The sequence below is a fragment of the Candidatus Insignibacter tubulum genome (assembly GCF_056790205.1).
This window is the reverse complement of the sequence record NZ_CP199715.1, coordinates 230685-288355: the sequence shown is the minus strand read 5'-3', so window position 1 is coordinate 288355 and position 57671 is coordinate 230685. Positions and strand designations below refer to the sequence as shown.

The 57671-nt window shown below is 29.4% G+C and carries 47 protein-coding genes and 1 other RNA gene (2 of these 48 cut by a window edge); 23 read left to right on the top strand and 25 right to left on the bottom strand.

Annotated features, from left to right (window positions below; genetic code table 11):
• Positions 1 to 1502 carry the 5' portion of a PD-(D/E)XK nuclease family protein gene (locus tag ACUBP5_RS01120; RefSeq protein WP_482168472.1) on the bottom strand. Its footprint begins 1186 nt before the window's first position, so 1502 of the gene's 2688 nt are visible here — the first part of the coding sequence; it begins with the start codon at positions 1500 to 1502; its stop codon lies off the left edge, out of view.
• The gene (locus ACUBP5_RS01115; RefSeq protein ID WP_482168471.1) at positions 1486 to 2415 is read right to left on the bottom strand and encodes a bifunctional riboflavin kinase/FAD synthetase; all 930 of its coding nucleotides are present in this window, start codon (positions 2413 to 2415) and stop codon (positions 1486 to 1488) included. The genes ACUBP5_RS01120 and ACUBP5_RS01115 overlap by 17 nt, the downstream gene beginning before the upstream one ends.
• A 121-nt stretch (positions 2416 to 2536) precedes the next feature.
• On the opposite strand from ACUBP5_RS01115, the gene atpD reads away from it, so the two are divergent.
• Both atpD and ACUBP5_RS01105 read left to right on the top strand, forming a co-directional pair.
• Positions 2537 to 4051 carry a F0F1 ATP synthase subunit beta gene (gene atpD / locus ACUBP5_RS01110; protein WP_482168470.1) on the top strand — a complete coding sequence of 505 codons (1515 nt, stop codon included), beginning with the start codon at positions 2537 to 2539 and terminating at the stop codon, positions 4049 to 4051.
• Between the two features lie 4 nt (positions 4052 to 4055).
• On the top strand, positions 4056 to 4301 hold the full coding sequence (locus tag ACUBP5_RS01105) for a F0F1 ATP synthase subunit delta/epsilon (RefSeq protein WP_482168469.1): 246 nt from the start codon (positions 4056 to 4058) through the stop codon (positions 4299 to 4301).
• A gap of 57 nt (positions 4302 to 4358) precedes the next feature.
• Here the strand turns inward: ACUBP5_RS01105 and pdxA are convergent, their stop codons facing one another.
• Positions 4359 to 5384, bottom strand: coding sequence for a 4-hydroxythreonine-4-phosphate dehydrogenase PdxA (gene pdxA / locus ACUBP5_RS01100; RefSeq protein ID WP_482168468.1), 1026 nt, complete (start codon positions 5382 to 5384; stop codon positions 4359 to 4361).
• A 63-nt stretch (positions 5385 to 5447) separates the two neighbouring features.
• Between pdxA and ACUBP5_RS01095 the strand changes: the two genes are divergently transcribed.
• Both ACUBP5_RS01095 and tyrS read left to right on the top strand, forming a co-directional pair.
• Complete coding sequence (locus tag ACUBP5_RS01095) at positions 5448 to 6041, top strand: riboflavin synthase (RefSeq protein ID WP_482168467.1); 594 nt, start codon at positions 5448 to 5450, stop codon at positions 6039 to 6041.
• A gap of 665 nt (positions 6042 to 6706) precedes the next feature.
• A complete protein-coding gene (gene tyrS / locus ACUBP5_RS01090; protein WP_482168466.1) occupies positions 6707 to 7999 on the top strand; it encodes a tyrosine--tRNA ligase in 1293 nt (430 codons plus the stop codon).
• On the opposite strand, the gene era is transcribed toward tyrS, so the two are convergent.
• Positions 7996 to 8880, bottom strand: coding sequence for a GTPase Era (era, locus tag ACUBP5_RS01085; RefSeq protein ID WP_482168465.1), 885 nt, complete (start codon positions 8878 to 8880; stop codon positions 7996 to 7998). The two genes, tyrS and era, sit on opposite strands and share 4 nt — an antisense overlap.
• A 529-nt stretch (positions 8881 to 9409) precedes the next feature.
• Between era and ACUBP5_RS01080 the strand changes: the two genes are divergently transcribed.
• Positions 9410 to 10186 (top strand): alpha/beta fold hydrolase, encoded by a 777-nt coding sequence (locus ACUBP5_RS01080; RefSeq protein WP_482168464.1) that lies wholly within the window; start codon positions 9410 to 9412, stop codon positions 10184 to 10186.
• The gene (gene yihA / locus ACUBP5_RS01075; protein ID WP_482168463.1) at positions 10176 to 10790 is read left to right on the top strand and encodes a ribosome biogenesis GTP-binding protein YihA/YsxC; all 615 of its coding nucleotides are present in this window, start codon (positions 10176 to 10178) and stop codon (positions 10788 to 10790) included. The genes ACUBP5_RS01080 and yihA overlap by 11 nt, the downstream gene beginning before the upstream one ends.
• Here yihA and aroQ read toward each other — a convergent pair.
• From aroQ to gldC, 3 genes are all read right to left on the bottom strand, one after another.
• On the bottom strand, positions 10774 to 11202 hold the full coding sequence (gene aroQ / locus ACUBP5_RS01070; protein WP_482168462.1) for a type II 3-dehydroquinate dehydratase: 429 nt from the start codon (positions 11200 to 11202) through the stop codon (positions 10774 to 10776). The two genes, yihA and aroQ, sit on opposite strands and share 17 nt — an antisense overlap.
• 398 nt (positions 11203 to 11600) lie before the next feature.
• A complete protein-coding gene (gene tsaB, locus ACUBP5_RS01065) occupies positions 11601 to 12236 on the bottom strand; it encodes a tRNA (adenosine(37)-N6)-threonylcarbamoyltransferase complex dimerization subunit type 1 TsaB (protein ID WP_482168461.1) in 636 nt (211 codons plus the stop codon).
• 16 nt (positions 12237 to 12252) lie between these two features.
• A complete protein-coding gene (gldC, locus tag ACUBP5_RS01060; protein ID WP_482168460.1) occupies positions 12253 to 12597 on the bottom strand; it encodes a gliding motility protein GldC in 345 nt (114 codons plus the stop codon).
• Positions 12598 to 13291: 694 nt separating this feature from the next.
• Here gldC and nadE point away from each other — a divergent pair.
• A complete protein-coding gene (nadE, locus tag ACUBP5_RS01055) occupies positions 13292 to 14083 on the top strand; it encodes an NAD(+) synthase (protein ID WP_482168459.1) in 792 nt (263 codons plus the stop codon).
• 155 nt (positions 14084 to 14238) lie between these two features.
• Here nadE and ACUBP5_RS01050 read toward each other — a convergent pair whose 3' ends face one another.
• Entirely contained in the window at positions 14239 to 14847 is a 609-nt protein-coding gene (locus tag ACUBP5_RS01050) for a superoxide dismutase (RefSeq protein WP_482168600.1), read from the bottom strand.
• Positions 14848 to 15374: 527 nt separating this feature from the next.
• Positions 15375 to 16568 carry a phosphoglycerate kinase gene (locus ACUBP5_RS01045; RefSeq protein WP_482168599.1) on the bottom strand — a complete coding sequence of 398 codons (1194 nt, stop codon included), beginning with the start codon at positions 16566 to 16568 and terminating at the stop codon, positions 15375 to 15377.
• A 427-nt stretch (positions 16569 to 16995) separates the two neighbouring features.
• Here ACUBP5_RS01045 and rpiB point away from each other — a divergent pair, with 427 nt between their 5' ends.
• From rpiB to ACUBP5_RS01025, 4 genes are all read left to right on the top strand, one after another.
• Positions 16996 to 17430, top strand: a complete 435-nt coding sequence (rpiB, locus tag ACUBP5_RS01040) for a ribose 5-phosphate isomerase B (protein WP_482168458.1) — start codon at positions 16996 to 16998, stop codon at positions 17428 to 17430.
• 92 nt (positions 17431 to 17522) lie between these two features.
• Positions 17523 to 20942, top strand: a complete 3420-nt coding sequence (gene ileS / locus ACUBP5_RS01035) for an isoleucine--tRNA ligase (RefSeq protein ID WP_482168457.1) — start codon at positions 17523 to 17525, stop codon at positions 20940 to 20942.
• Positions 20935 to 21327 (top strand): TraR/DksA family transcriptional regulator, encoded by a 393-nt coding sequence (locus ACUBP5_RS01030; RefSeq protein ID WP_482168456.1) that lies wholly within the window; start codon positions 20935 to 20937, stop codon positions 21325 to 21327. The genes ileS and ACUBP5_RS01030 overlap by 8 nt, the downstream gene beginning before the upstream one ends.
• A gap of 2 nt (positions 21328 to 21329) precedes the next feature.
• On the top strand, positions 21330 to 21974 hold the full coding sequence (locus tag ACUBP5_RS01025; RefSeq protein WP_482168455.1) for a lipoprotein signal peptidase: 645 nt from the start codon (positions 21330 to 21332) through the stop codon (positions 21972 to 21974).
• A gap of 84 nt (positions 21975 to 22058) precedes the next feature.
• On the opposite strand, the gene ruvA is transcribed toward ACUBP5_RS01025, so the two are convergent.
• The 5 genes from ruvA to tamL all read right to left on the bottom strand — a co-directional run bounded on the left by ruvA (position 22059) and on the right by tamL (position 29469).
• On the bottom strand, positions 22059 to 22640 hold the full coding sequence (gene ruvA / locus ACUBP5_RS01020) for a Holliday junction branch migration protein RuvA (RefSeq protein WP_482168454.1): 582 nt from the start codon (positions 22638 to 22640) through the stop codon (positions 22059 to 22061).
• Positions 22641 to 23074: 434 nt separating this feature from the next.
• Positions 23075 to 24385: a ribosome biogenesis GTPase Der gene (der, locus tag ACUBP5_RS01015; RefSeq protein WP_482168453.1), complete on the bottom strand. Its 1311-nt coding sequence runs from the start codon at positions 24383 to 24385 to the stop codon at positions 23075 to 23077.
• Between the two features lie 634 nt (positions 24386 to 25019).
• A complete protein-coding gene (gene accD / locus ACUBP5_RS01010; RefSeq protein WP_482168452.1) occupies positions 25020 to 25859 on the bottom strand; it encodes an acetyl-CoA carboxylase, carboxyltransferase subunit beta in 840 nt (279 codons plus the stop codon).
• A 29-nt stretch (positions 25860 to 25888) separates the two neighbouring features.
• Positions 25889 to 26959: a class II fructose-bisphosphate aldolase gene (fbaA, locus tag ACUBP5_RS01005; protein ID WP_482168451.1), complete on the bottom strand. Its 1071-nt coding sequence runs from the start codon at positions 26957 to 26959 to the stop codon at positions 25889 to 25891.
• 62 nt (positions 26960 to 27021) lie between these two features.
• Positions 27022 to 29469: a translocation and assembly module lipoprotein TamL gene (tamL, locus tag ACUBP5_RS01000; RefSeq protein ID WP_482168598.1), complete on the bottom strand. Its 2448-nt coding sequence runs from the start codon at positions 29467 to 29469 to the stop codon at positions 27022 to 27024.
• 637 nt (positions 29470 to 30106) lie between these two features.
• On the opposite strand from tamL, the gene ACUBP5_RS00995 reads away from it, so the two are divergent.
• Both ACUBP5_RS00995 and rnpB read left to right on the top strand, forming a co-directional pair.
• Entirely contained in the window at positions 30107 to 32689 is a 2583-nt protein-coding gene (locus ACUBP5_RS00995) for a UvrD-helicase domain-containing protein (RefSeq protein ID WP_482168450.1), read from the top strand.
• A gap of 994 nt (positions 32690 to 33683) precedes the next feature.
• Positions 33684 to 33994, top strand: an RNA gene (rnpB, locus tag ACUBP5_RS00990) — RNase P RNA component class A.
• Between the two features lie 114 nt (positions 33995 to 34108).
• Here rnpB and glmS read toward each other — a convergent pair.
• Together glmS and ACUBP5_RS00980 are read right to left on the bottom strand one after the other, a co-directional pair.
• Positions 34109 to 35950 (bottom strand): glutamine--fructose-6-phosphate transaminase (isomerizing), encoded by a 1842-nt coding sequence (glmS, locus tag ACUBP5_RS00985; RefSeq protein WP_482168449.1) that lies wholly within the window; start codon positions 35948 to 35950, stop codon positions 34109 to 34111.
• Positions 35951 to 36008: 58 nt separating this feature from the next.
• Entirely contained in the window at positions 36009 to 36812 is an 804-nt protein-coding gene (locus ACUBP5_RS00980) for a glycogen/starch synthase (RefSeq protein ID WP_482168448.1), read from the bottom strand.
• A gap of 920 nt (positions 36813 to 37732) precedes the next feature.
• On the opposite strand from ACUBP5_RS00980, the gene rnr reads away from it, so the two are divergent.
• From rnr to ACUBP5_RS00955, 5 genes are all read left to right on the top strand, one after another.
• On the top strand, positions 37733 to 39763 hold the full coding sequence (gene rnr, locus ACUBP5_RS00975; protein ID WP_482168447.1) for a ribonuclease R: 2031 nt from the start codon (positions 37733 to 37735) through the stop codon (positions 39761 to 39763).
• Between the two features lie 19 nt (positions 39764 to 39782).
• Entirely contained in the window at positions 39783 to 40463 is a 681-nt protein-coding gene (locus tag ACUBP5_RS00970) for a LysE family translocator (RefSeq protein WP_482168446.1), read from the top strand.
• Between the two features lie 37 nt (positions 40464 to 40500).
• Positions 40501 to 41436 carry a ribose-phosphate pyrophosphokinase gene (locus ACUBP5_RS00965; RefSeq protein ID WP_482168445.1) on the top strand — a complete coding sequence of 312 codons (936 nt, stop codon included), beginning with the start codon at positions 40501 to 40503 and terminating at the stop codon, positions 41434 to 41436.
• A gap of 15 nt (positions 41437 to 41451) precedes the next feature.
• A complete protein-coding gene (locus ACUBP5_RS00960) occupies positions 41452 to 42057 on the top strand; it encodes a 50S ribosomal protein L25/general stress protein Ctc (protein WP_482168444.1) in 606 nt (201 codons plus the stop codon).
• 66 nt (positions 42058 to 42123) lie between these two features.
• The gene (locus ACUBP5_RS00955) at positions 42124 to 42534 is read left to right on the top strand and encodes a nucleoside deaminase (RefSeq protein ID WP_482168443.1); all 411 of its coding nucleotides are present in this window, start codon (positions 42124 to 42126) and stop codon (positions 42532 to 42534) included.
• On the opposite strand, the gene ACUBP5_RS00950 is transcribed toward ACUBP5_RS00955, so the two are convergent.
• Positions 42518 to 43069 carry an acyl-CoA thioesterase gene (locus tag ACUBP5_RS00950; protein WP_482168442.1) on the bottom strand — a complete coding sequence of 184 codons (552 nt, stop codon included), beginning with the start codon at positions 43067 to 43069 and terminating at the stop codon, positions 42518 to 42520. The genes ACUBP5_RS00955 and ACUBP5_RS00950 overlap by 17 nt on opposite strands.
• 233 nt (positions 43070 to 43302) lie before the next feature.
• Complete coding sequence (locus ACUBP5_RS00945) at positions 43303 to 43947, bottom strand: DedA family protein (RefSeq protein ID WP_482168441.1); 645 nt, start codon at positions 43945 to 43947, stop codon at positions 43303 to 43305.
• Between the two features lie 184 nt (positions 43948 to 44131).
• On the opposite strand from ACUBP5_RS00945, the gene recO reads away from it, so the two are divergent.
• Positions 44132 to 44857: a DNA repair protein RecO gene (recO, locus tag ACUBP5_RS00940; protein ID WP_482168440.1), complete on the top strand. Its 726-nt coding sequence runs from the start codon at positions 44132 to 44134 to the stop codon at positions 44855 to 44857.
• Here recO and bioB read toward each other — a convergent pair.
• The 5 genes from bioB to lpdA form a co-directional block, all read right to left on the bottom strand.
• On the bottom strand, positions 44843 to 45958 hold the full coding sequence (gene bioB / locus ACUBP5_RS00935; RefSeq protein WP_482168439.1) for a biotin synthase BioB: 1116 nt from the start codon (positions 45956 to 45958) through the stop codon (positions 44843 to 44845). The genes recO and bioB overlap by 15 nt on opposite strands.
• Before the next feature lie 1084 nt (positions 45959 to 47042).
• A complete protein-coding gene (obgE, locus tag ACUBP5_RS00930; RefSeq protein ID WP_482168438.1) occupies positions 47043 to 48050 on the bottom strand; it encodes a GTPase ObgE in 1008 nt (335 codons plus the stop codon).
• A gap of 3 nt (positions 48051 to 48053) precedes the next feature.
• Positions 48054 to 48635 (bottom strand): adenylate kinase family protein, encoded by a 582-nt coding sequence (locus ACUBP5_RS00925; RefSeq protein ID WP_482168437.1) that lies wholly within the window; start codon positions 48633 to 48635, stop codon positions 48054 to 48056.
• Between the two features lies 1 nt (position 48636).
• Positions 48637 to 49185, bottom strand: a complete 549-nt coding sequence (locus ACUBP5_RS00920; protein WP_482168436.1) for a phosphoribosyltransferase — start codon at positions 49183 to 49185, stop codon at positions 48637 to 48639.
• A 1018-nt stretch (positions 49186 to 50203) separates the two neighbouring features.
• Positions 50204 to 51598: a dihydrolipoyl dehydrogenase gene (gene lpdA / locus ACUBP5_RS00915; RefSeq protein ID WP_482168435.1), complete on the bottom strand. Its 1395-nt coding sequence runs from the start codon at positions 51596 to 51598 to the stop codon at positions 50204 to 50206.
• Between the two features lie 233 nt (positions 51599 to 51831).
• On the opposite strand from lpdA, the gene ACUBP5_RS00910 reads away from it, so the two are divergent.
• The 4 genes from ACUBP5_RS00910 (at position 51832) to ACUBP5_RS00895 (ending at position 54631) form a co-directional block, all read left to right on the top strand.
• Complete coding sequence (locus tag ACUBP5_RS00910) at positions 51832 to 52098, top strand: RNA recognition motif domain-containing protein (RefSeq protein WP_482168434.1); 267 nt, start codon at positions 51832 to 51834, stop codon at positions 52096 to 52098.
• 158 nt (positions 52099 to 52256) lie between these two features.
• Entirely contained in the window at positions 52257 to 53150 is an 894-nt protein-coding gene (gene dapA, locus ACUBP5_RS00905; protein WP_482168433.1) for a 4-hydroxy-tetrahydrodipicolinate synthase, read from the top strand.
• A 310-nt stretch (positions 53151 to 53460) separates the two neighbouring features.
• Complete coding sequence (locus ACUBP5_RS00900) at positions 53461 to 54264, top strand: outer membrane protein assembly factor BamD (protein WP_482168432.1); 804 nt, start codon at positions 53461 to 53463, stop codon at positions 54262 to 54264.
• Positions 54265 to 54313: 49 nt separating this feature from the next.
• A complete protein-coding gene (locus tag ACUBP5_RS00895) occupies positions 54314 to 54631 on the top strand; it encodes a DNA-directed RNA polymerase subunit omega (protein WP_482168431.1) in 318 nt (105 codons plus the stop codon).
• 549 nt (positions 54632 to 55180) lie between these two features.
• On the opposite strand, the gene ACUBP5_RS00890 is transcribed toward ACUBP5_RS00895, so the two are convergent.
• The gene (locus ACUBP5_RS00890) at positions 55181 to 55840 is read right to left on the bottom strand and encodes a YggS family pyridoxal phosphate-dependent enzyme (RefSeq protein ID WP_482168430.1); all 660 of its coding nucleotides are present in this window, start codon (positions 55838 to 55840) and stop codon (positions 55181 to 55183) included.
• Positions 55841 to 56536: 696 nt separating this feature from the next.
• Positions 56537 to 57671: the 3' portion of a protein-disulfide reductase DsbD family protein gene (locus tag ACUBP5_RS00885; protein ID WP_482168429.1), read on the bottom strand. It continues 809 nt past the right edge of the window; only the last 1135 of its 1944 coding nucleotides appear in the window; the start codon falls outside the window, past its right edge — the gene reads right to left on this strand; the stop codon is at positions 56537 to 56539.

The following is a 57671-nucleotide window of genomic DNA, read 5'->3' as shown; positions in this document are numbered from 1 at the left end:
CAGATTTCTAATATTTGTAATCCTTCAAATGATTCATTTGAAGGATTACAAGACCCATAATTAATCCATTTTTTATATAAATCCTTAAGTACGCTAAGATTCGAAATATGGTGAACGTTCGTTTTTAACGATTGAAAAAAATCTTTAAAAAAGGTTAAATGTGATTGTTCGGTATAGATTTTTTCATTATGATAAAAATTTCTGATAAGCGCTAATATCTTATCTATATAGTTTTTAGAATTTAAATTCTCTAACGAGAGAATATTAAAAAAATCTCCTTCTTTTAGATAACTTTTCAAAAGTGTTTCGGGAACAAAAATTATTTTATTTCTATAAATTTCTCTTATAAGATCTTTTTTGCAATGTTTAAAAAAGGATCGAAGATATATATTAGAAAAAAGCTCAAGTAAATCTTTACTATAAAACCCTTTTTCAGTTGAATGTTCTCGGTTTAAAAAGAGTCTAAATATCAAATCAAATATTTGATGCCAACAAGTATTTTGCAAGTTATTATTTACCGATACGGTTACCTTACCTATCTTTTGAGGTATAGAATTAAGGATCGGAATTAATAAAGAAGGTTCAGGAAGAACTACAGCAGTTCTTGAAAAATCATGTTCTTTATTAAGCAGTTGTTCAAGAATTTGAGCTACTTTTTTTGCTTGACCAATTTGCGAAGTTACCTTTATAACTTCTATAGTTTTTGATTTTTTAAAATCATCACTTATCCATTGAAGTTTTTCCATTTGTAGGGAGGGCCAACTTTTAAAATATCTGCGTACGAAGGCACCAGCCTCCTGTATAGGATTTAGAAAATATTCATCAATATCCCAATATATCTCTCCTCTATCTTGATCTAGTAAATACTGAATAACTTTTTCTTCCGATTTACTTAAAGCATTTAATCCTATAAAAATAATTCGTTTTTCATGTGGAATATCCGAGAGAAAAGTTGGTATTTTATCTGCTGCCTGTCTATATAAAAGTCCTTGATAACCCTCTTTTTCAGATAAGAGTTGATTTTTCAGTAAAGTATAAAGATTAGCGATAGATTTCCAGAAAGATGCTTTTTTATCCTCACTATTTTTTTGAGATAATATTAACCATTGAGATAACTGTTCAATTGACTGCATTTGCGAAAAAAAATTTTGTATTTCAATCATATACAAATCAAGATTATTAAAATCTTCCAAGACTTTAGGAGCCCATATTAAAAAATCTTCAAATGATTTATTGGTTCCACAAATATCCTTTTGATACAATTCATAACTTTTAAAGATCAAAGAAGTATTAGTTATTAAAGAAAGATTTGAAACCCTTTTCATAAAGTTTTGTGTGGTGAAAAACTCAGCTTTCTCTTCCCATTCTTTATCATTAAAAGTGTTTAATATTTTCTTGAGTTGAAAGATTGGAGGATCTCCTGGTAATATAAATATTAACGAGTCTAATTGATTATATTTATCAATTATCGTTTTAGCTACCTTCTCAAGAAAAGAGATCATATTTTTTTCTTATTATTTCTTTATCTTTTTGCAGTTGGTTTTTTAAATTAGATAAAGAGGAAAATTTTTTTTGCTTACGGATAAAATCTATGAACTGAAGTCTCAGTGTAAAATTATAAATCTCTTTTGTAAAATCAAAAATATGAACTTCAATGCGAAGTTCTTTTGAATTAATGGTAGGACGGCTTCCGATATAGAGCATTCCTATAAACTCTTTTTGTTCCAAAAATACTTTTACAGCGTAGACCCCACCAGCAGGTAAAAATTTCTCTGGTAATACATAAAGATTTGCAGTAGGGAAGCCTAACTCTCGTCCTAGTTGATCACCGTGAATTACTGTCCCATAAAAGCTATAGGGCCTTCCTAAGGCGGTGTTAGCCCATAGGATATCTCCTTTAAATAGGGCTTTTTTTATGTTTGTAGAACTTACTATTCGTTGTGAAATTTTGCAGACGGATTGTCTCTCTAATGCGAATTTATACTTTAGTGAAAGTACCTTTAAATTTGCATATGAACCTTTTTTATCTTTCCCCATACGGTGATCATAACCAATGATAAGAGAACATATATGTAACCTTTTAATAAGAAAACTACTGATAAAACATTCAGTAGATAAAGAAGCAAAAACACTATTAAAATTTTGAATAATCATATAATCTACTCCTAAACAAGATAGTTGTTTAACCTTCTCAGAATGAGAGCTAAGATATTTCCAATGACAAGCCCCTGATAAAAATTGCCTAGGATGCGGATCAAAAGTAAGCAATACTGATCTACAGTATTCTCTAGAGGCAAATAATACAAGCTTATCAATAAGTTTCTTGTGCCCAAGATGGACCCCATCAAACATCCCTAAACTAAGTACTACGGGTTCAGAAAAGTTCCAGTTATCGATAGATGAAATAATTTTCAAGAATTAAAAGTTTTAAAATAAATGTACTTACTTATTAAGTAAAGATAATCCTCTCTTGAGGAGAGGACGAAATGAAATCTTTTAAAATCAACTATATTTGTTAAACATAATCTCAAGGCTAATGTCTAAATACATAAAAGGTAGGGTTTTGCAAGTCATAGGTTCTATAATTGATGTAATTTTCGAAAATTCTATTTCTCTCCCCAAAATATATGACGTTTTGAAGATTACTTATGATAGACATGAGCCTTTAATGATGGAAGTACAAAAACATATAGGTGATAATATAGTACGTTGTATTGCTATGGATACTACAGAGGGTATATATCGCAAACAAGAGGTTATCTATGAGGGATTATCTATTTCTATGCCTATAGGAGAGGAGGTTAATGGACGTTTACTAAACGTGATAGGCAAAGGCATAGATGGTTTAGATGATTTAGAAAAATGTAAACGTATTCCTATTCACAGACCAGCTCCAAAATTTGGAGATCTCTCTACGGCTACAGAGATATTATATACAGGGATTAAGGTTATTGACCTTATTGAACCATATGCTAAAGGTGGAAAGATAGGTCTTTTTGGAGGCGCAGGCGTAGGGAAAACTGTCCTAATTCAAGAGCTCATCAACAATATTGCGAAAGGTCATGGTGGACTTTCGGTTTTTGCTGGTGTTGGTGAACGTACACGTGAAGGTAACGATTTATTACGCGAAATGTTAGAATCAGGAATCATTTGCTATGGAGAAGAGTTTATGAAGACAATGAAAAGGGGACTTTGGGACCTTTCTAAAGTTGATAAAAAAGCACTTAAAACCTCTAAAGTAGCGTTTGTCTTTGGTCAAATGAATGAACCCCCTGGAGCCAGAGCACGAGTAGCTCTATCAGGACTAACTTTAGCTGAATACTATCGTGATGGGGATCAAAAAGGTAAAGGACTCGATGTGCTATTTTTCATAGATAATATTTTTCGTTTCACACAAGCTGGTTCAGAGGTTTCAGCTTTGCTTGGACGTATGCCTTCAGCAGTAGGTTATCAACCTACTTTAGCATCGGAAATGGGGGCAATGCAAGATCGTATTACTTCTACTAAGAATGGATCTATCACTTCTGTACAAGCTGTATATGTACCAGCAGATGACTTAACTGACCCTGCTCCAGCTACTACTTTCTCTCATTTAGATGCTACTACAGTATTATCAAGAAAAATTGCTGCTTTAGGGATCTACCCTGCAGTAGATCCTCTTGATTCTACCTCACGCATATTATGCCCTGAAATAGTTGGATTGGATCATTATATCTGCGCTCAGCGTGTCAAACAAATATTACAACGTTATAAAGAACTTCAAGATATCATAGCTATTTTAGGTATAGAAGAACTTAGCGAAGAAGATAAACAAAATGTACAACGAGCTAGACGAGTGCAACGTTTCCTTTCACAACCTTTTCACGTAGCTGAGCAGTTTACTGGTATACCTGGGGAACTAGTAGATATTAAAGAAACTATTCGTGGATTTAATATGATTATAAATGGCGCATTAGATTATATTCCAGAAGCTGCTTTCAATTTAAAAGGCAGTATAGATCATGTTATTGAATCGGGAGAGCAGATGTTATCAAAAACAAAGAATAGTTAAAATAATGAAAATACTGATATTCTCACCTGAGAAAACAATTTTTCAAGGAGAAGCTTATAGTTTAAGGACACTTGGGATGGATGGATATTTTGAATTACTTGATCATCATGCGCCTATGATATCTATAATAAAAGAAGGACCTGTTAACTTATATATATCTAAAAATCAAAAAGCAGACCCATTATGTTTTCATATAAAAAATGGTCTTTTAGAAGTAAAAGAAAATACAGTTACTATTTTAACTGATTAGGATTTTATATTTTATTATTATTCTTTATTATATTTCAAATATTATTTCTTAAGAAGATTATAATATATTTGATCTTAATTTGTCATAGGACTTTCTATTTTCAAATATTTTAATTGCACTAAATATAGCTTCTTCAAGAGAATTTTCTTTAGCAAGACCTTTCCCCGCTATATCATAAGCTACTCCATGATCCGGGGATGTTCTTACATAGGAGAGACCTGCAGTAAAATTTACCCCTTCTCCAAAAGATAATATCTTGAAAGGGATTAATCCTTGATCATGATACATAGCTACAATAGCATCGAAGACTTTATATTTTCCACTTCCAAAAAAACCATCTGCAGAATAAGGCCCAAAAGCTAATATACTTTCACTAAATAACTTTTCGATAGCTGGTGATATTTTATCTTGCTCTTCATCCCCAATAAGACCATTATCACTCGCATGAGGATTTAAGCCTAAAATAGCTATTTTAGGCTTAAATATGTCAAAATCTCGCTCAAGCGAATCTTGAAGCATATTTGTCTTTTTCAGAATTTTATAAATATCTATTTCTTTAGGTACTTCTTTTAATGAAATATGATGTGTAACTAAAGCTATTTTTAATTTATCCTGAAGCATTAGCATAAGAGGCTCTCCAGAAAGAACACTTTGTAAATAGTCCGTGTGTCCCATAAAAGGGAAATCTTTTGAATAGACAAGATCTTTATTAAATGGTGCTGTGACTAGCACATCTACTTGATTTTCTTTTAAAGCTTTTGTGGCCGCCTCTAGAGAGATTCTAGCATAATTTCCTGCTTCTAAATGAACTTCACCAGGATAGATAGTTAAATTATCATGTTGAATATTTATTACATTTACCTTTTGAAGTATTATATCTCCCAAAGAGGTAATATTATGTAACTCCACATCTATAGACAATAAGTTCTTATAATAAGATAAGAGTTCTATAGAACTAAAAATTATTGGAGTAAAAAAATTAAACAAACGTTTTTTCTGAAAAAGTTTTAAAATAATTTCAGGCCCCACTCCATTAGGATCACCTATGGAAATACCTACTTTTATATTCTTTTTCCTAGTCATGGATTATATATTCATAATCTGATATTTACCTTTGACAAAGGTACCAAAAAACATTATGAGTTTATGTATACAGGAATCATAGAAAAAATGGGCAACGTTAAATATATGAAAAATTCAGGAAGTAATTTAGAATTATTAATAGAAAATCCTTTTAATGAAGCTTTAAAGCCAGATCAGAGTATTGCCCATAATGGAGTTTGTTTGACGGTAGTAGAATCTAATAATCAATGTTACTTAACTATCGCAACAGAAGAAACTCTTAGCAGAACTCAATTAATAAATTTAAAGATAGGAGATAAAATTAATCTTGAACGTTGCTTACACATACATGATCGCTTGGATGGTCATATAGTACAAGGACATATTGATACAATAGGTTATGTTCACTCAATAATAGATCGTAATGGTAGTTGGATTTTTTTCTTCTCTCATAGAAAAAAGTCTACAAATATTACAGTCGAAAAAGGATCTATAGCAGTTAACGGAATTAGTCTTACTATTGTAAATTCTACAAAAGAAAGTTTTAGTGTAAGCGTTATCCCTCATACATATTTCCATACTAATTTGCAATTCTTAAAAGAAGGTGATTATGTTAATATCGAGTTTGATATTATTGCAAAATACGTTACACGTTTAGTAAAACATAATTTTAGCTAAAAAAAACAAAAAATAAGTTTTTATTTATAGCTCTTGTAGGTCCATATACACATTGCTACCTGCGTGTTTTTATATTTAAGGGGAATATATACTCCCATAATTTAAAAAAAAACATTTGCTATTCCTACTCCCCTATTTTAGGGAAAAACATTGCCTTAATAAATAGATAACTTACCATTAGATTTTCATTATAGATGTTATAGGGAACAAAAACTCTTTTTTAGAATCTTTTTATTTATAATTATTAAAGATTTTTTAAAAAAAAGATCTTATTATTATAAATTTTTATAAACTATTCTTTATCATTATAAATGCTATTTTTAGAATGTTTTTTCAATTAAATCTGAAAAGGCTACAAATTTAAAGATCTTATTCTCTACTGCCAGGTAGTAATTAACTATAGAACTTATTAAGTTTTCTAAAGTATGGTAAAATACTTACTAAAAGCATCAATAATATTTACATTGAAAAAAATATAATCACGATTATGAACCATATCTCTTATTAAAAGCTTTCATGCGAATGGAATATATGTACATAAAAAAACAGGATATCAAAAAAAAATAAAAGATGTTTCTTTTTTAAATATATAAAACAGCATATGCCCTACTTATGAAAAACCAGTCTACTTTTGTAAAGTCTACAATTCTATAAAAACTATATCAATGAATAATCTTTTAGAAGAATTATCTTGGCGAGGGCTCTTACAAGATTATACTATTACACTTGAGGATCAACTTGATAAGGAGAGTACTACTTTATATGTAGGTTTTGATCCCACAGCTAATTCGTTACATATAGGTAGCTTACTTCCTCTCATTATACTTATTCACTTTGAGCGGTTCGGACATAAACCTATTATTCTCTTAGGTGGAGCTACAGGGATGATCGGTGACCCTTCAGAAAAATTAACTGAACGTGATCTTATCAATAAAGATACATTAACCTATAATATGGATTGTATTAAAAAACAATTGGTTAGTTTTCTAAACTTTAAATCAGGGAGTATACGTTTACTTAATAATTACGATTGGATGCACAAGATATCATTTCTAGAATTTTCTAGAAATATTGGGAATCACATTACAGTTAATTATATGATGTCAAAAGACTCTGTAAAGAGACGACTTAATTCTTCCTCCCGTGTGGGGATGTCATTTACAGAATTTACTTATCAACTTTTACAAGCATACGATTTTTTATATCTTTATAAAAATGAACGTTGCTTACTAGAAATTGGGGGTTCAGATCAGTGGGGGAATATCACTACCGGAATAGAACTTATTAGAAGAAAATTAGGTGTAACGGCATATGGTCTAACTTTTCCTTTAGTTACTAGAAATGATGGAATAAAATTTGGAAAGAGTCAAGAAGGAGATAATATATGGCTAGACCCTAAACGTACTTCACCTTATAAATTCTTCCAATTTTGGATGAATACTTCCGATGATAAAGCTATTGAGTTTGTAAAAAAATATACTCTTTTAAAGAGAGAAACTATAGATCAGCTTGTAAAAGATCATAGTAAACAACCAAATAAAAGAATTTTACAAAAACGTATAGCAATTGAACTCACTCGATGGATACATGGAGAAGAGGCCTGTAAAAAAGCGTTAAATACTTCAAAATTGTTATTTAAAAAACATATGAATACTTCAATAAAAGTTATGGATGATAAAACGTTATTATCTGCTTTAGAAGGTCTCACGCGAACCCAAATTTCCTTTGAAGGTTTAGAAAAGGGAATATCTATTTTAGATGTTCTTGTAGAAAGAAGTAATTTTATAAACTCAAAAGCAGAAGCGAGACGTGCTTTAAAAGCAAAATCTATTTTAGTGAACTATCAAAAAGTTGATGAAAATTTTTTACTCAATAAACATCACATACTTTTAAACCGTTATATACTTTTACAAATAGGCAAAAAAAATCATTTTTTACTTGAAGTAATAAAAAATTAACAAGGGTAACCTAATTTTTTAAGTTGCTGTTTATCTGAACGCCAATTCTTATTTACCTTAACATAAAATTCTAGAAAGACTTTTTTTTTAAAGAATTCTTCAATACTTTTTCTAGATATAATACCTAGTTTCTTTAGTGCTCTACCTTGATGTCCGATAAGTATTCCTTTTTGCGAGTCTCGTTCAAGATATATAAGACATCGAATTTTTAAAAGCCCTTTTTTAGTATCTTCAAAACTTTCAGTAACTACTTCAGTTGAGTAAGGAATCTCTTCCCTATAGAGGGATAAAATCTTTTCTCGAACAATCTCACTAACGAAAAAACACTTAGGACGATCAGTAATGTGTTCTTTAGGATAATAAGGGGGGGCCTTAGGCAAAATACTAACAATTTTATTTAGTAATATATCTATATTGAATTCCCTTAAGGCAGATATTGGTAAAATCTCAGCTTTAGGAAAAATACAATGCCAGTAATTAATATCCCCTTCAAGGCTTTCCTGATCTATATAATCAATTTTGTTGATTAACAAAATCACAGGAATAGATAGTTTTTGAATATTTTGAGAAATTTTTTGATTTTTTAGCGATCTTTTTTTTGCTTCTACGACATAAAGAAGCACATCTGCATTCCTAATCGCATCTTCTACAAATTTCATCATAATTTTTTGCAATAAATATGTCACTTCAAGTATACCTGGAGTATCAGAAAACACGATCTGATAATCGTTCGAATTAAAAATACCAAAAATGCGGTGTCTTGTAGTTTGCGATTTTGAGGTGATAATAGAGAGTCGCTTTCTGATAAGAGTATTAATTAAAGTAGATTTTCCTACATTTGCTTCTCCGACTATACTAACAAACCCTGCTTTGTGATCCATAATTTAAGAATAGAAATTTATAAAAGTATACAATCAAAAATTGTAATGCTATAAATAATTAGCTAATCATTAAAATAATTAACAAAAGGATAATCTTAAATAATTATTTTTTTTAGGCTTATGGGTGTATTCCATAAATAATAGCTATTTCAATTCAGCTATTTTTTTTGCATAATCCGATACATATTGTTTATATATGTAGCTTCTAAAAATATTCTTAAGTTATAAGAATATATCGTTTAGTAGATTTTTTACTAAGAATTAATAGAGTTAAAAATACTTAGGCCTATCTGTGAATTTGCTCATAATTTTTTAATTAATACTATTGGCAATTTACATTGCAAATTATGACTAAAAATCATTATTTCTATGTTTAGAATAGATAGAGAGAAAAAAAAGTGGATAGAGAGAAAAAGATATATTTCTTCTCTAGGCTCTAGATTGCAAGAGTAAAATTAAAAATTTTCTATGGTCGTTTTTAACTATTTTTGTTCACTAGCGTATTATATAAGAAAGGTTCACATTTGTAATGGGTTTCATTTTAAAAAAGAAAAAAATATATAATTATGTAGAAGAGGGGGAAGGCCATGTATTTATAATGTTACACGGGTTAATGGGTAATTTAAGCAATTTTGATGCTCCATTGAGATTTTTCCCAAGAAAAGGATACAAAGTAGTAATTCTAAGCCTTCCTCTTTATAGTTTACCTTTGCTTAAAACTAACATTTCTAGTTTAGCAAACTATGTGATACGATTTATCAAAGATAAAAAATTAACTAAAGTTACTTTAGTAGGCAATTCTTTAGGCGGACATATCGCTCTTATTATAGCTAAAGAAATACCTAGCACAGTACATTCTCTCATACTTACAGGAAGCTCAGGTCTTTTTGAAAGAGCTTTAGGAAGCTCTTTCCCTAAAAGGGGAAATTATCAATATATAAAAAGAAAAATTCAAGAAGTTTTCTATGACCCTAGAATAGTTACGGAAAAACTTGTAGATGAAGTATATGGAATCGTAAGTGATCGAAATAAAGCTCTTAGAACATTACATATAGCGCGAAGCGCACTTAAAAATAATATGACTGATGAACTTATCTATATAAAACAACCTGTCTGTTTAATATGGGGGAAACAAGATAATGTCACTCCTCCTGAGGTAGCTCAGGAGTTTCATAAACTTTTACCTTTTTCAGATCTTTTCTGGATAGATAAATGCGGACATGCTCCAATGATGGAACAACCTAAGAATTTTATAAAAATCCTAGATGAATGGATTTCAAAATTCAAATTAAATTATGAATATTAAAAACACTGATTTTATAGGGAGTAGTGCTACAAAATCTCAATTTCCTATATCTGATTTACCCGAATATGCTTTCGTAGGAAGATCTAATGTAGGTAAGTCTAGTCTTATTAATATGCTGACGAATCGCAAACAAATTGCTAAAACTTCATCATCTCCTGGAAAAACACGTTTAATCAATCATTTTTTAATCAATAAAAATTGGTGTATAGTAGATTTACCTGGCTATGGGTATGCAAAAATATCTAATAAAGAGCGTAAATGTTTAAAAAAACTTATTAATGAGTATATTAATTATCGTGAAACTATTGTTTGTCTATTTGTACTTATTGATACTTGTTTGATTGCTCAAAAAAATGATCTTATTTTTTTAAAAAACTTAGGGAAAGCTCAAGTACCTTTTTGTATAATATTTACAAAGATTGATAAACTATCAAAAAAAAATGCTAAAGAAAATATAAATATTTATTGCAATACTTTATTGAAAGAATGGGAAAAAATGCCACCCTATTTTAAGAGTTCGATAAAATCTAAGGAAGGCAGAACAGAAATTCTTGACTATATAGAAATACTTAACCAAAAATGGAAATTTAATTTAATAAACTGATTACAGCAAGTCGGTAGGAATTCATGCCAAAACCAGAAATGGAACCCTTACAAACTGGAGCAATTAAAGAATTATGACGGATCTTCTCTCGTGAGAAGATATTTGTTATATGGACTTCTATTACAGGAATATCAATAGATCTGATGGCATCAGCTAGAGCTAGTGAAGTGTGAGTATAAGCTCCCGCATTTAGCACAATACCTATTACTGAAATGCTTTTTTGATGCAGAACATCAATAAGTGTTCCCTCATGATTAGTTTGAAAATAAGAGAGTTTAATATCTGATAAAAAAGATTCTTGCGAGAAATCTTTTATATATTCCTCCATAGATTTATTACCATAGATATTAGGTTCACGTTTACCCAATAGACCTAGATTAGGCCCATTAATTATAGTTATTTCTTTTAGCATTTTTAAATACACTTTTATCTCAAAGGAACAATAATTTCTATATTATTACTAATAAATCAAAAAAAATCTTAGATAGAGTACTTAATATAAAGTAAAAACTTAAGATCTTTTCTATATATATCATTATATAGTAGAAAAACTACAATATAATTACTATACTTAATAGTATATAGAAATTTCTAGGGTATAAAACTTATAAAGGATAAAGAGCTAGAAAGATAGAAGATAATTTACATCAATAATATTGTAAGATTCTCTAAAATAGAGAATAAAAATATAGAGGACCCAATGTTATATTGGGTCCTCTATTAAAATTAAAATTATCAAAAAAGATAAATTTTTTATTTTATTTATATATAAGAATTCTTTTTTTTATCAGTTATTTATAAAATCTTTTCTTATAAATAAACAGGTTCAAATTTATCGATATTCTGAAATTTTTCTTCTCTAAAAAGTTTTTCAGAAAGCATTGACATATGGAGAGCTGAAGGATAAAACTCAGGAAAATATGAAGCGGAAACGTTTAATATTTTTTTTGCTTTATATGCGCCATTCCCGAATATACAAATCTTATATCGCCCATACGCGCAAAAGCTAGTTTGATTAAGGATTTTAACTTGAGTAGGAATAATTTTTTCCCCGTATTTATTAAAAATAGCTGTATAAACTTCATTCTGACGCGCATTTATCATAGGTATGAATATTTCTTGATCTAGGCAAAACCCTTCTTTCATGATATTCAATGTATCCATAGCAAGTAAGGGAATATTCAATCCAAAACACAATCCTTTAGCAGCTGAAATTCCTATTCTAAGGCCTGTATAAGAACCCGGCCCCTTATTAACACCAATAGCGTGAAGATTAGATAGTTTCAAAGAAGCCCCTTCGAGAACGTAACTTATAAAGGAATGTAACTTCTCAGCATGAGAATAATTATCAAAAAACTCCTGAGCTAGTGCATAAGATACACCATCCTTAGCAAGAGAAACTGAGCAATTTTTAGTAGCGGTTTCTATATTTAGAATAAGCGCCATAAAAAACTTATCAATTTTAATAATTCAGAGCCTTAGAAAGGCCCGATTTTTTAGCAAATGAGTGAGCAAATTTAATAATTTCTATACGAAGAGTTTCATCGGAAGTAGCTCTATAATAGGTCTCGGACATAGAAAGAAATGTTTGATAAAAAAAATTCTTCATCTCATCTAGCGGCATTTCTTTAACCCAAAGATCTATGCGCTCACTCTCAATTCGCCGATCATTCCATAGAGATAGCATTAAGGCTTTACAGGAATTATTTTTTACATTACTATCTTGTGCACTCCAGTTAATTTTTTCAGGAATATGATTTTCATCAAGTCCTATACATATGGTAATCTGAGTATTTTTCTTAATCATTACATTTTAGATTTATAGATATAATTGTCTATTTATTATAATTATGGATTTTAAATCCTTTATAATTCTTTTTAGGATGTTAACATCCTAAAAAGAACACTTAATCTAAGTAAACTTAAGAGCTACTCTATTGGAGAGTTAGATCATAATAGATATTAGTCTGTAAACTAAAACATATAGTATTTGTATATCAACTATAACTAAAGTTCTATATTTTTTTTATTTAGAATAACTAAAAGAAAACTTATATAAGAATATAGTTCATTTTTGATTTACCAGTATTTTTTTTAGCAAAAGTATATCATTTATAATTATAGTTCCGTTATAATAAAGTATTTTAATAAAAAAAATACTTAAAATATCTACTTGTTAGTAAATTATTTTATTAAGTATATAAATATATATCTTATTTCTTTATAGAAAAGACTTTTTGTTAAAATACTTTGATAAAAATCATAAAAAATATATTTTTTATTCAAAATTAATATTTTTATATCTAGTATACTTTATATTCTCATAAGATACTATTTAAGTTCTTTATAAAGAAAAAGTTCCTAAGAATATATTTTTTTTATACGATTACCCTTAAAACATAAGATTAAAGCAATAAGAATAATCTTATATCAAATATTTTTATTATATTCATGTATTATAGTTTTATCTGAAAAGATATAAAATAAATACTTCTCTATTTATGAAAACTAAAGAAATAATACAATATATCGTTATTTGGCTTGAAAACTATATTAAAAAAACTTGTTTAAAGGGGTTTATTGTAGGGATTTCTGGAGGTATAGATTCTGCAGTAACCTCAATGTTAGTAGCAAAAACACGTTATCCAGTATTATTACTGCAAATACCTATTTACCAAGAAAGTAATCAAATAAAACGTATGCATGATCATACCTATTTTCTAAAAAATATTTTTTCTAATATAGAAAGTAAAACTATAGATCTAAGTCCTCTTTACGATAGATTTTGTTCTATTGTAAAAGCTCAAGAAGAACCCTCTTCTGAACTAGAATTAACTTTGGCTAATACTCGTTCACGGCTACGTATGACCCTGTTATATTACTATGCGGGGATTTATCGCTATTTGGTTAGCGGAACAGGGAATAAAATAGAGGACTTTGGAGTAGGTTTTTTCACAAAATATGGAGATGGAGGAGTAGACATTAGTCCAATTGCTGATCTAACAAAGACACAAGTACAGACATTAGCTACTGAACTTGGTATTATCAAGAGCATTCAAGATGCTTTACCTACAGATGGTCTATGGGAAGATAATAGAAGTGACGAGGAACAATTAGGATTTTCTTATAAAGAATTAGAGTGGGCTATGCGGACGACTAAGGAAGGGAAAAATAAGGAACAATTAGATGAAAAACAAAAAGAACTTTTAGAAAAATATGAGCGACTTCATCAAGCAGCGCGACATAAAATAGACCCTATACCAGTATGTAAGATCCCTAAAGAACTTCTTTAATTTTATCTATTTTTTAGATAAACTTTTAACTAACCGAATTTACGTTTATAATCTTTTATATATTCTACCTAGTCTCTCCTATAAGAGAAAAAAAGAGCTATAATATTTTTTATAAATAGTCTTTCTTTTTGCTTAAAGGTATATATATCCTATTACTAAATTTTTTCATAATTTTTAGAAACTTTCTCCCAATTTACTACCTGCCAAAAAGAGTTAATATATTCATAACGCTTATTTTGATACTTTAAATAATAAGCATGTTCCCAAATATCTAGTCCTAATATAGGGACTCCTAAACGTTCGGAAAACGGCATTAACGGATTATCCTGATTAGACGACGAAGTTATAAAAAGTTTTCTATTTTTAGAACATACGCAAAGCCATACCCATCCAGATCCGAAATAGGAATTAGCTGACTTTTGAAACTTCTCCTTAAAAGACTCAAAAGAATTAAATTCCTCATCTATGGCTATAGATAATTTCTGTGAAGGGTTACTTTGATTAGGAGGAGTAAGTACTCTCCAGAAGAGAGAGTGATTATAAAAACCTCCCGCATTATTGCGGATAGCAGGAACATCAATAGCTCTACTTCTTAGTAAATCCTCTATTGGATAATTATCCCATCTAGTTGCTTCTATGGCTTTATTAAGATTATTTGTATAAGTGCCATGATGCTTAGTATGATGAATTTCCATGGTGCAGGAGTCTATATAAGGCTCCAGAGAATCATAAGCATAAAGGAGTTTGGGAAGCTCAAAAGACATGATTGTTATTTTAATTTTAATTAAAAATTTCTTAGACAAATATAGTTAAAAAAAAAAGAAATCTTATTACTGAGATAATATTGAGTTTTCTTAAATTAATTATTTAATATAATGTAACTCAATTGTTATATAATTATTATCTTTATAAGATACTGATTATATAGATCAATAATTAATATATCATAAAAATATAAGAAATCATATTATGTGAGGTTATAAAACCTACCCAAGGTAGGTTAATCGTATCCTAATTTATTAGGATATATAATTTAATAAATATAGCTATCACTATAAAAAAAATATATCTAACTTTTTTTTCTACTACTAACTTAACAGTTAAGTTTATTTATAAAATACCTACTTTTTTATAACGTATCGTAGTTTACAAAGGACTAAATAAAAACTTTATGTATATTTTTCATATACATAAAATTTAAGGATCATACTATGCAATTTAATAGAGAAAAATTATCCTTTTATCCTAGATAAAAATTATATTAGAGACTATAGACTTTAATAATCTATCCTTAAGGATTAAGGATAGCAGTTATTCCTGGGAGTATTTTTCCTTCTAAACTTTTAAGCATCGCCCCCCCCCCAGTAGAGACATAACTGAATTTAGTATCATAACCGAGCTGCTTAATAGCTGATACTGAATCCCCCCCTCCCACAAGTGAAAAAGCTCCATAAGAGGTTGCCTTAGATATTGATTGAGCTATAGCTAAGGTTCCTTTTGAGAAATTAGACATTTCAAAAACGCCAACAGGACCATTCCATAAAATAGTTTGAGCCTTATCAATAATCTTAGAGAATTTTTTTATTGAATTACTTCCTATATCTAACCCTTGCCATCCTTTAGGTATTTCTCTTATCGAAACTTCTTTTCGAAGCGAGTTATTATCAAAAGAATTGGAAGCTATAACATCTGAGGGAAGATGAATTTTTATATTTTTTTTATAAGCTTTTTCAAGCAAACTCAAAGCAATCTCTTTTTTATCCTCCTCAATAATAGAATCTCCTATCTCTCCACCTTGTGCTTTGATAAAAGTATAAGCCATTCCTCCGCTTATTAAGAGATGATCTACTAGAGATAAAATATTTTCTATAGTATGTATTTTAGAAGATATTTTAGCTCCTCCGATAATAGCAACAAAAGGCCTTCTAATATTTTTAAGCACTTTATCAATTGCCTTAAGTTCCTTAACCATAAGGTATCCGAAATATTTCGCATCAGGGAAAAATTGAGTAATCACAGTAGTAGATGCATGTGTTCTATGGGCTACTCCAAAAGCATCGTTTATATATACCTCTCCAAGTTGAGATAATTGATAAGCAAAATTCTTGTCACCTTGTTCTTCTTCTTTATAAAATCTTACATTTTCAAGCAGTAAAACCTCGCCGTTTCTTAAACGATAAACCGCTCTCTGGGCTTTATCTCCTATTATATCTTCTGAAAAATGTACCTGAGTGTCTAAATATTTTTCAAGTAATGGTAAAATAGGCTTAAGTGAGTATTTATTAGAAATAACTCCTTTAGGTCGTCCCAAATGGGATAAGAGAACTATTCTACCTTTATCTGCCATGATTTTGCGTATAGTAGGAAGAGCAGCTTTAATTCTAGTATCGTCAAGAATTCTTGATTGAGAATCTTGTGGAACATTAAAATCTACACGTATAAGAGCTATTTTATTATTGAAGTTAAAGTGATCCAAGGTATTCATCAAGATATTCATAAAACTGATTATTTATTATGGGACAAATCATTAAAGGTTAAGAAGCAAAAAGAAAAACTAGAAAAACACCTTACATATTTACAATAAAAAATATTCATACTATTATTTCATAGTTAATAAACCTTATATGTAAGTTATGTATTTAATAATGTATATATCCATAGTTTAAAAACTCAAATGTAATTGACATCTAAATAATATTAAATAACCATATATATAACTACAATAGCGAATTGGGTTAGTTTTTTTTTTAAAAAAAAAATATTTGTTTATTCTAACTTAATAGTAAATGTTTTTATCTAATCTATAATTTAGAGGAAAATATCCCCTAAATTTAGGCATACAATTAAAAAATTGTTGACAATTTATATACATCTTTTTATTAGTTTAATTTTGATTTTTATATAAAACTTTTATGAAAATAGCTATAGGATCTGATCATGCAGGTTGGGAATATAAAGAAGAGATAAAAAAGGTTTTAGAAGTGAAAAATTACCATATACTAGATTTTGGAACTTTTGCTCAAAAAGTTGTTGATTATCCTGATATTATACATCCTTTAGCGAAATCTATAGAACAAGGATATATAAAATATGGAATTATCTTATGTGGAAGTGGGAATGGGGTAGTTATTACTGCTAACAAATATGCAAAAGTTCGCGCTGCACTCGCATGGAAGGTCGAAGTTGCCACTTTAGCTAAAAAACATAATAATGCTAATATATTAGGGATACCCGCTCGTTTTGTAGCATTATGTGATGCCTTAGCTATAGTAGAAGCTTTTTTTAAAACAGATTTTGAAGGAGGTAGACATCTCAAAAGAATAGAAAAAATACCGATTATACAATAATAAATCATTCTTTATTTAATTTTAAAAACAAATAATTCTTCCAGAGTAATTTTATCTTTAATTATTAATTTATTAATAAATTTTGTCTCACCATGTCTAAGAAATTCAGAGAATATACACAGCTTAATCTGAACGAATGCGCTCGGGAGATAAGTGAGTACTGGAAGAAAAACAATATTTTCAAAAAAAGTATCAGCTCTCGCCATAATAAAGATTATTATGTTTTTTATGAAGGACCTCCTTCAGCAAACGGGCTTCCTGGAATACATCATGTAATGGCCCGCACAATTAAAGATGTATTTTGTAGATATCACACCCTTAATGATAAACAAGTACAACGTAAAGCTGGATGGGATACACATGGTCTTCCTATAGAGTTAGGTGTGGAGAAAGAACTTAATATAACAAAAGAAGATATAGGGGAAAAAATAAGCATAAATAAGTACAATAAAGCTTGTCGTGATTCAGTTATGCGTTACACTAGCATATGGAAAGATCTTACCGATAAGATAGGGTATTGGGTAGATTTAGAAGATCCATACGTTACTTATGATTCTAAATATATAGAAACGTTATGGTGGATTTTAAAACAATTATATTTAAAAAAATTACTTTACAAAGGATATACTGTGCAGCCTTACTCTCCAGCAGCGGGGACAGGATTAAGCACTCATGAACTAAATATGCCTGGAGCATATAAGGAAATAATTGATACTAGTATTACAGTTCAGTTTAAAGCATTTAAGCAAAGCCTACCTGACTTCCTTAAAATTCTTTCAAGAGAGGTATATTTTTTAGCCTGGACTACTACTCCCTGGACACTCCCATCAAATACGGCACTTGCTGTAGGGAACGATATAGAATATTCTACTGTAGAAACTTTTAATCCCTATACACTCGAACATGTATATGTAGTTTTAGCAAAAGATCTAATTAAAAAAGTTCTTTCCGAAAAATTTTTTCTTATATCACAAGAAAAGTTATTGGAAGCTCCTAAAGGGCAGGATAAAAAGATACCTTATCGTATAATTAATTCTTTTTATGGAACTCAAATTACTGGGAGTCGTTATGAACAGCTTCTACCTTGGGCTTTACCTTATGAAAATGTAAAAAGTGCTTTTCAGGTTATCTCATCGGAATTTGTTACTACCCAAGAAGGTACCGGAATTGTACATATAGCGCCTAACTTTGGTGTTGAAGATGCTTTGGCTGCTAAAAAAAATAATGTTCCTCCTATGCTCGTATGGGATGTGCAAAAAAAACAACTTACTCCTTTAGTAAATACGCAAGGACGTTTTATAAAAGAAGTTCCTAAGCCTTTTTCTGGACGTTATATTAGAAATGAGTATTATATAGATAAAGCTCCAGAGAATTCTGTAGATGTAGAGTTGGCTATCTTATTAAAAGATGAAGGTAAAGTTTTTAAAATTGAAAAATACAAACATTCTTATCCGCATTGTTGGCGGACAGGGAAACCTATATTGTATTATCAGTTAGACTCTTGGTTTATTAAAACTACAGCCGCCAAGGAAAGTATGGTAGAGCTTAATCGTAATATTCGTTGGATACCTGAATCCACAGGTAAAAATCGTTTTGGTCACTGGCTTGAAAATATTAATGATTGGAATCTCTCCCGATCTAGATATTGGGGAGTTCCTTTACCTATATGGCGTACTGATGATAAGAAGGAGGAAATTATAATAGGATCGTTCGAAGAATTAATAACTGAAATAGAAAAATCTGTTCATGCTGGTTTAATGGAAAAAAATCCTTTTGGGAATTTTATTCCTGGAGACATGAGCGAGCGTAATTATAAAATGATTGATTTACATAAGCCTGTTATCGATAAGATTTTTTTAATCTCACCTAACGGAAAGTTTATGAAAAGAGAATCAGATTTAATCGATGTGTGGTTCGACTCAGGAGCTATGCCTTTTGCGCAGTGGCATTATCCTTTTGAAAATAAAGAAAAGATTGAGCAAGGAAAATTTTATCCTGCTGATTTTATCTCTGAAGGGGTAGATCAAACTCGTGGGTGGTTTTATACTTTACATGCTATTTCTTCTATGCTTTTTGGTTCAATAGCGTATAAAAATGTAATATCTACCGGTTTAGTACTAGATAAAAATGGACAAAAGATGTCTAAGAGTAAGGGAAATGCTATAGATCCTTTTCAAGTATTAGCGCTACACGGACCTGATGCTATTCGTTGGTATATGCTCTCTAATTCCCAACCTTGGGAAAATCTTAGATTTGATATAGAAGGTGTAGATGAAGTACGCCGAAAATTTTTTGGTACTCTATATAACACATATGCTTTTTTTTCTCTCTACGCTAATATAGATAGTTTTTCTTATAAAGAAGTTTCAATAGAAGTAACTGAACGCCCTGAGCTCGATAGATGGATCCTATCTGAGTTGCATCAGTTAATTAAAAGAGTTAAAAACTACTACGATCTTTATGATCCTACCAGGGCAACAAGGGCTATATCTGATTTCGTTATAGATAATTTAAGTAATTGGTATATAAGGCTATCTCGCCGTCGTTTTTGGAAAGGAAAATACTCCCTAGATAAAATAGCTGCTTATCAAACTTTATATGAAGTATTAATAAAAGTATCACTGTTGAGTTCTCCTATAGCACCATTCTTCTCTGATAGACTTTATAGGGATTTAGCTTGTGTAGCTAAAAAAGAAGCCCCCGAGAGTGTTCACTTGAGTTTCTTCCCTAAATCAGATGATAAAATCATTGATGGATCTCTAGAAAAACGCATGCATATCGGACAAAGACTATCCTCCATTATTTTTTCTCTAAGAAAAAAAGAAAATATAAAAGTACGTCAACCTCTTAGACAACTTATGATATTAACTTCCTCAGAAGAGGAAGAAGGATTAGTTAGAGATATATCTAACCTTATAAAACAAGAGGTAAATGTTAAGGAAATTCACTTTTTAGCCTCTGATGATGCGAACGATTTGCTCATTTATGAGATAAAACCTATTTTTAAAAAGTTAGGACCAAGATTTGGAAAACATATGCCTATTATTTCCAATAGTATTTTAAAATTTTCTCAAGAGAGAATACGAAGCTTTAAAAAGGAGGGTATTTGTACCATTGAGATTCAAGGTAATAAAGAATATATTTCTTTAGAAGAAGTAAATATTGTTACTCGTAGTATTAAGGGTTGGTCTATAGGTAGTTATGAAGGACTTACCGTTGCTTTAGATATCAGTATCGATAAAGATTTACGCTATGAAGGTATAGCTAGAGAATTAGTTAATCGTATCCAGAATATGCGAAAAGCTCATAACCTTCAGGTTACTGATAAAATTATACTTTATATCAATGCTTCATCTGAAATAAAGAAAGCGATAAATTTAAATAGGGAGTATCTTTGCGAAGAAACCCTTTCTACATCCTTGTCTTTAATCGATAATCTCCATTATGGTGAGAATATTGATTTTGAAGGAGAAATGATAAAGGTATCAGTTCAAAAATATGTTTATGGATAATACAGAACATAAAAATAGATATTCTAAGGAAGAAAGAAAAGAATTCCAGGAAATTATCTTAAAAAAAATTGAAAAAGCTAAGAGAGATCTTTTTATAATTAAAGAATCATTTGTTAATGATAGAAATAACGGAACTGAAGACACTTCTCCTACTTTTAAGGCCTTTGAAGAAGGATCTGAGACTCTTAGCAGAGAGCAAAATGCTCAGTTGATCATTCGTCTTGAAAAATTTATAAAAAATCTTGAAAACGCTCTCATACGTACAAAAAGTATAGATTATGGTATATGCTGTTTTACCGGGAAGCTTATAGATAAAGAACGTCTTAAAATAGTTCCTCATACCACCTGGAGTATAGAGGGGAAAGAATTAATGGAAGGAAAATAATCTTGAAAAAAATTCTGATACTTATCTTTATGATGTTGCTCTTAGATCAGAGCATAAAGATCTTTATAAAGACCAATTTTGAAATTGGTGAGAGTGTAAAAGTTTTTCCTTGGTTTTTTATCTCTTTCATCGAAAATCCTGGTATGGCTTATGGATTGCACTTAGATTCTGGATATATAGGGAAAATAGCTCTTAGCTCTCTACGTTTTTTTTTAGTTATATTTATTTTCTTATGTATATATAGATGCCATAAAGCAGGAGTTTCTAATTATTTCATAATTCCTATGAGTATTATTTTTTCCGGTGCTGTAGGAAATCTTATAGATAGTATTTTTTATGGTCTTATATTTGATCGTGGAATAGTTTTTAATGAACAGAATAATTGCTGGATTAGTTATGAAGGGATAGCTCGTTTTGCTTTCCCAGGTTATTCTTTTTTTATGGGGGGATCTGTAGTAGATATGTTTTTTTTCCCAATCATAGATTTTCATTGGCCTGAATGGGTTCCTTATATCGGAGGCAAACGATTTGAGTTTTTTAAACCTGTATTTAACCTTTCAGATTTTTTCATCTTTATAGGAGGAACTCTTATTATTATTTTTAGCAATAATATTTTTAATAAAGTAAATATGCTTAAAAAGCATTGAGAATATAATTTTTTTTTTTATATGAGATAAAATATAATATGAGATACAGTTAAAATTATTCTCTATTTTTTTTAGGATAAAAAATTAAAGTTTTCTTAGTGATTCCCTTACTAGTTTTTCTGTAGAAATATCTGGGTTATCATCCAGTAGAATATTAACTATCTTTTCTGTAGTATTCTTTGAAAATCCTAAAACTTCAAGAGCGCTTATAGCATCTAGTTTACGCATATCCTCTTTATTATATAGGAGTATATTATCGTGTGAAAAAGAGGATATTTTATCTCTTAGTTCCATAACGATTCTTCGAGCAATTTTTTCACCTACACCTTTTATCCTTTGAAAAATATGGATTTGCTCTTCAAATACAGCCTTAGATATTTGTTGAGCACTTAAAGAAGATAAAATTAAAAGAGACATGGTTGGACCAACACCATTTATTGAAATTAAATGAAGAAACATTTCACGCTCCATTTGTTCATAAAACCCATATAGAATATACTGATCTTCTCTGATAAGAAGATGAGTGTACAATTTCATATTTTTCTTTTCAGAAAGTTGTGAAAAAGTATTAAGAGAAATACGCAGATTATAACCAATACCGTTTACATCTATTATTGCAAAAGATGGATTCTTTTCTTTTATATCTCCTTTTAAGTAAGCGATCATTCTAAAGATAGAATTATAAATATCATATTTTATTTTTAATAAAATTTAGATAGATAAGATTCAAATTTAAAAAAAAATATCTACTAAATAATTATAATTAATCTTATTAAAGATTTTAGATAAACATAAAAGATTATTTTTATTTTTAGATTTAAAATAATAATAAGCTATTCTCTATAGTATCTTATTAATAATAATATTTTTAGTTTAATTAAACCTAATAGGCTATCTTCTCTCTGTAGAGAGAAGATAGAAAAAGTAATTCCCCTCTATATTTTTTTCATAAAAATCCTTACTATCTCTAGTAAAAAACCTTTATTGGTAATTATTTTACACAGGATTAAAGATATAGTGAAAATTATCTATTTGTACTACAAATTCTTAACCCCATCTTGGTTAAGATTTCATTTTTAGTAAAAAAATTATATTTATGATTACTTTTCTCTAAAATAAATAACTATAGGAATGCCGCTGAGATTAAAAAAAATTCGCAGTTTATTTTCTATAAAACGTTTATAAGACTCCTTAATATATTGAGGTTTATTACAAAAAAAAGCGAACTGAGGAGTAAAATTAGGCAGCTGAGTGCAATATTTTATCTTAATATGTTTTCCTTTTATAGAAGGAGGAGGAGTCGCTTCTATAACAGGCAACATCAGTTCGTTAAGTAAACTAGTTTTTATCTTTCGACGACGTCTTAGGGCTATATCAATAGCTACTTCAAGAGTTTTTAAAACACGTTGTTTAGTAAGAGCTGATATGAATAAAATAGGGATATCATTAAAGGGTGCTATCTTTTTCTTAATAATTTTTTCATAAGTCTTCATAGTAGAGGAATCCTTTTTTATAGCATCCCATTTATTTACAAGAATAACAATACCTTTTTGATTTTTTTTAATTAAATGTAAAATATTTATATCCTGCGCTTGCCATCCTAACTGAGCATCTATCATTAATAAACAGACATCAGTATATTCTATAGCGCGTATCGCACGCATAACTGAATAGAATTCGATATCTTCCGTAATCTTTGATTTCTTTCGAATACCTGCTGTATCGATCAATATACATTCTAATCCAAAACGTTGGTAAGGGACTTGAATCGTATCGCGGGTAGTTCCAGAAATATTAGTAACTATATGACGATCTTCTCCTAAAAGAGTATTGAGAAAGGTAGATTTCCCAGTATTAGGACGTCCAACTATAGTAAATTTAGGAAGGTTTTTGGAGATGCTTTTATCTATCTCTTTTTTTGGGAGAATTTTTACTAACATATCTAAAAGTTCACCACTTCCGCTACCATTAGCAGAAGAAATACAATAATAATGATTAACCCCAAGATTATAGAATTCTACTGCCATAGATAAGTATTTAGCATCATCTACTTTATTAACTACTAATAATAGGGGCTTCTGGGATTTACGCAATAATTCAGCTACTTGATAATCCTCAGCTATAAGACCAGATCTGATATCTACCATAAAAAGTACTACATCAGCTTCGCCTATAGCTATATTTACTTGTTTATCAATTTCTTTTTCAAATTGATCTTTTGAGTTTTCAGCATAACCACCTGTATCTATAATAGTAAATATATGTCCATTCCATTCAGAAATCCCATAGTTTCTATCTCGAGTAACACCACTTATAGCATCGATAATAGCTTCACGTCTACCTAGTAAACGATTAAAAAAAGTAGATTTCCCAACATTGGGTCGGCCTACTATAGCAACAATAGGATACATACGATGAGTAAAATTTAACGTAAAAGTATAAAGTTTATAAATAAATTACTTCTAAAGAGAAAAGGATCAGATAGCCTAAAAAACATATTCAATTTGAATATATATATGAGGTATATAGGATAGCTATTATATTATATATAATGAACCTAGATATTGTTTATTGTTAGTTAAATAAATTATATATAGCTTTATTATATAGTTCCTCTCTAAACACAGAGATCTCTATATATACAACATAGGCTTTATGTCCTGAGAGAGTTTGATTATAAATTACTTTAATAAATAATTAAAGGAACATTTTTTTATGCAAATTATATATATTAAAATTCTATAAAGATCTAACATCCTATCCTATAGAATAGGATGTTAGATATTATTAAAAAATAATAATACTTTTTATCGATTAATTATTCTTCACTTGTATTTATTATCGGGATAAATACGTTGTATCATCCTGATAATAAAATTATTGATATAACTTTATCTTATTCTAAGATATTTGGAGAAAAACTTATTGCCACAAGCTATATGGTATACGTTATACCTTCCTTGCCTAGTTTTTAGGTTGAGTTCATTTATATATGATAATATACATTTAAACGATTCTATAATAGAAATTTATTTATCCCTTTTTCTAAAGGATCATCGATATAAATCGAGAAATATTTTTTCTTAATTCATTACGGTTACAAATAATATCTATAAACCCATGTTCAAGTAGAAATTCAGCTTTTTGAAAGCCTATAGGAAGATCCTTTCCTATAGCTTCTCTTATCACTCTAGGACCAGCAAACCCTATTAAGGCTCCAGGCTCAGAAATATTAATATCCCCTAATAGGGCGTATGATGCTGTTACACCTCCGGTGGTAGGATCAGTTAATAAGGAGATATAAGGTAATCCTGCCTGCGAAAGACAACTTAACATAGCTACGGTTTTAGCCATTTGCATAAGGGAATAAGGAGCTTCCATCATACGTGCTCCTCCGGATTTTGAGATTAATAAAAAAGTAGATTTTTCTTTTATAGCCCTCTCTATAGCTCTTTTTATTTTTTCTCCTACAGCTGAGCCCATAGAACCTCCTATAAAAGTAAAATCCATACACGCTATCACTATCTTATAACCTCCTAATTTTCCAAATCCCGAACGTATAGCCTCGTTAAGCCCTGTTTTTTCCCTAGCTTCATCAAGGCGTTCTCTGTATTTTTTATAATCGATCCATCTTAGAGGATCTTTTGAAGAAAGGTTAGCATCTAATTCTTCGAATATACCTTTATCAAATAAAATCTTAAAATACTCTTGACTTCCTATCCTAACATGATAACCATCTTCTAAACTTACATATAAGTTTTCTTCTAACTCCTGAGTATCTATGATTTTTCCACTTGGAGTTTTATACCAAAGCCCTTTAGGGAGATCTTTGCGATCCTTAGTAAGAGTAAGGATGTTTTTCTTTTTCCTTAAAAACCAGGTCATAATTCAAATATATCACACCAAAAATTTTATCACTTGAGCCTATTAATGTTATTAAGGCTCTTAAAAGCATTTTTTAAACGGGTTTTGAAACTTTTTTCTCCTTGACGAAGCCATATACGAGGATCATAATATTTTTTATTAGGTTCTTCTTCTCCTTGAGGGTTCCCTATTTGTACTTTTAAGTAATCTTTATTCTCATTCATATAATCACGTATACCAGTCATAAAAGCGTACTGTAAATCAGTATCTAAATTCATCTTTACTACTCCATAACGGATAGCTTCTTTAATTTCTTGTTCTGATGAACCTGAACCGCCGTGAAATACGAAGGAAATAGGTTTTTCGGTAGTTTTATATTGCTCTTGAACATATTTTTGAGATTTTAGCAAAATATTTGGACGCAAGCTTACATTTCCCGGTTTATATACACCATGGACATTCCCAAAAGCAGCCGCTATAGTGAAATTTGGACTTATTTCAAGTAGTTTTTGGTAAGCATAAGCTACGTCTTTGGGTTCAGTATAAAGTTTTTCATTATTTACTCTACTATGGTCTACTCCATCTTCTTCACCTCCTGTAATACCTAATTCTATTTCTAATGTCATATCTAGCATTGACATACGTTTAAAATATTCACAACATAGATTTATATTTTCTTGTAAGGGTTCTTCTGAGAGATCTAGCATATGAGAGCTAAAGAGTGTTTTTTTGTTATAGGTATAATATTCTTTACTTACTTCTAATAACCCGTCTATCCAAGGTAGAAGTTTTTTAGAGCAATGATCCGTATGTAAAATTACTGTAGCTCCATAAGCCTCAGCTAACTCATGAATATGTTTAGCACCAGCTATAGATCCTAGAATTGCAGCGCGTTGATATTCATTGCTTAATGCTTTTCCTGCATTAAAAATTGCCCCACCATTAGAAAATCCTATAATAATAGGGGCTTTAAGTTCCGAAGCAGTCTCTAAAGCCGCATTGATGGTATTTGATCCTGTAACATTTATCGCTGGAAGAGCAAATTGATTTTCTTTTGCATAATCGAATAGTTCTTTAACTATAGCACCGGTAACTACACCTACAGGAAATTTCTTAGACATTACCTTATAAATTATATTTTATAAATAGGATGGAATGGCAAATATAATAAAACCTAATATACTTAAAAGGGATAGCCTATAGCAAAATTTACTATTGGATTTAAGAGGTCTAATTTAGAAAAGAGCCATCTATTATAAATTTTTGAAGGATCATGTAATTTATAGGCAAAGTCCAAACGGATGATAATTAATTCTAAATTATAACGTAATCCTAATCCTATACCTAAAGCCATTTGTTTATAAAAACTACTCCATTCAAACATACCGCTATTCATTTTAGTAGAATTAATAGCATTATCTTTCCTCTTTAATGACCATATATTACCTATATCGATGAAAAAAGCTCCATAAATTTTTGAGAAAATATCAAAACGGTACTCTGTATTTATAGTTATCTTAATATCTGATAAAGCTGGATCCATTGAATTATAGTGTATAGCGTCCCCAGGCCCTAATTCATAGGTATGCCAGGCTCGGATATCATTATACCCACCTGCAGAATAACTCCGATCAAAAGGTAATTCGTGGGAATTCCCATAAGGGATACCAATTCCTAAAAAAATACGTGAAGCTAAAGTTTTAGTTGAGGAGAATTTCCAGTATTTTCGTAGTTCTAAATCAAATTTTAGAAACTGCGAGCAGGATAGCTTAAATAAGCTATGCATTGGCTGTTTAGTTGTTTTTATTTGGGTTAGTATGAGGGGGTTATTAACCCAGGAAAGTAAATCTAAGGCTAATTCTATTCTACCATAGAAAAAAATAGGATTAAGATTATATTTATTTATATCATTTTTATATTCATAATAGTAATTCACTGAATGTATAAAATATTTATTTGCAATCCGTTTTTCTTGGTCCAAGGTTCTATTAAAATATATGTCTGTCTGATTGTTGAGATAGCGGTCCCCCATCTCTAAATCGTAGCTATCTTTTATAGCTTCGCCATTATTGTGAAAATCATAATAATGATCTTTTTCTAGATTTTGAATAAACTGAATATTTAAAATACTAAATCTATGGCTCTGATAAATAGAATTTTTCCATTCATATTCAATATTTCCAGAAAGATTTATCCTTCTTATACTTCTATTTTTTTGATGAATAATCTTTAAAAAAACATAAGAATGTGGGATATAGAATTTATTTTTGATAAAATAAATGTCTAATGGGAATATAAATCTAGGAAAATCAAATTTAGCTTGTGTCTCTGTCTCCCAAGCATTGAAATACCCTTCAGTCTTTGTCAAAGTTTCTTTTACAGAAGCAACATTAACTTTTATAGATAATTCGAGATTTTCAGCTCCTGAAAAAATATTTCGCGTAAGCAGTGTAATTCCTGAAGAAATACCTAAATTATTTAGGTATAAATAGTTACAATAAAAAGAAAGTTGTAATTCATATTTATTGTTAGGGACCAATTCTATATTTGCATCTAAAAGTGGATGTTTTTCTGTAGATTTTTTACTCTCTTTTAAAGAAAATATACTGATATTAAAATTATTAAAACGATTAATGTTATCTTTTGTAAGAATAATATCTTGTAACCTGTACAAACCCTTAGGTTTAATTACTAAAGCATCTGTGAACACACTAGGCTTATATTTAAGTGTATTTGGCAAACACATGATATATCCTTTATAATTAAAAGGATTTAAAGCTTTATGTATCTCATTTTGAACAGTAATTTTAATTTGATCAAAATGATATGGAATATGTTTAAAGGTTTTTAGCGAATTACCCCCCTTTTTAGGGGGTGTTTTTTCATTTACTATCATGAGCGTCTTTACTTTTTGCTCTTTGGCAGTTAAGTATATTTTAAATTTTATTTCATTGTTTAAATAGTTGAAATTATAATATCCATAGTTTTCATAAAGATTTTTTATTCGTTCAAGTTCATTTTTAAAATCTTGTGTATTATAAATTTTACCCGTTTTAATTTTTCCATATTTCTTATATCTAAGATAAATTTTTTCTAATTCTTTTTCTTTAAAGTAACATTGTATATCCCCTAAGATATAGGGCTTGCCTGTTTGAGTCTCATAAATTATCTTCCCTTTTTTGCCTTTTAAATCAAGGCGATATCTTGTTTTTGCATTAAAAAATCCTTTTGAAAAATAATCTGCTTCAATAGCCTCAGATGAGGCTTGTGCAAGATCTCTATCTATAAGAGATGGTTTGCTTGAGTTCTTAAAAAGAAATTTATCCCACCATAAGTTTTTCCCTAAATATCTGTTGAGATTGTTTTGAATTAAAAGGTTATCTAGTTTCTTGTTTTTCTGTTTTTTAGATAAGGCATCGGGAATATTAGTATAAAATTCATTAAATACGAGCTCTAAATCTAGATTGGAAATATTATAAAATATTAAACTTAATGGTAAAAATCCTAAAAAAGTCTTGTTAGGACGAAGTTTTACATAGTTATTATGATCGGAAAAATACAATCGTTTCCCATTCTCCTTAAAAATATTATCAGTAAGCAAATATCGCCCTTGGGGTACTCTCTGAGTAATATTACAAGCAGTTAGAATATATAAAATGCTGATTATAAATAAATCTTTACAAATTATTTTTTTTATTAAAAATGGAAAAAAGCATATACAAATATATGTTTTTACTTTCTTATTTATTAATATTCCGTATTAATATAGCCTTGATATTCGCTATATCAAAGTTTAAAAAGTTCTTATTAAAAGTGATTTATAATATTTTCCTAGTATTTACCTTATAAATGAATTAAATTATTTTTTATCTTAGTTATATGATATTATTAAGACATTTTATTTTTTCCCATACATTTTTTTATATGTTGCTATTTTAGCAAAACAGATTTTAATGAAATATAAGCTTGAGATAATCTACTAGAATATATTATTTAAGTCTATTGATCTAGATTAGATATCTAACATAGACGGATTTTTTTAAAAAAACTTCGGGAGTTATTGAGGATTGTATATTATTAGAAATAAATCTTACTATAAGTTTCCCCCTTAAACACTTTAAGAATAAGCAAAGAGATAATTAATATGAGAAACTAAGTATGAAAAGTTTAAATATTAGTTATAACTACAATATATACTATTAAACATAGTACTAGGGTCTTTACTTTTTATAAAAAAAAAATTAATATACAGATATATTTTTTCAATCATGTTGAAACCTGCAACATTAAGCATTTACGAATCATCTGCCGGATCAGGGAAAACCTATTCCTTAGTTAAAGAATATATTACTTTAGTCTTGGTATCAGAAAATATTTATGCTTTTAAAAATTTTATTGCTATTACCTTTACTAATAAGGCTGCTTACGAAATAAAAAAACGTATTTTAGAAACCTTACAACAACTCTCAACGCCTTCTAAAGCACATAGACATCCATTTTTTGGAAGTCTCTTAAAGGATACTAATTGTACATGTGAGCAATTAATCAATAGATCCAAATTAGTACTAGGAGCTATTTTACATTCATTTTCTGATTTTTCTATAAGTACTATAGATAAATTTACTCATAAGATTATTCGTACTTTTGCATCTAATTTTAGTTTAAACTCTAATTTTGAGCTAGAGACTCAAAGTCATATTTTACTTAAAAAAGCTCTGGAAAATTTTCTTTTTAAAATATCTCCTCAGTCTTCCTTAAGAAACTTTTTAACTGATTTTTCTCTATATAATTTACATCAAGGTGATAATTGGGATCCTAGCATCTCTCTTTTAGAGAGCGCTAATTTGCTCATACAAAAAGATAACACTCTCTTTTTACAGAGGCTTCAGAAACATAAGTTATCAGATTTCTATGATCTAAAGAAATATCTCATATGCCAGATGAAATCTTTTGAAAGAAGTCTTATTTTAGAGGCTAAAAAATATCTTAAGTTTATAGAAGAAAAGCATATATCATTCGATTCTTTTTATCACTTAGATTGGCCTAATACTCTTAAAAAAATAATCGAAGGTAATTATATTATCAATCCTTTTAACAAGCGCTTACAAAGAAGTATATGCTCAGGAAAATTATATTCTAAAACTTTTAAAAACGACACTCAAAAAAAACTTATAAATAATCATTGCCAAGAAATATTAAGACATTATAAATCCCTTTCAGTATTTTATCAAAAAGGCATTTCAAAATATCTAACCGCACGTATTTTACTGAAAAATTTGTCAGCTATTGCTGTTATCTATGAAATAGACAAGGAGCTAAATATTTTAAAAAAGGAAAAGAATATAGTACTTATAGAAGAGCTTAATGAGATCTTAGGACAATTTATAAATTCTGAAACTAGTTCATATATATATGAATATTTAGGTGAACGTTATACTTATTATTTTATAGATGAGTTCCAAGATACATCTTTAATGCAGTGGAAAAATTTTGAACCACTAATTGAAAATGCATTAGCTCAGGGAGGGGCAGCTATGATAGTAGGAGATATTAAACAGTCTATATATCGTTGGCGTGGCGCTCATCCTGAGCAGTTTTTATCCCTTTCTCAAAATAATAAAGCGCCTTATAAAATAGAAGTATACAGTCTTAAAAAAAATTTTCGAAGCTTTAAAAATATTGTTAGTTTTAATAATGAATTTTATTCTATTATTGCTGATCTTTTATCTAACCCATTTTATAAAAAAGCTTATAAAGAAAATTTTCAGGACTATTCAGAAAAACATGGAGGATATATAGAACTCAACTTTATTTCATCTAATGACAATTGTGCATATTACTATACTACCTATAATAGGGTGCTAAAATGTATAAAAAAATTACTCTTGCATGGATATAAATATAGTGATATTTGTCTGCTAGTACGCAAAAAAAAACAGGGGGCTTTTTTAGCAACATCTCTTATAGCTGATCACCAACCTGTAATTTCTTCGGAATCTTTATCTTTAACAAAGATATCGACAGTAAAAATAATTTTAGGATATCTCAAAGTTATTTCAAAGCCTGAAGATATCAATTCACGTATTGACTGGTCATTATTACTTTTACAATACGGGTTATTTAACCCTAAAGTAAAAGATGTCCATTATTTTTTGGAATTTCTAACAAAATTATCTTTTGAAGGATTTTTCAAAAAATTGACTCAATTAGGCCTTTCTTTTAAGGGATATTTAGGCTATCATAACTATTCCTTATATGAGCTATGTGAAGAAGTTATAAGAGTAGGTCAACTTAACCGTATAAATGATATTAACTCGCTTATTTTTTTCCTCAATACAGTATATCGTGCTATGCGAAAAGGTATTTTTACTCCAATAGAGTTCCTAAAATGGTGGGATCAAAGACAAGATAAAGAAAGTGTTAGTTTTTATGAATCACTTAATGCTATAAAAATCATGACGATTCATCAAGCTAAAGGGTTAGAGTTTCCTATAGTGCTTTTACCTTTTGCTAACTGGAACACTTTTGAAGAAAAAAAAGGAGGCTTATGGTTAGAGATAGATGGGAACGAATACAAGGGATTTGATCTTTTATATGCAACTGCAAATACCTTCATGAAATCTCTTGAAGGATCAATTAAAGAAAGGTATGAGGATTACTTATCTAAAATTCAATTTGATCATATAAATCTTTTATATGTAGCTACCACACGTGCTATAGAACGATTATTTATTTTTTCTCGTCGCTCGAAGACTCAAACTAGTACTATAGCATTTTATCTGGAATACTATTTAAAGAAAAAATCTTATTGGGACCCCTCTAAAGAAGTTTACGAGTTAGGTTCAATATGAAAATTTAATAATATAAAAAAAATGATCTAATCGCTTAGTGAGAGTAAATTTCACATGATTATTTTTCAATTTTTATTCTACACGTTTTTTTATAAAAAGCTTTATATATATTAATATTAACAAAGTTATTTTAGTCTTCTTTCTTAGGAAGAAAGAACCTAAATATTTTTAGGTAAAAATATAATAAATGTTATTGGATAAATACCTACTAGTATTAACTATTTCGTTTTTAATAACCAAAAAAAAATGTAGATTGTATAGAAAATGCTATATCTTAATAAGACCTATTAAGGTAATAAATACTAAAATAGTATTCTATTTAGAGCATATTAAAAATATTAGGATATTTTTTTTATAAAGAGTCTATCAAATAGATAAACGACTAATTAAATATATAATAGTTTATAAGATCTAGTTTTTTACTAGAAAGAATTAATTAATAGATTTTGAGCCCTATAATAAATGTTTACGTATATAAAGATCAACAAGGGTTATTAATCTAGAGGACTTATATTTTCTAGAGATGGTTACATAATTAAAAAAACTACTAAGTTTTTAAGTGATGTGGTAATTTCTATTTTAACGATAAATTTACAGATGTTATAGTTTGATTAGCAACCTTTTAGAGGCTCCTATAGAGTTTCTAGAAATTAATAATAAAATAGGATCAGCTATTAATTCCTTTCGCTGGTTATAAATACAAACTTATTAAAAAATAATTTTGTCCCTAACTAAAGACTATTATTTTTAAAAGAAAAAAATCTTAGTAACTAATGCAGTTAGTTACAAACTTAATTTATTTTTTTATAATATAAGGAGGGATAAGTTATCCCTAAAACTTAGGGCTGGGAATAATTTATATAGAATGTAAAAATCATATAGTTAATGAACTGAATGGTAATAATTATTTTATGATAAATGAAGTTGAGAGATTATAAGATATTATTTTTTCTTATCTTTACTCTCTGAGAATGTATTAATAGTAAAGATCTTTAAAGCAGACCACTTTATCGCGTTTTATATTATGAATAAAATGAGGAAAGTCCGGACACCTAGGGCAGCATAGCGGGTAACACCCGTCCATCGTGAGATGAGGACTAGTGCAATAGAAAGAAAGTACAGTTTGGCTGTAGTGAAATCAGGTAAACTCTATGTAGTGAAATGCCACGTATACCAGCGATTAAGATAAGCCCGATCAAAGCTGGGGGGTAGGCAGTTAGAGCTAAAAGGCAACTTTTGGCCTAGATAAATGATAAAGACCCATTTTAATGGGGACAGAATCCGGCTTAAAGGTCTGCTTTTTTTATATGCTAAAAATATAAAGTTTTATAAAATATATAGATCGACTCTTACTACTTGTTTTCTGAATTTGTAAAATATAGTTTGACCCTCTAATATTAATCTAGAGGAAAATTTTCATTATTCTACTGTAACAGATTTAGCTAAATTTCTAGGCTGATCAACGTTCTCACCACGCATTAGAGCAATATGATAGGCTAGCAACTGTAAAGGTATAGTAGCGATAAGGGGCGTAAAGATTTCATCTACGTCAGGAATTTCAATAATATGATCAGCTAAAATTCTTACTTGTTCATCTTCTGGATTAACTATAGCAATAATAAGTGCTTTTCGGGCTTTAATTTCTTGAATGTTATTAAGAATCTTTTCATAATATCCCCCTTTTGGGGCTATAACTACTACAGGCATATTTTCATCAATAAGCGCAATGGGTCCGTGTTTCATTTCGGCTGCAGGATAACCTTCAGCATGGATATAAGAGATTTCTTTAAGTTTCAAAGCACCTTCGAGGGCTACGGGAAAATTTACCCCTCTTCCTAAATAGAGAAAATTTTTAGCATCTTTATATTTTTTAGCTACCAGTTCTATTTTATTACTTATCTTAAGTATCTCCCCCATTTTATGGGGGAGAAGACTTAATGTATTACACAGTATATGATGCCTTGAAGGGTCTATAGTTTTTTTGTATTGACTTATTTTTAGCGCCATCAAACTCAAGACAGTTACTTGAGCAGTAAAGGCTTTAGTAGACGCTACCCCTATTTCTGGACCAGCATGTGTATATGATCCTGCATTTGTAATTCTTGCAATAGAAGATCCTACTACATTACAAATCCCAAAAGTAAAAGCACCTTTCTCTTTAGCTAGTTTTATCGCAGCTAGAGTATCGGCAGTTTCTCCTGATTGTGAAATCGCAATAACTATATCATCTTTGTAAATAATAGGATTGCGATATCTAAATTCTGAGGCATATTCTATCTCCACTGGAATTTGTGATAATTCTTCTAAAAGATATTCTCCTATAAGAGCAGCATGCCATGAAGTTCCGCATCCTATAATAATAATGCGTTTAGCTTTTAAGAAGTATTCTTTATAATCACATATACCTGCTATTTTTATGGTACCTGACTCTATTAAAAGACGTCCTCTCATAGTATTAAGTATTGATCTAGGCTGTTCGTAAATTTCTTTAAGCATAAAGTGCTCATAGCCTTCTTTATCAATCTCTTCAAGATCCATTTGAAGCTCATGAATACTAGAAACTACGTGATTATTGTTAATGATTTTTCTAATATCTACTTTTTTATTTTTTATAATCACTGCCATTTCGCCATCTTCTAAATAAAGAGCATTCTTAGTATACTCTATAAAAGGGGAGGTATCTGATGCAAGAAAGAATTCTCCACTGTTAATACCTATAGTAAGTGGGCTACCTAGTTTTGCTACTATTATTTTATCAGGATATCCCCTTTCCATAACAGCAATAGCATAGGCGCCTACTATCTCATTAAGAGATAATCGAACTGCTTCTTCTATAGATAAATTATCCTGATTTTTGATATACTCGATCAAATTGATTAATACTTCGGTATCGGTTTCGCTTTGGAAACACATCCCTTTCTGAATTAACATAGATTTAAGGGATAAAAAATTCTCAATAATTCCATTATGCACTATTACTAATTGTCCAGATTTAGAAATATGAGGATGAGCATTTACATCATTAGGTACCCCATGTGTTGCCCATCGGGTATGAGCAATACCCGTAGAAGAGCTAAAAGTATCGGTAATTTTTTTTTCAAGATCAGCTACTTTTCCTTTAGTCTTAAAAAGATGAAACCCTTCTAGGTCATTTAAAACTAAACCAGCGCTATCGTATCCTCTATATTCAAGTCTCTTTAATCCTTTAATTAGAATAGAGCAAGCATTTCTTTCCCCTGCATATCCTACAATCCCACACATTTAAAAAAGAATATTTTTCAACTTATTTTCATATTAGCGATTAACAATGTCTTATCCCCTAATGAACTTGTTCATAAATTTGTTCAAAAGTTTCTGTAATTTCTTCTAATGAACAACATTCATAGATTTTCGATCGAGTCTCCTTTAGGTATTGTTCTATTTCTTCTGAAAGTTTTATATCCCCTTTTATTACCGAGTCGGAAAAATCTATAGAAAGCTTTGTAAGATTAATAAAGCTAGGAGATTCAATTTTCTTAAGTGCTTTATTTTTTATGCCGTCCCATTTGATTTTTTTCACGAATGTTTCATTTAGATTATCTTCAAAATCTTGATTATAAAGAGAAGTGATTATCTTACATTTTTGGAATAAAGGATCCCCTTTATAGTAAGTTTTAAGATAAAGCGGAATGCAAGCTCCTAACCATCCATGGATATGTATGATATCTGGAGGCCAATTAAGCTTTTTTATTGTTTCTATAACTCCCTTAGTAAAAAATAACGTTCGTTCATCATTATCTTTAAAAAAGCACCCGAAAGAATCTTTATATATCCCTTTTCTTTTAAAATATTCCTCATTTTCAATAAAATATACCTGAAGTCGTACCTCAGGTATAGATGCCACTTTTATAATTAACGGCTGATCCATATCTTTAATAGTAAGATTTATACCTGAAAGTCTTATAACTTCATGTAGCTGATGTTTTCGTTCGTTAATGAACCCATAACGTGGCATAAATATACGTACATCATTACCTAATGCTTGCATTGCTTTAGATGCCTGAGAGCTTATAATAGATACAGGAGTTTCAGGAGTATAAGGGAGCAATTCAGAAGAGATATACAGGATACGTCTACCGGTCATGGAGGATTAGTTTCTTAATGAAGACTACAAAGGTAGTAAAAACTAAGCGTTTTTAATTTTTATACTATAAAAAATACTAATTTTTCATAATTCTTTTGTTTATACTATTTATCTTAATTTTAAGCTTTTAAAATTTCTGGATCCATTCTGTAAAACGTCATATGCATCGTTATTACGATATCTATGTCCCCATACATCTTTAGACTTGATAATATTTAGTTGAAAAAAAAGAATTTTTTCCTATTTTTATCAAATTATGTAAAGACAGAGTCAATTTGAAAATTAAAGCTATTGTACTAACATAGTAATGTGGTTTTTACTATTAATAGATGTTAACTTATTTATAATTATTATATAATAATAACCGGTTTGATTATTGTATATAAGTTAAGAACATTCCAAAATGTTATATAAAAATAATTTAATATAGACTAACAGAGATCCAATCTTCTTTATACTATCATATTAAAAATGATTATAAGGTATTAGTCTTAGCAGGACTAAAATATGGTAGCAGGACTAAAATAGTAGTTGTAAAAATACGTATTATTATACTTTGGATAAAGTTGTTTCAGGAATACTTGCTTTGTTGTATAACAATAAGATTTTATAGAAAAGAATTGTTTCTGTAGTATTTGATAAAATAACATATTATAAAAATATAATAAGACTCTTATACAGCTTTAGTTATATTTGTATACTCTTTTAATAGTAGAAAATATTATATGAATACACATGATTTTTAATAGTTAAACTGAAGAATTTTTTTTTTAGAAAACTATCTTTAACATAGTAATAGAAAGCTTTTTATACCTTTGATTCTTCTATAAATTAGAGAAAAATAGATGTCCCAAAAGAAAAAAATATCCTACTCTAGTGAGCCTTACCGTAATAATTGGTTTTCTAGAGTAAAAAAATTTATGAATCGCTTTTTAAGCGTCTCCGATAAAGAAGGAGAAATGCGTAAAGTTTCTTTATTAAAACCATTATCTTCAAGGTCTTTGATTAAAAAAGATTGCAATTCATATATACCCTATACAAAAACCGTAGTAGGTGTTATAGATGTTAAGTCCACAGGATATGCTTTTGTAAAGGTAGAGAATTTCCGGCAGGACATTTTTATTCCTAAATACAAAACGCTTCAAGCTTTTGAAGGAGATAAAGTTATAATAAGATTCTTAAAAAGACCTTATGGGAAGCGTATTGAGGGTGAGGTAGTAAAGATTATTAATCGTAAAAGAATTTTTTTTGTAGGGACTTTTCAGTTGAATGATCAAAAAAAATACGGGTTCGTGATAGTAGAAGGGAAGGGATTGCACGTAGATTTCTATATTCCTAAAGGAAAATTTAAAGAGGCAAAAAATGCTCAAAAGGTAATAGTTAAATTTGTAGGCTGGCCTAAACATCTTACTAATCCAATAGGGGAAATTGATCATGTCTTAGGGGATCAAGGCGATCAAGATACAGAAATGAATGCCATATTATATCAATATGACCTTCCTTATACTTTCTCAAGAAGTATTGAAGAACAAGCTAAAAAAATATCTTCGGAGATAACTATCGATGAGATAGCCCGGCGAAGAGATATGCGTAAAGAGATAACTTTTACTATCGATCCTGAAAATGCAAAGGACTTTGATGATGCTTTATCAATAAAATTATTAAAAAATGCTCGTTGGGAGATAGGAGTACATATTGCTGATGTTTCATATTATATAGAAGAAGGTAGTTTACTTGATAAAGAAGCCTATAAGCGTGCTACATCCGTATATTTAGTAGATCGTGTAATACCAATGTTGCCTGAGGCGCTCTCTAATAATCTCTGTTCTTTAAAACCTAAAGAGGACAAATTATGTTTTTCAGCTATTTTTGAAATCGATGAAAGCGGAAGGCTTTTTAAATCATGGTTTGGGAAAACCATCATTCGTTCTAATCGTAGATTTACCTATGAAGAAGCCCAGGAACGTATTTTATCAGGTCAGGGTGATTTTTCTAAAGAAATTATTCAGTTAAACAAACTGGCTAAGAAACTAAGAGAGAAGCGACTTAAAAGAGGAGCTATTGGGTTTGATAAACTAGAAATTAAATTTAGCCTCGATGAACAAAATGAGCCTGTGGGATTTTCTTGGAAAGAGAGCAAAGAAGCCCATCAGTTGATTGAAGAGTTTATGCTTTTAGCTAACTCAAAGATAGCAAAATTTATAAGCCTGGATTCAAAAGGGGAAAAATCTGGGCGGACTTATGTTTATAGAATACATAATGATCCAGATATGGATAAGCTTTCTATACTTAATCAGTTTATAAAACCTTTAGGCTATACTCTTAATTTAAAGAATCGTAAGACAATTACTAGTAGTATGAATGCTTTATTAATAGCTGTACGTGGTAAACCTGAACAACACATAATTGATTCTTTAGCTATGCGCGCTATGAGTAAGGCAAAGTATTCTACTAAAAATATTGGTCATTATGGGTTAGCTTTTGCTTATTATACTCATTTTACTTCACCTATACGTAGATATCCAGACATTATAGCTCATCGTCTTTTACAACATTATCTAAATAAGGGTAAAATTCCCCTTGCAAATACATATGAAGAGCAATGTTTACATGCAGGGAACCGTGAACGATTGGCAGTAGATGCTGAGCGTGATTCTATAAAATATATGCAAGTTAAATACATGAAACGTTTCATCGGGGATGAATTTGATGGAATTATATCTGGGGTTACTGAATGGGGTATTTATGTAGAATTATCTATTGCTGGCGCTGAAGGGTTAATTCGTTTAAAAGATATGAATGATGATATTTATATATTTAAATCTGAACAATACTGTATAGAAGGGAAAGATAAACAACGAAAATATCGTCTTGGAGATACAGTGAGAATTAAATTATTAAATGCAGATATGGATAGGAAGCAACTAGAGTTACAGTGGTTATATACATAAAATTATTAATTCTTTGATCATGGCTACATTGATATTTTCCGCTATAGCTCTAGGCATTATACTTAGTTTTATGCTTATTGGTCCAGTCTTTTTTATACTCATAGAAACAAGTTTGATAAAAGGCTATAAAGCTGGCGTTATCCTAAATCTAGGAGTAATATCAGCTGATATAGTTTGTATTATATTAGCTAATTACTGTAGTCAAGAAATCTCATATTATATACAAATGCATCCGATACTTTTTAAGATAGGTGCAACTATGATAGCTCTCTATGGATCGTATATGATTTATTCCCGAGGTGATATTATATTAAATAATAATATTTCTTCTTCAGAAAGAACATGGCAACTTTTTATTAAAGGTTTTTTCATAAATTTTATGAATGTAGGCATCATAATTTTTTGGATTTCCGTGGTTATCATTATATCAGTTAACTATCATAATCCTTATAAATTTTTTCTATATATTTCTATTGTATTAAGCACATTTTTTATTTTAGACCTTTTTAAAATATTTATGGCGAGTATTTTTCATAAGACATTTAATAATCATTTGATCTGTAAAATCAAACAGATTTCAGGTATTTTATTAATTGTGTTTGGTATTTCCCTTTTTATAAAAAGTTTTTTTTTAACTCCTTCTCTTAAGGAAGAATTTCTCTATCACATATTAAATATTTTTCCAACCTACAAAGGTTGATATATTCCTATATAACCTCTATTTTTATTAAATAAGAATGTCACAAAAAGCAATTTTATTTTCTACTAGAAGTAGTAAAGGGTTAGCTCAAAAGATTGCCTTTTACTATGGTGAAGAATTAGGCAATATTCACTTTCTTGAATTTAAAGATGGTGAATATGAACCTTCTTTTGAACAATCAGTTCGTGGAGCACGTGTTTTCCTTATTGGTTCTACTTTTTCACCTGCAGACAATCTTATGGAGCTATTATTAATGTGTGATGCAGCACATCGAGCTTCAGCTCAAAATATAACTTTAGTAATCCCTTATTTTGGATGGGCTCGTCAGGATCGGAAAAATAAACCTCGTGCGCCTATCGGAGCTAAACTTGTAACTAACCTTATTAGGGTATCTGGAGCTACACGTGTGATAACTATGGATTTACATGCAGATCAAATACAGGGTTTTTTTGAGATTCCAGTAGATCACTTATATGCATCAAATATTTTCGTTCAATATCTTAAAGATCTAAGATTAGAAAATCTTACCATAGCTTCCCCAGATATGGGGGGGGCTAAACGTGCTAAGAGTTATGCAGGCTATCTCGGAGCTGAGGTGGTTATTTGTTATAAGGAACGTAAAAAAGCTAATGAGATTGAATATATAAACCTCATTGGCGAGGTTAGAAATAGAAATGTAATTCTTGTTGATGATATGGTTGATACTGCTGGAACTTTATTATTAGCAGCTGATTTAATTAAAAAACTAGGCGCTTTAAGTGTACGAGCTATAGCTACACATCCGGTACTAACAGGCGAAGCTTGTAAGAAAATAGCACTTTCTTCTCTTGAAGAACTTCTAGTTACAGATAGTATCCCTTTAAAGGGGATATGCTTATCTAAGATAAAAATTTTATCTTGTGCTCCTCTTTTTGCCGATGTTATGCATTTAGTGCATAATAAAGAGTCTATAAGTAGCAAGTTTATTATTTAATTATTTTTTTTTAATATGGAATCTCTAATAATTCAAGGAGAAAAAAGAGATAATGTAGGTAAATTATCAGCAAGAGCTTTACGTGATGCTAATAAAGTGCCTTGCGTTGTATATGGTGGAGTGAAAAATATACACTTTTCCACAACTTTATCAAGCTTCAAGAAGCTTGTATATACTCCTAAGGCTCATATCGTAATTATTGAATGGCCTGAAGGAGTCAAAACTAAAGCTATACTTCAAGACATTCAATTTCATCCTATATCAGACCTTATACTACATGCGGATTTCTACGAGTTAGAAGCTAAAAAACCGGTAATTATAGAGATTCCTTTAAAAATTATTGGACACTCTATAGGAGTATCACAGGGAGGGGTGGTTCGAATTATGCTTAGAAAAATTAAAATAAAAGCTCTTCCAGCCAATCTCCCGGACGACATCAAGGTAGATATAACCTCCCTAGGTATAGGGGGAAAAATCTATATAAAAGATTTAATAAGTGATAAATATAGTATTCAACATCCTAAAGATACTATAGTATTAATTCTAAAAACTTTACGTGCGGTAATAAAAACCGCTCAAAACGATTCTAAGTTATCAAAAGATGACGATAAGAAAAAATAGAAAAAAAATATACTTAAGGAGGAAAAAATTTTTTAATTATATATGTGTTTTAGTGATGATTATTTTATGAGAAAAGCACTAAGTCAAGCTGCGTTTGCTTTTGAAAAAGAAGAAGTGCCTGTAGGTGCTATTATTGTAAGCAATGGGAAAATCATCGCTAACACATATAATCTTGTTGAGTTGTTAAAAGATCCTACAGCTCATGCAGAGATACAGGCTATCGGAATAGCTTCATCTTATTTAGGAGGGAAATATCTTAAAAACTGTACCTTATATACTACTTTAGAGCCTTGTATAATGTGTGCTGGGGCTTTATATTGGTCTCAGATAGGTCGATTAGTTTTTGGTGCATGTGATCCTAAAAGAGGCTTTTACGCTCAAGGAATAAAGCTTCATCCTAAAACTCAAATAAAAGGATCTGTACTCTATCAAGAATCTCAGGAACTATTACAACAGTTTTTTAATGAAAAAAGGTAATTTTAGATAAAAAAAGAAGGATTATTAATAATAAGTCCTTTAATTCTTTTGTGTCTATATGTGCTTTTCCTGAAAATATTAAGCTAAGTTTACGACGACGAGTAGCGCCCTGATAACGCTTTTTTTCTTGTTCAGTTTCGGGTATTAATTTAGGCACAGCTAAAGGGATTCTTTTATCGTCGATATGAACAAAAGTATAAATGCCTTCATTAACTTTTTTTCTTGTGCCATTAGTTATATCTTCTATAAATACCTCTGCAAATACTTCCATCGAAGTTGAAAAAGCATGAGAGACTTTTGCTTCAATAGTAACTATGCTTCCTGATGGAATAGGTTGGTTAAAAGAGACTTGATTAACTGCTACTGTCATTACATCACCTCCAGAATGTTTAGCAGCAGCTATTGAGCATATTCGATCTATCCGTGCTAAAAGTTCACCTCCAAACATATGGTTAAATTTATTAGTTTCGCTAGGTAACACTACATTGGTCATAACTGTAAATGAACTTGATGCTAGTTTAGCAGAATCCTTCATAGATAAAAATCATTATAAATAGAATATCTCTTTTAGAGAATTTTTTTATCTAAAGGTAGTCATCTCTCAAGAGATACGTGTATGTTAAATATATTTTAGTTATTTATAAGTATTTTTCTAACCTAGAAAGAGATAAGTATCATAAATAATAAAGGGATGGGATCAAAGAGTTATTTTTGAACCTTTTCTCATTAAGGAAGATTCCTTTTTTTTTAAATATTTGCTTATAGATTTTATTTTTTGCGATTATGGATGATAACTTTTATAATTATAGGAAATGTAGTTATCAAAACTATAAGTAAGATAATATATTCTATATTATTCTTAATCTGAGGATAAATTTTATCTAGATAATATCCTGCTAGCATAATTGAAAAGCTCCAGATAAGTCCTCCTAGGATATTATAAGTCATAAATTCTTTAAAATTTATGCGTACTATGCCAGCTATAATTGGGGAGAAAGTTCGAAGAATAGGCAAAAATCTACTAATAATTAAGGTCAAGGTCTTATATTTATTATAAAATAGTTTTGCTATAATTAATCGTTGTCTATTAAAAAAAAATGAATTTTTTCTTTTATATAATAGGGGCCCTGATTGATAACCAAAGATATATCCCATCATATTCCCTAGAATAGATGCTAGGGACACTAGCAGTATAATAAAAGTAAAAGGTATATTATAGAAATTTTTCGACAAATGATCTCCAAAAATACCTGCTGTAAACAACAAAGAATCACCAGGCAAAAAAAAACCTATAAATAATCCCGTTTCAGCGAAAATAATAAGGAGTATAATATATAAAGCGATATTACCAAAATATAAAAAAATCCAATTAAGATTAAATATATATTTAAAAAAATCTAGAAATTCAATCATCCTTTTACTACTATAATAAGGATAAATTTATATATTTTTAAGTATGGTTAAAATTGTTTAACAATAATTATCGTTTATAATTTTATATTTCTATAAAATAAAAACTTTTACAGCCAAACTAGATAAGTGTTTTATTATAAAAAAACTATAATATTTTATACAAATATTAGATACATATCTTTTTATGGAAAATGAAATTAGATCACTGGTAATTTCAACTATTAAATATGGAGAGAGCGCACTTATCTGTCGCTGTTATACTGAAACATTTGGTCTAAAATCTTTTCTATTAAAAAATCGATCTTCTAAGGGGACTTTTTTTAAAAAAAAATCATTTTTTATTCCGCTATCTCAAGTTTTTATAACTCCTTTTTTTCAAAAAAGCACTTCTTTAATAACTATTAAAGAGATTCGCAACGCCTATTTTTATAAAAGTTTACACACAAATGCCTCAAAAATAGCCTTAGCCATTTTTTTATCAGAATTTCTTAACATTGTGCTTAAAGAAGGTGAACTAGATTCACATATGTTTACTTATCTTATAAACTCTTTTAAATTCTTGGATCAGAAAGAGAATAACTTTGCTGATTTTTACCTCTTATTTATGATAAAACTTACAAAATTTTTAGGTTTTTATCCCAATTCAGATAAAATAGACAAACTGTACTTCGATCTCCAGAATGGAATATTCACTTCAGAACGTTATAATTTAAAAACTTGTCTTTCTCAAGAAAAAACTTCCCTTTTAAGGGATCTCATTACAAGAGATTTTTTAAAAAAATCTACTAAAATAGTTTTAAAAAGATATCAACGTAGATCGCTTTTAAATATTATTTTAAATTATTATCACCTGCATCAGGAGGATTTTCATCCTCCTAAATCTATGGAAGTACTTTTAGAGATCTTCTAATTTTTTATCAGGTTTTTTCTTAATACGTTTTTTTTCATTACGTACTATACTATGACCTGGTCTGCTCCACTTAGTTCCCTTATTATTGAATAAGGAAGTATGATCTTTACTCTCTTCTCTTAAAGAAGGACGCTGAGGATGTTTTGCAAAAGCTTTTTGCATTTTTAACCCTAAAATTTCAAATAATTTTTTGTCTTGGTTCATAGTAGGATTAGGGATAGTAAGCAATTTATCTCCAGCAAAGATAGAGTTAGCTCCCGCCATAAAACACCAAGCTTGTCCTTCTAAGCTCATTTGAGCTCTACCAGCTGAAAGACGGACTTGAGATTTAGGCATAACAAGACGTGTCGTAGCAATCATGCGAATCATATCCCATATTTCCACCATTTTTTGCTCCTCCATAGGAGTCCCCTCTATCGGGGCTAAAGCATTAATAGGGATTGATTCAGGATAAGGATTAAGTTTAGAGAGAGCTAAGAGTAACCCTGCTCTATCATCTAGTGTTTCCCCCATTCCTATAATTCCTCCTGAACATATAGTGATATTAGTCTTACGTATATTTTCAAGGGTTTTCAAACGATCTTCATAAGCTCTAGTAGAGATAATTTCTTTATAATACTCTTGAGAAGTATCAAGGTTATGATTATAGGCATATAATCCAGCTAGTGATAAACGTTGTGCTTGATGCTCTGTAAGCATCCCTAGTGTGCAACATACTTCCATATCCATTTGGTTTAGCATATACACCATCTCTAGTACTTGATCAAATTCAGGACCATCTTTTACATTTCTCCAGGCAGCTCCCATACAGATACGTGAAGCTCCACTAGATTTAGCTTGAAGAGCTTGTATCTTGACTCTCTCTAGAGAGAGCATACCATGAGTTTCTACCTTTGTGTCATATCTGGCCGCTTGTGGGCAATAAGCACAGTCTTCAGGGCATCCTCCTGTTTTTATAGATAATAGTGAGCTAACCTGTATAAGACTTGGGTCATGATGTTGTCTGTGAATTCCAGCAGCCTCATATACTAGCTCTAGAAGTGGACTCTGGTAGAGTTTTAGTATTTCTTCTTTGCTCCAATTATGCCACTTTTGTTCCATTTTATTCTTTTACTTACATATAAAGGGTAAATGTAATACAAAATATTCCTTCTTTTACTTGTTATAAACAATCATAGTTCTAGTTAAAAAGAAAACTAAATATCATAATTATATAATAATGAAAATTAGGGAATCAAAATGGAAATACGAAAGCTTAATTATATTTAATTGGGTTATACATGTAGAGCCTAGATATATATATATGTTTTAGGGTTAAATATAGTTTTGAGAATAAGGAACATAATTTTTTTTTATTCCCAATATTATAAACTTGATTCCAAACTATTTTTTGTAATAAGAAAGATAAAGATGAACCTTTTTAAGGTAAAAAATAAAAATATATTCTTATTAAGAAATTATGATTAATGAATCATGATAAAAAAAATAATATCTGATCTACTACAGATTAGTCAGTTTGTTAGCAAACATACTTCTACAAATTTCCCTTTTTTAAGGGAAATAGATATAACAAGAAGAGTTGAAAAAGAATATTTTAAAATAGTTTAAATGTATTATTATATAGATGTTTTAAGTATAAATCATATATGAGTAAAAATATAAACATATGGGCTACTAAAAAAAAATGGTATATTATTATTCTCTAATCTATATTTTTTTTTTTAAAAAAAAATCAGTTTATAGCTCTCTTCTTAATAAGAGAATTATACAGTTTTATAAATACATTATATATGTATATAAAATAGCAAAACTCTCTATTTTATTAGTAGATTTTAATCTATTTGATAGATTTAATTAAGAAAGAATTTTATAGAATGATTAGGGGTTAATATGATAATATAATAGTATTTTTTTTACCTGTTCATAATAATTTTATCATCAAATTTTAATAGTTTTTTGATTCCTACTAAGAAATGTGATTTAGATATTATAATAATATACTATGAACATATCTTATTATTCATCTTATAGATACCATTTTTTCATAGTTCTAGACTTTTATCTGCTGTTTTCTTTTTCTAATATATGTGTGTAGATTAGTCATATCCCTATCTTTAGATAGATCTTAAATCTCAAATAAGAAATATGCGGATATATTTGCGCATATTTTTAGCATAGAGATTAATTATCCTGTTAAAGCCTTAAATTTTGATATATATTCCCAAAGTATATTTTTAAGTTCTTCTAACCCTTTTTGATAATGAGAAGATATAAAAATAGTTTTTATATCTTTAGGTAGTTGATTCTCTAGATCTTTTTTTAGTTCGTCATCCAATAAATCTTCTTTGGAAATAGCTAATAAGCGTTTTTTATTTAAAAGTTCAGGATTGTAAGCAGCAAGCTCTTCGAGCAAAATATTATATTCTTTCAAAATATTCTCAGAATCACAGGATATTAAAAACAATAGTACCGTATTTCGTTCAATATGACGAAGAAACCTATGCCCCATCCCCTTACCTAGGCTAGCTCCTCGTATAAGGCCTGGAATATCGGCTATTGAGAAAGATCTATGATTTTTATATTTTACTATACCTAATTGAGGTGTGAGTGTTGTAAAAGCATAATCAGCGATTTTAGGGTTAGCTGCTGTAATAGCTGAAAGCAAGGTAGATTTCCCTACATTAGGGAACCCAACTAAACCTATATCAGCCAATATTTTCAACTCTAGTGTGATACAAGTTTCTGAACCCGGAAATCCGGCTTGAGAGTAACGAGGCGCTTGATTAATAGCATTTTTAAAATGCCAATTACCTAAGCCACCTTTACCTCCCCGTAAAAGGACTTTACACTCTTTTTCTTGAGAGATTTGAGTTATGATATTCCCTTGCTCATCTTTAGCGATGGTACCTAAAGGTACCTTTAAAACCAGGTCTTTTGCGCAAGGACCACTCATACAATTTCCTCCTCCGGGAGGTCCGTTTTTAGCCTTAAAATATTTATTATATCTAAAATGTAGAAGTGTCCAGAGTTGAGTGTCGCCTTGTAAAAAAATGCTTCCACCGTGACCACCATCCCCTCCGTCAGGACCACCTTTTGGAATAAACTTCTCCCGACGAAAATGTATAGCCCCAGCACCTCCATGGCCACTTATACAATAGATCTTCACCTGATCTATAAAATTTCCTGGAAACATTAGTTAAATAATTAATTCCTTGAATTTAAGCTCTAACAAAAGAGCAATTTCTTCTATGGATCCTTCAGCATTAATTTCTATTAAAATGTTATTTTGCCGATAATATCCAGAAAGAAGAGATGTTTTTTTATAATATTCAGAGATACGGTTTTTAATTACTTTCAGATCGGTATCATCTGAACGATTACTGGTTTCTCCTCTTAAAAAAAGACGTTTTATAAGAATATTTTCAGGAATGCTAAAAGAAAAAGCTATATTTATTAATCCTAATGAAAGGACCTTCAAAAGCCTATCAAATGATATAGCTTGTTCGAGTGTACGTGGATAACCATCATAAATAATACCTTGTGATTTTATATGTATAGATAAGGTTGCTTTAAGCATAGCAGTAGTAACTTCATCAGGCACTAGTAATCCTTGATCTATATAAGATTTTGCTTCTAAGCCAAGTGAATTTTTTTGTTGTATATGATAACGAAAAAGATCACCTGTGGAAAGGTGTTTTAGATTAAATCTATCGGCCATTATCCTAGCTTGTGTGCCTTTGCCTGAGCCAGGAGGGCCAAATAATATAATATGCTTCATATTAATCCTTTAACTGAAAGATATCAGGAATATTTCTACCCATCCCATCAAAATCTAACCCGTATCCTACGATAAATCGATTAGGGATAGGTATTCCGATATAATCTATAGATATATCACCTTTATAAAGATCTGGTTTAAAAAAAAGCGTAGCAATTTTAGCACTTTTTACTTTTTGATTTTGGATCATTTCATGAATTTTTTTAAGAGTTGTCCCCGTATCCACTATATCTTCGAAAATTACTACCTCACGATCTGTTAAATCCATAGGCCAATTTGAAATAATATCTACCTTATTGCTTGAGCAAGTTTTATTAAAATAAGAAGCTAACTGAATAAAAGCTATTTCACAGTTCCCGGGATAATTTTTTAAAAAGTCACTGAAAAACATTATCACTCCATTTAATACACCTACAAATACAGGCATACGTTCTTGATAATGGTAATAAATCTTTTTAGATAGATTTTTAACCACTCTTTCTATTTCAATGCTTTTTATAAATGGAATAAAAGTCTTATCTCTAATGGATATTTCTTTAAATTCTTGCATAAAAATATATAATCGTAAAAAAATACATGTCTTTAAGTTGATTAAAGAGATCAACCTTAAATTAAAAGGCTATGCAAATATATTTCTTAAAAAGAAAAAACCTTGTAAATAAAATACAAATGTCATCTTATAAAAAATTCACAGAATAACATGTTTAATATTAGTATAAAATTAATAATATGATGATAAATCACTAAAATACTTAATACAGATAAGGATTTGGTCTCCCAAAAATAGATAATTTTTACTTATCTATAGTTTATAAAACTATTTGATCTCTATAAGATTATACAATAAATAATAATATTAATTATCAGATATGATTGAAACTTTCAAGATGATCATTAACTGAGTTTTAAAAATGAGTATATTTTTATAAAATGTAGATAAATCCATTTATATTAAAATGGAAGACTTATAAAAAACTATCATAAAATAAAATAATCTATAGCCTATTTAGTATATCCCTATTCTTAATAAGCGTTTACAAAAATATTCATAAAAATCTTATCTGAATAATAATAAAGGATAAATAAATAATAAATACTAATGAAAGTCTAATTTTTTTTTTCAAAAAAAATACATAAGCACGCCAATTTATACTATTTATCTAAAGCAAAGATGGAGTTTTATCTTATTAAGTACATGATTTTGCTTTTTTATCCGTAGATCTTTACTAGTGAGGGATCATGGAGTAATTGATAAAGGGGGTCTTGATCTATTTTAGATTTTTTAATTAAATGTTCTTATATTAAGTTTATCTTTTTTTTTACCAAAAGTTTTTAATTCTCTTATAGATCATCTTTTCAAGCAAAAAATTTGAAATATATCTAGTATATAATATATTTTAGCTACATTAGCCTTGAGCTCAAAAATTACTAACTCTTAGATCTCTAATTTAGAGAGATATTACCTTCGATAATTAAGAATGATCTATCGTCTTAAATATAACTGTGTGATAACTCAATTTTTGAGAGCTTTTATATTATTGAAAAAAATCAGGAAGTATAAAAACAGATTACAGGTGAATACATTCGTTATAAGCACTCGCAGTGGCTTCTATAATTGCTTCACTAAGAGTCGGATGAGGGAATACCGACTTAAGAATTTCATGACTAGTAGTTTCTAGCTTTCGTGCAGTAACGACTTGAGCGATGATTTCTGTAACTCCTGTGCCTATCATATGACATCCTAGCCACTCTCCGTATTTAGCATCGAATATCACCTTAATAAAACCTTCGGTATCTCCATTAGCTGTGGCCTTCCCAAGAGAAACAAATGGGAATTTGCCTATTTTAAGATTATATCCTTTTCCCCTAGCTTTTTCCTCTGTAAGTCCTACAGAGGCAATCTCTGGGCTACAGTAAATACATCCTGGAATATTTTCATAATCTAAAATTTCGGGATCTAGACCTTTTATTTGTTCTACGCATATGATACCCTCAGAAGAGGCTACATGCGCCAAGGCAGGACCTTTTAATAAATCACCTATGGCATAATATCCTTGAACAGAAGTTCTATATAAGTGATCTGTTATAACGTGTCCTTTATCGGTTTTTATACCTATCTCTTCTAAGCCTATACCCTCTATATTAGGCTCGACACCTACAGCTGAGAGTATGATATCAGTATCGATAACATAACTTTTATTTAACCTTTTAATAAACACTTTTACTTTCTCTTGCGATAGATCTACTCTATCTATAGAGGAAGAAGTAAGAACTTCTATTCCACTCTTTTTAAAAGAACGTTCAAGCTGTTGCGAAATATCTAAATCTTCAGATGGGACGATACGATCTAGATATTCCACTAACGTAATTTTACTCCCCATAGAATTGTAGAAATAAGCAAATTCTACCCCTATAGCTCCTGATCCTACCACTATCATATTCTTCGGAATATCAGAGAGTGAAAGTGCTTGACGATAACCGATAATTTTTTTACCATCTTGAATAAGATTAGGTAAATTTTTCGAGCTAGCACCCGTAGCTAATATAATATGATGCGCGGTATATTCATATATTTTCCCTTCTTTATCAGAGACACTTATCTTCTTCCCAGCTTTAAGCTTAGCAGTCCCAAAAATTACTTCAATTTTATTTTTGCGCATTAAAAAGTAGATACCATTATTCATTTTTTGAACTATCTTCCGGCTACGTTTGATCACAGTTGGAAAATCAACGCGAATATTTTTTTTATCTAAGCTTAATCCATAAGCTTCAGCATTTTTTAAATAATCAAAAACACTAGCACTTTTAAGTAAAGCCTTAGTAGGTATACAGCCCCAATTTAAACAAACTCCTCCGAGTTCTTCTTTTTCAATGATAGCTGTTTTTAGTCCTAATTGCGCTGAACGGATAGCTGCGACGTAGCCTCCTGGGCCGCTACCAATAACGATTAAATCGAAATTCACAAAGATAAGTTTTTCTAAATACGATAAAAATGAACGAACGAATTTACAACTTATTTTATAAAAAAATGATTTATATAAGAATATGAAAAATCATTTTCTATAAAAAATAATATTGTAATCATGCGATAACGTTTAATTAAATCTTTATTTTTTATTTTTTTTATCATAAAGATATGTTCTAGAAAAATATTTATCTCTAAATTTGTGCACTAGAATCCACTAATTCTCAAGAAATGAAATTATATTTTGGAAATTTACCATTTGACACCACAGAAGATGACCTAAGGAGTCTTCTAGAACTCTCCGGAGAGGAATTCAATCATGTGAAAATCATTATCGATAGGGAAACAGGCAGAAGTAAAGGCTTTGGTTTTGTTGAAACCTCTTGTAGTGAAATCGGTCAAAAGATTATTGATAAGCTTCATAAAAAACCTATAACTAGTAAACACAATAACAATACAAGGGAAATTATCGTTGCTGAAGCTCGTGATAGAAAATAATCCTTAAATGTATGAAATGGGGGAAAGACATCAAAAAGACTTTTTCCCATTTTTCTTTCGTCAACATGACGAATATTTTTTTTATATTTTTTTTTTTGACAAGATTTATAGTTTTAAATTCGTAAACGTAGGGTTGTCATTATATCAATAAAATATTCATGGAAAAATTTTGCGGGACAGGTATAGCCCTCATAACTCCGTTTGATAAAGAAAAAAAAGTAGACTTTTTAAGTCTAAATCGCTTATGTAAATATGTAATAAAAGAAGGCGTGGATTACTTGGTTCTCTTAGGTACTACCGCTGAGTCAGCTACATTAAAAAATGAAGAAAAAAATGATATTGTTCGATATGTCCAAGAAATAAACAAAAAAAGATTACCTTTAATTTTAAGTATAGGAGGTAACAATACTCAAGAAGTGGTTGAAAGAATACAGGCTATAGATCCTTTAGATTTTGAAGGGATTCTATCAATAGTACCTTACTATAATAGGCCGTCTCAAGAAGGTATATTCCAGCATTTTAAGACTATATCCGAAAATACGCAAGCTAAAATCATTTTATATAATGTCCCATCTCGTACAACATCAAATATATTACCTAAAACTGTTATTAAATTAGCTCGAACTTGTAAGAATATTATAGGTATTAAGGAATCTTCCGGAAATTTGTTGCAGGCTTATGAGATTATAAAAGAAAAACCTGATTATTTTAGCGTGATTTCGGGAGATGATGCTCTAGCTCTGCCCATAAGCTTAGGTGGAGGAGATGGTGTAATTTCGGTACTAGCTCAAGCAATTCCCAATGAATTTTCTAGTATGATGCGATATGCATACGAAAGAAAATCTTTAGAGGCTTTTAAACTTTATTACAAAATGTTCGAACTTATACATTTAATTTATCAAGAAGGGAATCCTACTGGTATAAAATCGTTATTGAATAGTATGGGTATTTGTAAAAACTATCTCCGACTTCCCCTAGTAAGGGCTTCTCTAATGTTAGAAGAAAAAATAAAAAGTGCCTATACTACTCATTTCTATAGAGCAGGTTTTTAAAACATGTAACAAAGTAAAATAAGCTAATTAAATTTTTAATTAAAAGATGGTTAACATAATTCTATCTCTCTCCTTAATTTCTGTAATAAAACCTCATCTATGGTAATATTTTATTTTCTTCTAGAAAACTTTCTCGGTATTGATATAAAAAATTTCGCATATACATATTTATATGCTATCCCCCCCCTTATAAGTTAAATATCGAGGACTATATACTTTAATAGTGAGTCTTTATGGAGAGAGGGCTATGTTAATAAATGTATACGACATTAAAATACTACGTAATTAAAAAAAAAATATAAATATATCGATGTTAGTTTTGAAATATTCTAAAAGAATTAGTCTTTATTTTTTCCCTTTTTTGATCTTATTCGCGTGTGATAGACATCTTAAGGAAGCGCTTAAGAATGGTGACATAGATTATATAATTGTAAAGGGAGATGATTTTTTTTCTCAAAAAAAATATTCTCAAGCATTAAGATTTTATGAGCAAGCCATGCCTTTTGCTGAAGAAGACAAAATTATTAAAGATTTGAAGTATAAGATTGCTATATCAAATTTTTATAATAAAAGTTATACCGTGTCTGGACGCGAGTTTAAAAATTTTTATAATTCTTATTCATCGGATAAGCGTGCTGAGGAAGCTCTTTTTTATTCAGGATACTCTTATTACTTGAGTTCTCTGGATTATAATTTAGATCAAAAAAACACTTATATAGCTATCGAAGAACTAAAGAATTTTATTAGTATATATCCTAAGAGTAAAAAGGGCTCAGAGGCCATAATATTAATTCAAAATCTTACAAAGAAACTAGAAAAAAAATACTTTGAAATTGCCAAAACGTATTATGATATTATGCGTTATAAGTCGTCTATAAAAGTTTTCGAACAATTCATAAATAATTTTCCTAAAAGTACGTTGATAGAAAAAATTAAATACTATATTATAGATTCCAAACATAAATTATTATTAAATAATATTCAACCAATCAAAAAGGAACGTTTTCAAGAAATTTTAGATATGATTGAAAAATTTATCAAGTCTTATCCAGGTTCTTCATACACAGAAAAAATAATGGATATCCAAAAAAAAGTATTACAAAATATTGAATAAATAACAAAAAAATCATATTTAAAAAAGAAGAATGTAAATGTGAACCCTTATGAAATTTAAAGATACTAAAGCACCTTTATCTATTGAAACTATCGACCGAAAGAAGATGGAAGAGTCTGGAGAAAATATATATGCTATTATCAATATTTTAGGTAAACGTGCTAATCAAATAAATAATTTGATTAGAACCGAACTTTATAAAAAACTTGAACAGTTTGTCTCTAATAATGATTCACTTGAGGAGATTTTTGAAAATAAAGAACAAATAGAGACATCAAAATTTTATGAAATGCTTCCTAAGCCTACCTCTATTGCTATTCAGGAATTTTTAGATGGAGAAATATATTTTTCAAAAATCATAAGATAGAACTAAAATTCTTATCATGATAATATATAACTTAAAAGAAAAATTATATAAAATTTACAGTACTATAATTAAATATCATTATCGCTTATCCTATTAAGGATAATTACCATATACAATGCGGTTATAATTTTGCTTAAACAAAAAAGATAGATATACTCTTATAAATTACTTTCTTAGTAGAGGAATCTTAGTAATATTTTATCGCAAAAAAATCGCATAAAAAAAACTTGAGCAAGTTACTCTATAAATTAGAATTTTATATATATACACTACTTATTGTAATAAATGCAGTAAGCTAAAACGTATTTTATTATTACTTATACTAGTATAGTAGTTAGTATAATTATATATTCTTTTTTAGAATAACCATTATAATTAATATATAATAAAAATTTTTAATAACTATTTTTTTTTACACAAAAAACACATCTGTTCTTTAACGAATAAGTATCTAAGTTTTAGGTAGTTATTTTTAATATAAATAATTTCCCCAAACTGGGGCGCTTATTGCGGTAATTATCATTTTTTATTAAAAAATCAGGAAAAAAATTACTCTATACGTCTACCAAAAAGATTACTACCTATCCTAACCATATTGCTTCCGCAGGATATAGCTAACATGTAATCTAAACTCATACCCATAGAAAGGATCTTAAAATTCGGATAATCTTTTTTGAATTGCATAAAAAAATCATGTAACAAGCTAAATTCTTTATTCACTATTTGTTTATTTCTTGTAAAAGTAGCTATTCCCATAAAACCTAAAAGTTGGATATGTAACATATTAATAGATCGGAAAGAATGTATTATATCTTTCGCTTGCTCAATACTCATACCTGATTTTGAGGGTTCTCTTGAAATTTTAATTTGTAAAAGAGATCGTATAGTTCTTGAATGTTTCGCTGCTTCTCTCTCAAGAATTTGCAAATGTGTAAATTTTTCTATGCTATGTATCATATAAATAAAAGGCGCTATATATTTAAGCTTATTAACCTGTATTTTACCTATCATATGCCAACGAATATCCTGAGGTAACTTTTGATATTTTTGGATTAATTCTTGGATATAACTCTCACCGAAATCCCGTTGACCTTCTTCATAAAGAGCCATTATAGAGGAGATGGGTTGTTTTTTAGAGACTGCCACTAATTGTATTTGATTCCCAATTTTAGCTTTAATTTTCTTTAAATTTCTTGAAAAATTTATCATTCGTTTACAAGATTATCATATTACTTGATATAATAGCTATTAAAATTGAGCCTAAAAAAACTAAGATTTAAGTTTTTCCGATAGGAATAAATTAAATAATCTCTTAAAAAATATAATGTTATATGATAAAAACATTAAAATTACATGATTATTAATATAATCTCCTCCCCCCTTCCTCCCCCGAATATTATTTATAGTTTGTTTTTATAGAGATCTATCCTTGAATGAAAAGAAACATAATTATAATTTTCTATATTAATTTTTAATTATACCGCGTTATATTATTTCAATAGTACAGTATCCATATGTGAGTTTAAAAATAAATATATACTAAATAAGTAATTTAGCTGAAAGCCTAGCTCAAAAAAACATTAAGAAGAGCTTTTACCCAATATATTTAGTATTAGATAAGATAACTAAAAATATTACATCTATATTTTGTAGCATTTGATATATTTGTATATATCTCAATATATATTATTCCTATTTATAGAAAGAGGAATAAATAGTTAGGTTATGTGCACATAGAAAAATCTTTAATAATTTACTTTAAGGGAATAATGTAAAAAACTTGTGTTGTAAAATTACACTCTCTAATATAATAATAGTTATAAAGTATAGTAAAAACACGATAAATACTTCTTAAGAAGTACATCATAGTTAGATTTATAGATATAAAATTATAAGAAATTTATTTTATAAAGAGTTGCGAGAAGAAAAAAACTCAATACCTAATTTCAGCCATTCGATATATTTATCTATATGGAACTCAGCCCCAATAGGGGTATTCATTAATTGATTTTCGTAATCTACTATAACATAATAAGGTTGAGCATTTGTTTTAAAATGATTTATTTGAAAATCTGCCCATTTTTGTCCATAAGTGACTATTTGTCTTTTTGAATAATTTGAAAAATAACTCTCAGATTCAGGTAACTTTCTTCTATCATCTACATGCAGTGAAATTACTACAATTTTTTTTGATAAAAGATATTTAATACGTTGATCTGCCCATATTTTTTCCTCCATTTTTCGACAATTAGCACATGTGTATCCAGTAAAATTAAGCAAAATAGGTTTGAGTTGTCTCATTGCATAGTTACGGCCTTTTTCATAATCGTAAAATACAGGGATATCTTGAATATATTTTTGAGTGTCTGAAGGCAGAAGTTTTGAAAAATTTGAATATGGATAATATTCACTATAGGTATTTGGGGGAATAAATCCACTTAATAGTTGTAAAGGTGCACCAAAGATTCCGGGTAAAATATACAATGAAAAACTTAATGAAAAAATAGATGCAAAAAACGCTGGTAAACTTGTCCCTTTATATGAGTTTTCTAAACGGAATCTAAAAACTCCAAGTAAATATAATCCTAAAAGAAAGGAAATGACGACCCAAAAAACTAAAAAAACTTCACGTTTTATAATATTCCATCGCCATATTAAATCTGCATTGGAGAGAAATTTCATAGCTAAAGCTAACTCTATAAATCCAAAACTAATTTTTAATCTTTGTAACCACGTCCCTGAACGTGGCAAAGCGTTTAATCCGCTTGGAAAAATAGCAAATAACATAAAGGGTAAAGATAATCCTAAAGAAAAACCTAGCATAACTATAATAGGGGTTAATAGCAATTCTCCTCTAGCTAATTCTACTAATAGTGTACCTATAATAGGTCCGGTGCAAGAAAATGAAACCAAAACCAGAATAAGAGCCATAAAAAAAACACTTAATAGATGTGTACTACGAGATTTTTTATCTACCGCATTAATCCATGAACTAGGAAGAAAAATTTCAAATAAACCAAAAAAAGAAAGGGCGAACCAT

Coding starts and splice junctions, on each gene's coding strand:
- atpD (WP_482168470.1), top strand. CDS start 2,537: ATGTCTAAATACATAAAAGGTAGGGTTTTGCAAGTCATAGGTTCTATA.
- ACUBP5_RS01105 (WP_482168469.1), top strand. CDS start 4,056: ATGAAAATACTGATATTCTCACCTGAGAAAACAATTTTTCAAGGAGAA.
- pdxA (WP_482168468.1), bottom strand. CDS start 5,384: ATGACTAGGAAAAAGAATATAAAAGTAGGTATTTCCATAGGTGATCCT.
- ACUBP5_RS01095 (WP_482168467.1), top strand. CDS start 5,448: ATGTATACAGGAATCATAGAAAAAATGGGCAACGTTAAATATATGAAA.
- tyrS (WP_482168466.1), top strand. CDS start 6,707: ATGAATAATCTTTTAGAAGAATTATCTTGGCGAGGGCTCTTACAAGAT.
- era (WP_482168465.1), bottom strand. CDS start 8,880: ATGGATCACAAAGCAGGGTTTGTTAGTATAGTCGGAGAAGCAAATGTA.
- ACUBP5_RS01080 (WP_482168464.1), top strand. CDS start 9,410: ATGGGTTTCATTTTAAAAAAGAAAAAAATATATAATTATGTAGAAGAG.
- yihA (WP_482168463.1), top strand. CDS start 10,176: ATGAATATTAAAAACACTGATTTTATAGGGAGTAGTGCTACAAAATCT.
- aroQ (WP_482168462.1), bottom strand. CDS start 11,202: ATGCTAAAAGAAATAACTATAATTAATGGGCCTAATCTAGGTCTATTG.
- tsaB (WP_482168461.1), bottom strand. CDS start 12,236: ATGGCGCTTATTCTAAATATAGAAACCGCTACTAAAAATTGCTCAGTT.
- gldC (WP_482168460.1), bottom strand. CDS start 12,597: ATGATTAAGAAAAATACTCAGATTACCATATGTATAGGACTTGATGAA.
- nadE (WP_482168459.1), top strand. CDS start 13,292: ATGAAAACTAAAGAAATAATACAATATATCGTTATTTGGCTTGAAAAC.
- ACUBP5_RS01050 (WP_482168600.1), bottom strand. CDS start 14,847: ATGTCTTTTGAGCTTCCCAAACTCCTTTATGCTTATGATTCTCTGGAG.
- ACUBP5_RS01045 (WP_482168599.1), bottom strand. CDS start 16,568: ATGAATACCTTGGATCACTTTAACTTCAATAATAAAATAGCTCTTATA.
- rpiB (WP_482168458.1), top strand. CDS start 16,996: ATGAAAATAGCTATAGGATCTGATCATGCAGGTTGGGAATATAAAGAA.
- ileS (WP_482168457.1), top strand. CDS start 17,523: ATGTCTAAGAAATTCAGAGAATATACACAGCTTAATCTGAACGAATGC.
- ACUBP5_RS01030 (WP_482168456.1), top strand. CDS start 20,935: ATGGATAATACAGAACATAAAAATAGATATTCTAAGGAAGAAAGAAAA.
- ruvA (WP_482168454.1), bottom strand. CDS start 22,640: ATGATCGCTTACTTAAAAGGAGATATAAAAGAAAAGAATCCATCTTTT.
- der (WP_482168453.1), bottom strand. CDS start 24,385: ATGTATCCTATTGTTGCTATAGTAGGCCGACCCAATGTTGGGAAATCT.
- accD (WP_482168452.1), bottom strand. CDS start 25,859: ATGACCTGGTTTTTAAGGAAAAAGAAAAACATCCTTACTCTTACTAAG.
- fbaA (WP_482168451.1), bottom strand. CDS start 26,959: ATGTCTAAGAAATTTCCTGTAGGTGTAGTTACCGGTGCTATAGTTAAA.
- ACUBP5_RS00995 (WP_482168450.1), top strand. CDS start 30,107: ATGTTGAAACCTGCAACATTAAGCATTTACGAATCATCTGCCGGATCA.
- glmS (WP_482168449.1), bottom strand. CDS start 35,950: ATGTGTGGGATTGTAGGATATGCAGGGGAAAGAAATGCTTGCTCTATT.
- ACUBP5_RS00980 (WP_482168448.1), bottom strand. CDS start 36,812: ATGACCGGTAGACGTATCCTGTATATCTCTTCTGAATTGCTCCCTTAT.
- rnr (WP_482168447.1), top strand. CDS start 37,733: ATGAATCGCTTTTTAAGCGTCTCCGATAAAGAAGGAGAAATGCGTAAA.
- ACUBP5_RS00970 (WP_482168446.1), top strand. CDS start 39,783: ATGGCTACATTGATATTTTCCGCTATAGCTCTAGGCATTATACTTAGT.
- ACUBP5_RS00965 (WP_482168445.1), top strand. CDS start 40,501: ATGTCACAAAAAGCAATTTTATTTTCTACTAGAAGTAGTAAAGGGTTA.
- ACUBP5_RS00960 (WP_482168444.1), top strand. CDS start 41,452: ATGGAATCTCTAATAATTCAAGGAGAAAAAAGAGATAATGTAGGTAAA.
- ACUBP5_RS00955 (WP_482168443.1), top strand. CDS start 42,124: ATGAGAAAAGCACTAAGTCAAGCTGCGTTTGCTTTTGAAAAAGAAGAA.
- ACUBP5_RS00950 (WP_482168442.1), bottom strand. CDS start 43,069: ATGAAGGATTCTGCTAAACTAGCATCAAGTTCATTTACAGTTATGACC.
- ACUBP5_RS00945 (WP_482168441.1), bottom strand. CDS start 43,947: ATGATTGAATTTCTAGATTTTTTTAAATATATATTTAATCTTAATTGG.
- recO (WP_482168440.1), top strand. CDS start 44,132: ATGGAAAATGAAATTAGATCACTGGTAATTTCAACTATTAAATATGGA.
- bioB (WP_482168439.1), bottom strand. CDS start 45,958: ATGGAACAAAAGTGGCATAATTGGAGCAAAGAAGAAATACTAAAACTC.
- obgE (WP_482168438.1), bottom strand. CDS start 48,050: ATGTTTCCAGGAAATTTTATAGATCAGGTGAAGATCTATTGTATAAGT.
- ACUBP5_RS00925 (WP_482168437.1), bottom strand. CDS start 48,635: ATGAAGCATATTATATTATTTGGCCCTCCTGGCTCAGGCAAAGGCACA.
- ACUBP5_RS00920 (WP_482168436.1), bottom strand. CDS start 49,185: ATGCAAGAATTTAAAGAAATATCCATTAGAGATAAGACTTTTATTCCA.
- ACUBP5_RS00910 (WP_482168434.1), top strand. CDS start 51,832: ATGAAATTATATTTTGGAAATTTACCATTTGACACCACAGAAGATGAC.
- dapA (WP_482168433.1), top strand. CDS start 52,257: ATGGAAAAATTTTGCGGGACAGGTATAGCCCTCATAACTCCGTTTGAT.
- ACUBP5_RS00900 (WP_482168432.1), top strand. CDS start 53,461: ATGTTAGTTTTGAAATATTCTAAAAGAATTAGTCTTTATTTTTTCCCT.
- ACUBP5_RS00895 (WP_482168431.1), top strand. CDS start 54,314: ATGAAATTTAAAGATACTAAAGCACCTTTATCTATTGAAACTATCGAC.
- ACUBP5_RS00890 (WP_482168430.1), bottom strand. CDS start 55,840: ATGATAAATTTTTCAAGAAATTTAAAGAAAATTAAAGCTAAAATTGGG.